General features: G+C 67.2%; 45 protein-coding genes, 2 other RNA genes and 1 pseudogene (1 of these 48 cut by a window edge). 21 read left to right on the forward strand and 27 right to left on the reverse strand.

Features of this window, described 5'->3' with window-relative positions:
• Positions 1-12: 12 nt before the first annotated feature.
• Positions 13-330 (reverse strand): malonate decarboxylase acyl carrier protein, encoded by a 318-nt coding sequence (gene mdcC / locus J7396_RS03985; protein ID WP_008577475.1) that lies wholly within the window; start codon positions 328-330, stop codon positions 13-15.
• Positions 331-339: 9 nt separating this feature from the next.
• On the reverse strand, positions 340-1,986 hold the full coding sequence (gene mdcA, locus J7396_RS03990) for a malonate decarboxylase subunit alpha (protein ID WP_071118551.1): 1,647 nt from the start codon (positions 1,984-1,986) through the stop codon (positions 340-342).
• A gap of 188 nt (positions 1,987-2,174) precedes the next feature.
• Here mdcA and J7396_RS03995 point away from each other — a divergent pair, with 188 nt between their 5' ends.
• The gene (locus tag J7396_RS03995; RefSeq protein ID WP_209261027.1) at positions 2,175-2,711 is read left to right on the forward strand and encodes a PadR family transcriptional regulator; all 537 of its coding nucleotides are present in this window, start codon (positions 2,175-2,177) and stop codon (positions 2,709-2,711) included.
• A 310-nt stretch (positions 2,712-3,021) separates the two neighbouring features.
• Positions 3,022-3,816: a siderophore-interacting protein gene (locus tag J7396_RS04000; RefSeq protein ID WP_209261028.1), complete on the forward strand. Its 795-nt coding sequence runs from the start codon at positions 3,022-3,024 to the stop codon at positions 3,814-3,816.
• Positions 3,817-3,898: 82 nt separating this feature from the next.
• On the opposite strand, the gene J7396_RS04005 is transcribed toward J7396_RS04000, so the two are convergent.
• The 4 genes and pseudogenes from J7396_RS04005 to J7396_RS04020 all read right to left on the reverse strand — a co-directional run bounded on the left by J7396_RS04005 (position 3,899) and on the right by J7396_RS04020 (position 7,288).
• A complete protein-coding gene (locus tag J7396_RS04005; protein ID WP_209261029.1) occupies positions 3,899-5,170 on the reverse strand; it encodes a histidine-type phosphatase in 1,272 nt (423 codons plus the stop codon).
• A 184-nt stretch (positions 5,171-5,354) separates the two neighbouring features.
• A pseudogene (locus tag J7396_RS04010) lies at positions 5,355-5,595 on the reverse strand (hypothetical protein).
• A gap of 127 nt (positions 5,596-5,722) precedes the next feature.
• On the reverse strand, positions 5,723-6,466 hold the full coding sequence (locus J7396_RS04015; protein ID WP_005920166.1) for a YceI family protein: 744 nt from the start codon (positions 6,464-6,466) through the stop codon (positions 5,723-5,725).
• Between the two features lie 231 nt (positions 6,467-6,697).
• Positions 6,698-7,288, reverse strand: coding sequence for a malonic semialdehyde reductase (locus J7396_RS04020; protein ID WP_008571724.1), 591 nt, complete (start codon positions 7,286-7,288; stop codon positions 6,698-6,700).
• A 133-nt stretch (positions 7,289-7,421) separates the two neighbouring features.
• Here J7396_RS04020 and J7396_RS04025 point away from each other — a divergent pair, with 133 nt between their 5' ends.
• Genes J7396_RS04025 through J7396_RS04035 form a run of 3 tightly spaced genes read left to right on the forward strand, consistent with a single transcriptional unit; the run spans position 7,422 to position 9,787 of the window.
• Entirely contained in the window at positions 7,422-8,369 is a 948-nt protein-coding gene (locus tag J7396_RS04025; RefSeq protein WP_209261030.1) for an ELM1/GtrOC1 family putative glycosyltransferase, read from the forward strand.
• Between the two features lie 42 nt (positions 8,370-8,411).
• Positions 8,412-9,281 (forward strand): DUF2145 domain-containing protein, encoded by an 870-nt coding sequence (locus tag J7396_RS04030; protein WP_209261031.1) that lies wholly within the window; start codon positions 8,412-8,414, stop codon positions 9,279-9,281.
• The gene (locus J7396_RS04035; RefSeq protein WP_122273349.1) at positions 9,278-9,787 is read left to right on the forward strand and encodes a hypothetical protein; all 510 of its coding nucleotides are present in this window, start codon (positions 9,278-9,280) and stop codon (positions 9,785-9,787) included. Before J7396_RS04030 ends, J7396_RS04035 begins: the two co-directional genes overlap by 4 nt.
• Before the next feature lie 108 nt (positions 9,788-9,895).
• Here the strand turns inward: J7396_RS04035 and J7396_RS04040 are convergent, their stop codons facing one another.
• The gene (locus J7396_RS04040; protein WP_029818531.1) at positions 9,896-11,857 is read right to left on the reverse strand and encodes a S53 family peptidase; all 1,962 of its coding nucleotides are present in this window, start codon (positions 11,855-11,857) and stop codon (positions 9,896-9,898) included.
• A 781-nt stretch (positions 11,858-12,638) separates the two neighbouring features.
• On the opposite strand from J7396_RS04040, the gene J7396_RS04045 reads away from it, so the two are divergent.
• Complete coding sequence (locus tag J7396_RS04045) at positions 12,639-13,190, forward strand: VUT family protein (RefSeq protein ID WP_029818530.1); 552 nt, start codon at positions 12,639-12,641, stop codon at positions 13,188-13,190.
• A 103-nt stretch (positions 13,191-13,293) separates the two neighbouring features.
• Here J7396_RS04045 and glnE read toward each other — a convergent pair whose 3' ends face one another.
• Positions 13,294-16,119 carry a bifunctional [glutamate--ammonia ligase]-adenylyl-L-tyrosine phosphorylase/[glutamate--ammonia-ligase] adenylyltransferase gene (gene glnE / locus J7396_RS04050; RefSeq protein ID WP_209261032.1) on the reverse strand — a complete coding sequence of 942 codons (2,826 nt, stop codon included), beginning with the start codon at positions 16,117-16,119 and terminating at the stop codon, positions 13,294-13,296.
• A gap of 162 nt (positions 16,120-16,281) precedes the next feature.
• Between glnE and J7396_RS04055 the strand changes: the two genes are divergently transcribed.
• Positions 16,282-16,800 (forward strand): hypothetical protein, encoded by a 519-nt coding sequence (locus tag J7396_RS04055; RefSeq protein WP_008577083.1) that lies wholly within the window; start codon positions 16,282-16,284, stop codon positions 16,798-16,800.
• The gene (locus J7396_RS04060; RefSeq protein WP_209261033.1) at positions 16,800-17,720 is read left to right on the forward strand and encodes an SMP-30/gluconolactonase/LRE family protein; all 921 of its coding nucleotides are present in this window, start codon (positions 16,800-16,802) and stop codon (positions 17,718-17,720) included. Before J7396_RS04055 ends, J7396_RS04060 begins: the two co-directional genes overlap by 1 nt.
• Before the next feature lie 420 nt (positions 17,721-18,140).
• On the opposite strand, the gene J7396_RS04065 is transcribed toward J7396_RS04060, so the two are convergent.
• From J7396_RS04065 to J7396_RS04080, 4 genes are all read right to left on the reverse strand, one after another.
• The gene (locus J7396_RS04065; protein ID WP_209261034.1) at positions 18,141-20,591 is read right to left on the reverse strand and encodes a hypothetical protein; all 2,451 of its coding nucleotides are present in this window, start codon (positions 20,589-20,591) and stop codon (positions 18,141-18,143) included.
• A gap of 93 nt (positions 20,592-20,684) precedes the next feature.
• Positions 20,685-22,862: a hypothetical protein gene (locus tag J7396_RS04070; protein ID WP_209261035.1), complete on the reverse strand. Its 2,178-nt coding sequence runs from the start codon at positions 22,860-22,862 to the stop codon at positions 20,685-20,687.
• 789 nt (positions 22,863-23,651) lie between these two features.
• A complete protein-coding gene (locus tag J7396_RS04075; protein WP_008572849.1) occupies positions 23,652-24,725 on the reverse strand; it encodes a 3-deoxy-7-phosphoheptulonate synthase in 1,074 nt (357 codons plus the stop codon).
• 496 nt (positions 24,726-25,221) lie between these two features.
• Positions 25,222-28,035, reverse strand: coding sequence for a TonB-dependent receptor (locus J7396_RS04080; RefSeq protein WP_031420868.1), 2,814 nt, complete (start codon positions 28,033-28,035; stop codon positions 25,222-25,224).
• 501 nt (positions 28,036-28,536) lie between these two features.
• Here J7396_RS04080 and xopX point away from each other — a divergent pair.
• Positions 28,537-30,645, forward strand: coding sequence for a XopX family type III secretion system effector (xopX, locus tag J7396_RS04085; protein ID WP_071117437.1), 2,109 nt, complete (start codon positions 28,537-28,539; stop codon positions 30,643-30,645).
• Positions 30,646-30,758: 113 nt separating this feature from the next.
• Here the strand turns inward: xopX and groL are convergent, their stop codons facing one another.
• The 3 genes from groL to J7396_RS04100 form a co-directional block, all read right to left on the reverse strand.
• The gene (gene groL, locus J7396_RS04090; protein WP_011346211.1) at positions 30,759-32,399 is read right to left on the reverse strand and encodes a chaperonin GroEL; all 1,641 of its coding nucleotides are present in this window, start codon (positions 32,397-32,399) and stop codon (positions 30,759-30,761) included.
• A gap of 135 nt (positions 32,400-32,534) precedes the next feature.
• Positions 32,535-32,822 carry a co-chaperone GroES gene (locus J7396_RS04095; RefSeq protein WP_003483210.1) on the reverse strand — a complete coding sequence of 96 codons (288 nt, stop codon included), beginning with the start codon at positions 32,820-32,822 and terminating at the stop codon, positions 32,535-32,537.
• 197 nt (positions 32,823-33,019) lie between these two features.
• Positions 33,020-33,089, reverse strand: a non-coding RNA gene (locus J7396_RS04100) — sX9 sRNA.
• 140 nt (positions 33,090-33,229) lie between these two features.
• Between J7396_RS04100 and J7396_RS04105 the strand changes: the two genes are divergently transcribed.
• Positions 33,230-35,020, forward strand: coding sequence for an endonuclease (locus J7396_RS04105; protein WP_014089225.1), 1,791 nt, complete (start codon positions 33,230-33,232; stop codon positions 35,018-35,020).
• A gap of 4 nt (positions 35,021-35,024) precedes the next feature.
• On the opposite strand, the gene J7396_RS04110 is transcribed toward J7396_RS04105, so the two are convergent.
• Positions 35,025-35,099: non-coding RNA, sX9 sRNA (locus tag J7396_RS04110), on the reverse strand.
• 383 nt (positions 35,100-35,482) lie between these two features.
• On the opposite strand from J7396_RS04110, the gene cutA reads away from it, so the two are divergent.
• The 6 genes from cutA to accC all read left to right on the forward strand — a co-directional run bounded on the left by cutA (position 35,483) and on the right by accC (position 41,828).
• The gene (cutA, locus tag J7396_RS04115; RefSeq protein ID WP_008571855.1) at positions 35,483-35,815 is read left to right on the forward strand and encodes a divalent-cation tolerance protein CutA; all 333 of its coding nucleotides are present in this window, start codon (positions 35,483-35,485) and stop codon (positions 35,813-35,815) included.
• A gap of 5 nt (positions 35,816-35,820) precedes the next feature.
• Positions 35,821-38,136: a protein-disulfide reductase DsbD gene (locus J7396_RS04120; RefSeq protein ID WP_209261036.1), complete on the forward strand. Its 2,316-nt coding sequence runs from the start codon at positions 35,821-35,823 to the stop codon at positions 38,134-38,136.
• Positions 38,137-38,980: 844 nt separating this feature from the next.
• Positions 38,981-39,427, forward strand: a complete 447-nt coding sequence (aroQ, locus tag J7396_RS04125; RefSeq protein WP_003483185.1) for a type II 3-dehydroquinate dehydratase — start codon at positions 38,981-38,983, stop codon at positions 39,425-39,427.
• A gap of 96 nt (positions 39,428-39,523) precedes the next feature.
• Positions 39,524-40,012 (forward strand): acetyl-CoA carboxylase biotin carboxyl carrier protein, encoded by a 489-nt coding sequence (gene accB / locus J7396_RS04130; protein ID WP_008571858.1) that lies wholly within the window; start codon positions 39,524-39,526, stop codon positions 40,010-40,012.
• 76 nt (positions 40,013-40,088) lie between these two features.
• The gene (locus J7396_RS04135) at positions 40,089-40,418 is read left to right on the forward strand and encodes a four helix bundle protein (RefSeq protein ID WP_008571859.1); all 330 of its coding nucleotides are present in this window, start codon (positions 40,089-40,091) and stop codon (positions 40,416-40,418) included.
• A gap of 42 nt (positions 40,419-40,460) precedes the next feature.
• Positions 40,461-41,828 (forward strand): acetyl-CoA carboxylase biotin carboxylase subunit, encoded by a 1,368-nt coding sequence (gene accC / locus J7396_RS04140; RefSeq protein WP_008571860.1) that lies wholly within the window; start codon positions 40,461-40,463, stop codon positions 41,826-41,828.
• A 150-nt stretch (positions 41,829-41,978) separates the two neighbouring features.
• Here accC and J7396_RS04145 read toward each other — a convergent pair whose 3' ends face one another.
• Positions 41,979-42,344, reverse strand: coding sequence for a hypothetical protein (locus J7396_RS04145; protein WP_003483177.1), 366 nt, complete (start codon positions 42,342-42,344; stop codon positions 41,979-41,981).
• Positions 42,341-43,270 carry a hypothetical protein gene (locus tag J7396_RS04150; protein ID WP_209261038.1) on the reverse strand — a complete coding sequence of 310 codons (930 nt, stop codon included), beginning with the start codon at positions 43,268-43,270 and terminating at the stop codon, positions 42,341-42,343. Before J7396_RS04150 ends, J7396_RS04145 begins: the two co-directional genes overlap by 4 nt.
• Positions 43,271-44,168: 898 nt before the next feature.
• On the opposite strand from J7396_RS04150, the gene prmA reads away from it, so the two are divergent.
• The gene (gene prmA / locus J7396_RS04155) at positions 44,169-45,089 is read left to right on the forward strand and encodes a 50S ribosomal protein L11 methyltransferase (RefSeq protein WP_209261039.1); all 921 of its coding nucleotides are present in this window, start codon (positions 44,169-44,171) and stop codon (positions 45,087-45,089) included.
• A gap of 22 nt (positions 45,090-45,111) precedes the next feature.
• Here the strand turns inward: prmA and J7396_RS04160 are convergent, their stop codons facing one another.
• Positions 45,112-45,621, reverse strand: a complete 510-nt coding sequence (locus J7396_RS04160) for a hypothetical protein (protein ID WP_057681102.1) — start codon at positions 45,619-45,621, stop codon at positions 45,112-45,114.
• Positions 45,622-45,764: 143 nt separating this feature from the next.
• Between J7396_RS04160 and J7396_RS04165 the strand changes: the two genes are divergently transcribed.
• The 3 genes from J7396_RS04165 to fis all read left to right on the forward strand — a co-directional run bounded on the left by J7396_RS04165 (position 45,765) and on the right by fis (position 48,217).
• Complete coding sequence (locus J7396_RS04165; RefSeq protein ID WP_008571865.1) at positions 45,765-46,142, forward strand: helix-turn-helix domain-containing protein; 378 nt, start codon at positions 45,765-45,767, stop codon at positions 46,140-46,142.
• Positions 46,143-46,468: 326 nt separating this feature from the next.
• Entirely contained in the window at positions 46,469-47,839 is a 1,371-nt protein-coding gene (locus J7396_RS22505; RefSeq protein ID WP_244669530.1) for a DUF3426 domain-containing protein, read from the forward strand.
• A gap of 105 nt (positions 47,840-47,944) precedes the next feature.
• Positions 47,945-48,217: a DNA-binding transcriptional regulator Fis gene (fis, locus tag J7396_RS04175; RefSeq protein WP_002804983.1), complete on the forward strand. Its 273-nt coding sequence runs from the start codon at positions 47,945-47,947 to the stop codon at positions 48,215-48,217.
• A 243-nt stretch (positions 48,218-48,460) separates the two neighbouring features.
• Here fis and J7396_RS04180 read toward each other — a convergent pair whose 3' ends face one another.
• From J7396_RS04180 to J7396_RS04215, 8 genes are all read right to left on the reverse strand, one after another.
• Positions 48,461-49,435, reverse strand: coding sequence for a phosphatidate cytidylyltransferase (locus J7396_RS04180; RefSeq protein ID WP_209261040.1), 975 nt, complete (start codon positions 49,433-49,435; stop codon positions 48,461-48,463).
• Positions 49,432-50,064 carry a lysophospholipid acyltransferase family protein gene (locus J7396_RS04185; protein ID WP_008571203.1) on the reverse strand — a complete coding sequence of 211 codons (633 nt, stop codon included), beginning with the start codon at positions 50,062-50,064 and terminating at the stop codon, positions 49,432-49,434. Before J7396_RS04185 ends, J7396_RS04180 begins: the two co-directional genes overlap by 4 nt.
• On the reverse strand, positions 50,061-50,699 hold the full coding sequence (locus J7396_RS04190) for a CDP-alcohol phosphatidyltransferase family protein (protein ID WP_127167688.1): 639 nt from the start codon (positions 50,697-50,699) through the stop codon (positions 50,061-50,063). The genes J7396_RS04185 and J7396_RS04190 overlap by 4 nt, the downstream gene beginning before the upstream one ends.
• Positions 50,699-52,195, reverse strand: a complete 1,497-nt coding sequence (locus J7396_RS04195) for a TIGR04222 domain-containing membrane protein (RefSeq protein WP_209261041.1) — start codon at positions 52,193-52,195, stop codon at positions 50,699-50,701. The genes J7396_RS04190 and J7396_RS04195 overlap by 1 nt, the downstream gene beginning before the upstream one ends.
• Positions 52,192-52,638 (reverse strand): hypothetical protein, encoded by a 447-nt coding sequence (locus J7396_RS04200; RefSeq protein WP_008571207.1) that lies wholly within the window; start codon positions 52,636-52,638, stop codon positions 52,192-52,194. Before J7396_RS04200 ends, J7396_RS04195 begins: the two co-directional genes overlap by 4 nt.
• Complete coding sequence (locus J7396_RS04205) at positions 52,635-53,972, reverse strand: phosphatase PAP2/dual specificity phosphatase family protein (RefSeq protein WP_209261042.1); 1,338 nt, start codon at positions 53,970-53,972, stop codon at positions 52,635-52,637. The genes J7396_RS04200 and J7396_RS04205 overlap by 4 nt, the downstream gene beginning before the upstream one ends.
• Positions 53,969-55,729, reverse strand: a complete 1,761-nt coding sequence (locus tag J7396_RS04210; protein WP_209261043.1) for a bifunctional alpha/beta hydrolase/class I SAM-dependent methyltransferase — start codon at positions 55,727-55,729, stop codon at positions 53,969-53,971. Before J7396_RS04210 ends, J7396_RS04205 begins: the two co-directional genes overlap by 4 nt.
• 84 nt (positions 55,730-55,813) lie before the next feature.
• Entirely contained in the window at positions 55,814-56,431 is a 618-nt protein-coding gene (locus J7396_RS04215) for a CDP-alcohol phosphatidyltransferase family protein (protein WP_209261174.1), read from the reverse strand.
• Positions 56,432-56,504: 73 nt separating this feature from the next.
• On the opposite strand from J7396_RS04215, the gene purH reads away from it, so the two are divergent.
• Positions 56,505-57,671: the 5' portion of a bifunctional phosphoribosylaminoimidazolecarboxamide formyltransferase/IMP cyclohydrolase gene (gene purH, locus J7396_RS04220; RefSeq protein WP_209261044.1), read on the forward strand. Its footprint extends 417 nt past the window's final position; only the first 1,167 of its 1,584 coding nucleotides appear in the window; its start codon is at positions 56,505-56,507; its stop codon lies beyond the right edge, outside the window.

The raw sequence follows: 57,671 nt of genomic DNA on the forward strand, positions 1-57,671 counted from the left end.
GGAGCGGGCGGCTCATGCGTCAGCTCCCTGCAGCACTTCCAGCGCTTGTTCCAGGCGCAGGCTCACCACCGCCGGCGTGGCGCCCACGTCGTTGATGCTGATGCGTACATCGCGCAGTGGATGGCGTGCAGCGAAATCGTCCAGCACTGCCTGCCAGATTGCGCCAAAGCCGCGTGCGGCGGTGAGGATCTCGATCTCCATGGCGCCCTCGAGCGGCACGCGCTCGACCAGCACTTCCAGATTGCCGGAGGCCACGACACCGACCAGCGCGTGTTCCAGCCCGGCGCGTGCACCGCGCTGTCCATCAAAGCGATATCGCAGGGTTTCCATGCTGTGCCCTTACCAATTGCGAAAACGTTTCGGCGGGTCGTACAGGCCGCCGGACCAGCGCACCAGGTCCTTGACCGTGCGCGCTGCAAGCAGGTCGCGCGTGGCATCGCGCGGGCGAATACCCAAATCGTCCGGCCGCTTGATGACGCCGCGGTCGCGCAGGTTTTCGACCATGCGCTTGTCGCGCCCCAGGCCCACCGCGGTATAGCCGGACACGCCGCGGATTGCCTGTTCGCGTTCTTCCGGCGTGCGACACAACAGCAGGTTGGCGATGCCTTCTTCGGTCAATACGTGGCTGACATCGTCGCCGTAGATCATCACCGGCGGCAGCGGCATGTTGGCGCGCTCGGCCAGTTCCCAGGCGTCGAGTCTGTCGACGAATGCCGGCGCCATGTGTTCGCGGAAGGTCTCCACCATCTGCACCACCAGCTTGCGCCCGCGCGGCATCTCGCCCGGCGTTGCCGCTTCGCGCCCGGCCTTGAGCCAGGCAGCACTGGCATGCCGGCGACCGCGCGCATCCGAGCCCATGTTGGGCGCGCCGCCGAAGCCGGCGATGCGGTCACGCGTGGCGGTGGAGCTGTTGCCCTGCAGATCGATCTGCAAGGTGGAGCCGATGAACATGTCGCAGGCATACAGCCCGGCGGTCTGCGACAGCGCGCGGTTGGAGCGCATGCTGCCGTCGGCGCCGGTAAAGAAGATATCCGGACGCGCGGCGATGTAGTTTTCCATGCCCAGCTCGGAGCCGAACGAATGCACCGATTGCACGAAGCCCGATTCGATGGCCGGGATCAGCGCCGGATGCGGATTGAGCGCCCAATGGCGGCAGATCTTGCCCTTCAGCCCCAGCGATTGGGCGTAGGTGGGCAGCAACAGTTCGATCGCGGCGGTGTCGAAACCGATGCCGTGATTGAGCCGGTCCACACCGTATTCGGCATAGATGCCCTTGATGGCCATCATCGCCATCAACACCTGGATCTCGGAAATCTGCGCCGGGTCGCGGGTGAACAACGGTTCGATGTAATTGGGCTTGGGCGCCTGGGTCACGAAATCCACCCAATCGGCGGGAATATCCACGCGCGGCAGGGTGTCTAAAATTTCGTTGACCTGCGCAATCACGATGCCGCCCTTGAACGCGGTGGCCTCCACGATCACCGGCGTGTCTTCGGTATTCGGGCCGGTATAGAGATTGCCGTGACGATCGGCCGCCTGCGCGGTGACCAATGCGATGCGCGGGGTCAGGTCGATGAAGTAGCGGCCGAACAATTCCAGATAGGTGTGGATGGCGCCGATCTCGATGCGACCTTCGCTCACTAGCCCGGCCAGGCGCGCGGCCTGCGGGCCGGAGAACGAAAAATCCAGGCGCTTGGCGATGCCGCGTTCGAATACGTCCAGATGCGCGGCAAGCGACAACACCGATTGCACCATGTGCAGGTCATGCACGCGCGCCGGATCCACCTCGGTAAGGCACCGCGCCAGGAAATCGGCCTGCTTCTGGTTGTTGCCCTCCAGGCACACACGGTCACCGGGCTCGATGACCGCTTCCAGCAACGCCACGACATCCTCGGCAGCCACCACGCGACCCTGCGGCGCCAGCGCGGCGGCCCGCTGCAGACGCTGACGCCGGCTTTCGGCCTGGGTGTCCCACTGTCGACTCATGCCTCTGCCTCGCCGGGGTCGAGCCCGTAATGTCAAAGTAATTACATCGTAATTATGAACTTCACGAGTGTCTAGACGCGTTGCAGCATCGGCGTTCGTCACCAGGCAGGCGTCAGCCGCCTGCAAGCCGCAGCGCTTGCGCATCAGCGCACTTCGATATATCGTTTCTCCATGCTTCGATATATCGAATGAAACAGCGCCCTCCCGTCAGCCCAACGGCCGATCTCGATGCGGCACCTGCCCGCGCGCGCGGTGCGGGCGCACGCGTGCGCCCGCTGGAGCATGGCGATCTGCGCCTGCTGCTGCTGGCGCTGATTGCCGAGCGCCCGTGCCATGGCTATGAGCTGATGCGGCAGATCGCCGCCCTCTTCAAAGGGCTGTACACGCCCAGCGCCGGGGCGATTTATCCGGCGCTGGCGCAACTGGAGGCCGCCGGCTGGGTGCACACCGATCTGGATGCCGGCCGCAAGCGCTATCAGGTCACTGCCGCTGGCAGCGACTACGTTGCACAGCAACGCGATGCGCTCGATGCCGCACTGGCCCGCACCCATCGGCGCGCGCGTGAGCTGATCAAGTCGCAAACGCCGGCCCCGATTCGCGAGGCGATTCATCGCATCAAACATGGCTTGTTCGCGCGCCATGGGCAATGGAGCGAGACAGAAACCGCGCGAATTGCTGCATTACTCAACGCCGCCGCCGACGGCATGGAGCGCGACGACGACTGAGCGGGTGTGCGGTAACGCCTGGGCTCGGCCCGACAGCGATCTGCGAACCGCGTAGGGCGATACAACGCCCCCGCTGCCCCGTTTCGAGGTGAAGCGATGCAATTGCATGCAGCTTCACACCTCCCCTCATCTGCCCCTGCGGGCACTTCTCCTGCAGGGCTGAAGACCACGCCATTGCGCTGGATGACAGCACACCAGCATGGCCGATCGCCACTCACCACGTTATTGACTGATCACGCATTGATTTCGTAACGCTCCCTCTTCCCCCGCACCGCCGCGCATCCGTGCGGCACTCCAGGAATTGCATCCCATGGCTGCACACACCAATACCCAACTCCGTCGCGACCCACGCCTGCGTTCCGTGCAGGTGCTGCGTTGCGAAGCGATCACCCCGCATATGCGCCGTATCGTGTTCGGCGGCAGCGACCTGGCCGGCTTTCAAAGCGATGCGCCGGACGATCACGTCAAACTGTTCTTTCCCAACGCCGACGGCGCCTTCGTCCTGCCGACCATGACGCCGGAAGGCCCGCGCTACGAAGAAGGCGCGCTGCCTTCGCCGGCGCGCGACTACACGCCGCGCGATTTCGATCCGCAGAGCGGCGAGTTGAGCATCGACTTCGTGTTGCACGGGGAGGGCGTGGCGTCCAGTTGGGCCGCGCGCGCACAGCCCGGCGACCCACTGAAACTGGGCGGCCCGCGCGGCTCGTTCCTGGTTGCCGATGACTACGACCACTACGTGTTGATCGGCGACGAAACCGCGCTGCCGGCGATCGGCCGCTGGCTCGAAGCGATGCCCGCCGACATGCACGCGCAGGTATTCATCGAGATCGCCGATGCCGCCGAGCGGCAGGAGCTGCTCAGCGCGGCCGAGGTGCGGGTGAACTGGCTGGAGCGCAATGGCTTCGATGCCGCCAGCAGCACCCTGCTGGAAGACAGCCTGCGCGACTACGAGCCAGAGGATGGCGACACGTTCTACTGGATCGGCGCCGAATCGATGCGCGCGCGCGCCATGCGCAAATTCCTCGAAGACCACCTGGGCGTGGACAAGGATTCGGTGCGCGCAAAAGGCTATTGGAAGGCGCGCGGCGAGCACGGCGAGGAGTGATTGCCCTGCGTGCACGCAAGGCGCGTCGGCTCTCAACGCGTCACTAAGCCGCTTCTTGCGCACTCGCCGCGCATGACATGCGCTACGGTGACGCCGGCCAGGACTGCATGGCCGGCAACGCCACTTGCACCTGCGTCGGATCGATGCGCGTGCGCAGCCAGGCCAACGCAACCGGCAATGGACACAAGGCCTGACCGTGGCAACCGGGCAATACCAGTGTGGACGAGGCCAGCGCATCGCCGTCGAAGCGCCCGCTGCGCAACGCCGCCAGGCTGGGCATCAAGGTCCGCACGCGCAGCAACGGCATGCCGTCGCCTTCGAACACATCCAGCACCAGCGCACCGCCGGGCGGATAGTCGTCGGGGCGATCGCTGCGATGCCACTGCACGCCGAGCAATCCACCAAGCGTGGCCAAGGTAGTGTCGTGTCCCACCAGCACCAGCAGCCGCGTGGAAGGCGGCGCCAATGCCGCCACCGACGGCGTCTGCCCGGCCGCGGCCTGCACGGTGGCCAGAAGATGCGCGAGCAGGTTGGATGCCGCCGCCGTGGCAACCGGCAACGGACGCTTGCTCTGGGCGAACGAGGTGTTGTGCAGGGCAATCAATTGCGCCACTGCGGCGCGATCCACACGGCCCCAGCCCAGCTGCGCCGCATCGAAGCCTTCGATGTCTTCCAGCATCAGGTTCTCGGCCAGTCCGCCGGCCAGCTTCAGGGTGCTGGCCGCGGCCGGCGAGCCGTCGCGCGTGGCCGGCTCGTAGAGCAGGCGGGTAGGCGGCGGCGTGGCGCAGCGTCCGTGCTGGCAGGCACTCAACACCGCCTGCAAGTGCGCCAGCTGCGCGCGCGTCTCAGCTTCCAGCCGCACCGGCGGCGTGGGCGCCTTGCCGCCATCGAACAATACAGTGCGCTCGCCCTCCGGCAGGGCCTGGTAGTGCACTGCGCAGCCCGGCGCCATGCCCTGCAGCAGCGCCTGCGCGCTGGCGTGGTTGCGGGCGGTACTGTCGGCGATGGTGACGATCTGTTCGGTGCCCGCGCAGCCACTGGCCGCCAGTCCGAGCGGCGGCGCGAATAACGCGCGATAACGTGCGCCCAGCGCCTGCATGCCGGCTCGTCCGTGCGGCGTCAGCTGGCCCGTGGCCACCGGCCAGTGCGGCCATGGCTGCGCGCTGTAGCGATCCAGCTCGCTGCCGGGCTGGGTCGGTGCACGGATGCCATGCCGCACCAGCACGATGGTCAGGCGCAGGTGCGCGGTTGCAGCGGCGGTCTCTTTTGCCACGACCGGTTTTGCCATCGGCAGGCAGAGCGCCAGACCGAGCAGTGCGTGCCGCATCGTTCCGGCAAAAGAGCGATTGTGCATGGCTTGCCTCATAACGTTGCCGACAACGCGAGCACTCTCCCGCGTCCAGGCTGACCGGCATACCGCGGTGCATGGGTGGAACGCGCGCCAACGGTGCGCGTGCCGCGAGGCCGGACATCGCGGTGGCGCAATGGCTGCCCTTGCCGGAACAGCGGCAACAATCTACCCAAGCGCACGACAGACATCACCGCTCCAGAAAAATGCGCCCAGCCTGCGTGGACCGGATGACGCGTGGATGACAGCCGCAACTCCGTTGCCGCGCGTTGCGCCCGGCCGTTGATTCGCGGCGATGGCGATGGCGCGATCTGTCGAGACAGTGCAGCGGCGCCAGGTTTGCCAAACGTCGCGGCGGCCACCTGTTTGCCGATGCCACGGTCAACGCAGTCCACGCTGCCGGCGATGCCGTGAGCGGCGGTGTTTCCCAGGATTCGCCCCGGCACGCAGGCCGCCCCAACATGACGTGACCACGCCCGACGGCATCTCACTTGGCCGTTACCCTCAACGACAAAGGCCCGCCGAAGCGGGCCTTTGCCTGGACAGCAGCCAGACCGCTTACTTGGCAGCGGCATCCTTCGCCGCAGCATCGCCCGCCTTGGCCTGCAGGGCTTCGGTGGTGATGCGGATCTTCACTTCGTCGCTGACGTTCGGGGCGTACTGGCCCAGGCCGAAATCGCTGCGCTTGATGGTGGTGGTGGCGTCGAAACCGGCGGCCGGCACCTTCTTCATCGGGTGCTCGCCGGCACCGTTGAGGGTGACGTCCAGCACGACCGGCTTGGTCTGACCCTTGATGGTCAGGTCGCCGGTGACGGTCAGCTTGTTGGTGCCGGCCGCTTCCACCTTGGTGCTCTTGAAGGTGGCGGTCGGGAACTTGGCCGCGTCGAAGAAATCACCGCTCTTGAGGTGTTCGTCGAACTTGGCGGTGAAGCTGTTCAAGCCGGACAGCGGCAGGGTGACCTGCACGGTGGACTTGGTCACGTCGGCCGCGTCGTACACCAGGGTGCCGTCGACATTGCCGAAGTGCGCGCTCGGGTTGGAGAAACCGAAATGGCTCCACTGCGCCAGCACGTCGGTGTGCGACGGGTCCAGGGTGTAGGTGCCCGACGCCACTTCCACGGCCGGGGCGGTCGAGGCGGCAGCCGCCGGTGCAGGTGCCGGCGCAGCAGCGGCGTCGGCCGGTGCGGTGGCCGCCGCCGGGGTTTCGGCGGCCGGAGCGGCAGTGTTCTCGGCCGGCTTGGAGCAGGCGGCAATGGCCAGGGTCAGGGCGAGCGGCAGCAACAGCTTGTGGGTGGTCTTCATTGGAACTCCATGGGATGAGAGACGCGTCGGATCAACGCGGGTGGGACAGATGCAGACGGACGAGGACTGCAGGAAACGCAAGGCACCATGTACGTCGACACGGCGAGCCAGATCAAGCGATCATCAGGCGAACGGCCAACTGCGTCGCTTGACGCGGCAGGCACACGCGGTGTGCCGGGCCGACGCGCGCCGTCCACGGCGCTGCGCGGCAGCCGGCACGCATGCATCGCCTTACTCGAAGCGCGCCGCTTCGTCGAAGCTCAGGCGTGGCGAACGCGGGAACAGCCCGGCCGGGTCGCCATAGCCAAGGTTGACCAGGAAGTTGGACTTGATCGGCGTGCCGGCAAAGAACGCCGCATCCACCTTGGCGTTGTCGAAGCCGGACATCGGGCCGGCGTCCAGTCCCAGCGCACGCGCGGCCAGGATCAGGTAGGCGCCCTGCAGCGAGCCATTGCGGAACGCCGATTCGGTGCGGCCCTCGCGCGGGCCGTCGAACCAGCTCTTGGCGTCGGCATGCGGGAACAGGTACGGCAGCTTCTCGTGGAAGTCTTCGTCGTGCGCCACGATCACCGTCACCGGCGCGGCCAGGGTCTTGGCGGCATTGCCCTCCGACAGCGCCGGCTTGAGCTTGGCCTTGCCTTCGGCGCTGGTCACGAATACAAAGCGCGCCGGGCCGCTATTGGCCGCGGTGGGCCCCCACTTCACCAGCTCATACAGCTCACGCAGCACCTCGTGGCTGACCGGCGTGTCGGCAAACGCATTTTGCGTGCGGGCGGTGCGGAACAGCTGATCCAGTGCGGCGGCATTGAGCGAGTCGGACATGAGCACTCCAGGGGAGGGGTGGTGCGACGGTAGGCTGCGGCGTCGGCGCCAGTGTGAAGACCCGCAGTGTAGAGTGGCGCGATTGCCGCCACACGCGTTCAATCTGAAACAAATCTATGTCGGATCTGAAACGATGGGGCTGACCTGGGCACTGAGCGACGGCCGTGCCGGCAATGCGCGCCAGGCCGAGGCGCTGGCGCGTGCATTGCACCCCGCTGCCTACCAGCCACTGCACCTGCAGACCAACGCGCCGTGGCGTTGGGCGGCGCCGCGGCGGCTCCCCGGCGCACGGCAGGCGTTTGGCGCGGCATTTGCCCGGCAACTGCAGCAGCCCCCGGCGCTGGCCATCGGCTGCGGCAGGCAGGCGGCGCTGGCCACCCGGTTGCTGCGTGCCCACGGCAGCCGCAGCGTGCAGATCCTGGATCCGCGGCTGGACCCGCGGCACTGGGACCTGTTGGTGGTGCCCGAGCACGATGCACTGCGCGGCAGCAACGTGCTCACCCTGCTCGGCAGCCTGCACCCGGTGGACGATGCATGGCTGGCGGCCGGGCGGGCCGCCTTCCCCGCCCTAGGCGGCTTGCCGGGCCCGCGGCTGGCGCTGCTGGTCGGTGGCCCCACCGCCCAGGTGCCGTGGACGCCACAGGCGCTGGCGGCGTTGTGCACGCGCGTGAGCGCCCAACTGCGCGCGCTGGGCGGCAGCCTGCTGGCGACCACCTCGCGCCGCACACCGGGCGATGCACTCGCTGCGTTGCGCGCGGCCTGCGCCGGCCTGCCGCATCTGCTGTGGTGCGATGAGCGCGATGGGCCGAACCCCTACGCTGGACTGCTCGGCTGGGCCGATGCCATCGTGGCCAGCGCCGATTCGGTCAATCTGCTCTCCGAAGCCTGTGCCACCCGCGTACCGGTCGCTGCCGCGTTCGGCGAGCAGGCACGTGGGCGCGTTGACACCTATTTGCAAGCGTTGCGGCAACGCCAGCGCTTGCACTTAGTCGATGAAGTTCTCGCCAGCGCTGTCGATATCGTTCCTGTGCGCGAAACCGAGCGCATCGCCATGCAGGTACGCGCGCGCCTGCTGCCATAACCCAACGCCCGCCAGCGGGCCAGCGAGACAAGGACGATGTGCATGACAGGGACGATCCACGCGCGATGGATGCGGCAAACCCGGCGCAAGGCAATTGCGCTGCTGGTACTGGCCGCATTACCGCTGGCGGCCACCGCAACAACACCGCGTTGCGTGCCGCGTTATCCCACGCCGCACGCCGCGGCCGCGATGTTCGACATGGCCACCTCCACCGCGCAGGCGCTGGATGCGTTGCCCGATGCCAAGGTGATGCTGCTGGCGCGCGGCGGCCAGGATCTAAGCCGCTACGGCCTGAAACATAGCCACCTGGCATTTGCCGTGCGCGACGATGATGGCGGCTGGCGGGTGCGCCACCTGCTCAATCGCTGCAAGAGCGATGCGTCACAGCTTTACCAGGAAGGCCTGAGCAACTTCATCGGCGAAAGCGCGTTGAGCAGCGATCTGCGCGTGGGCATTCCCACCCAGGCACTGCAGCAACGTCTGTACGCGCGATTGACTGGCAGTGGCGATCTTGCGCACCGCCTGCATGAAACGCGTTACAGCATCGTGGCGTATCCGTTTTCCACCGACTATCAAAACTCCAACCAATGGGTGCTGGAAGTGCTGGCCGTCGCGCTGGCGGCCGACGCGCAACCGGCGGTCGCGATTGCCAACCGCCGTGATGCACAGGCATGGCTGCGCACCGCGCGCTATCACCCCAGCACTCTGCATCTGGACCTGAGCCAGCGCATCGGCGCGCGCTTTGTCGCCGCCAATGCGGCGGTCACCGAGCATCCTGTGAGCGAACGTGTGTCCGGTAACTATTCGGTGGTCACGGTCGAATCGGTATTCGACTTCCTGCATCAGCGCGACGCGGTGGACAAGGAACTGTCGATTGCACGCGCCGCCCCTACTCCTGGAGAAACACCATGATGCACGCCCGCTCTTTTCTCGCTGCCAGCGCATGCCTGTTCGCCGCCTTGACATTGCCCTGCGCACACGCCGGTGAAGCGACCACACCCGGCGAAAAATCCGAGTTCTATTCGGCGCTGTCGCTCGCCATGCCAGTGCTGATCGCGTCCGGTGCGGCGGGCTCTGTGTTTTCCGCACCCGTTGCTGTATCTAATGCAGTGGCCGAATCACGTCGCGAGGCACGCGCGGGCAAGCTGCCGCCAATGCGCGTGCAAGCCGTCGACACCCTGCCTGCGGGTGCACGCCAAGTGCGCCTGCAGGACCCGCAACATGCCGAGAACACCGCAGTGCTGCAATGGCAGGCACGCCAGGACGACCCCGTCGCAGGCTTCCACGTCGGCGAAATGGTGACGTTCCAACCCAGCCCCGCAGGCAGCGGCTGGACCGTGCATGCGGAACAAGGCCAGGCGTTGGCGTTCGTACCGACAGAAGCGGCCGCCGCATACGGCAGCAGCCAGACCTGGTGACGTGCACGCCCTGCGCCGCAGGCAGGGGCCACCTCTGATCGACCGCAGCGCGATCGTCGTTGCATCGGCGGCGTTGCCACGACGCCGATGCCTCCAACCGCGCTGCGTTTACGGATTGCTGGGAGAACGCGGAATGCCGGCAGGCGCCGCATCCAGCGCGCCGATCATCAGCCGCACGACCGGGGTTCCCAAGCCGGTGGTGTAGTTGTACTTGCCGGCGATCGGCACGTCGTTGCCGACGACCCCGTTGTTGCCGGGAATGCCGCGGTGATAGGCCTGCGGGCCGTTGGCGGCCAGGCGATACAGGTAATCGTTGAGATTGCCCTGCCGGCCCTGCTTCTGCACCAGCAACGCGGCCACGCTGGCGAACTCCGGCGCCGCCACGCTGGTGCCGATCACCTTGGTGATGGCACCGGCCACGTAGATGGACACCGAGCTTGTGCCCTGCTGACAGGGATGCACGGCGATTCCCGGGCAGCCGCCGACCAACATGCCGACATCGGGCAATGCGCGCATCGAGGTGCGCGTGCCGCCCAGCGCGCGCAGCTGATATGCCGGACGCTGGAACAGCGTGCTGACGCCGCCACCGGCACCCCAGTAGCCGCCGCTGAGCAGCGCGCCGACGCCATACGGGTCCTCGGCCTGCAACGGGTCGGCAAACGCGCTTTCGCTGAGGTAGCTCGAATCCAGGCTGCCCTTCTTGTAGGCAGTGAGCAGGTTGCCGCCACCGACCGCGGTGACATGCGCATCGGCGGCGGGCCAATGCACGCTGGGGACGTACCGGCCGTTCTTGCCTTCCACCAGGTATTGCGTGTCCGGGCAATCCAGGCCGGCATTGTCGCCGCTGGAGGCGACGAAGCTGATGCCCTGCGCATTGCCTTGCTTGAAGACCGAATCGAACAGGCCAAGGATGGAAGTGGCGTCCTTGCCGTTATAGGCCGCGGTGAAGATCTGTTCGCAGAACCCGAACGAGGAGCTGACCACGTCCGCCTCATTGTCCTGCACGATCTGCCGGTAGCCGGCCAGGATGGAATCGATGGACAGATCGGGGATCACGTACAGCAGCACGTGCGCGCCCGGTGCGCCGCCGAGTGCCATGTCCACATCGAGCGTTGCCTCGCGCACCGCAGCGCGATTGCCGTCCTGCACCCCGGGCTTGGCCCCGGCCACATAGCGGCGTGCATACAGTGTCGGGTTGGCATGGTTGCCGGCATAGCGGCTGAAGCGCTCGTGGTCGAACATCGCGGCAATGTCCGTATCCAGCACGTCGCTGCCGATCAGGACGGCGATCGTGCTGCCGCTACCGTCGAGCCGCTGTTGCTTGCCTGGCGCACCGATCATCGTCTGGTAGGACGGATAGCCGTAGGCCTGCTTGAGATCGTTGTACCAATAGCTGGTGGTGCCATCACCGGTGCGGTTGCCGGGCGCGCCCGCCAGCATGCGCGAGTCCATGCGCGCCGCCGGCAGCCCGCGGCTCAGGCCGGTGACGGTGACACCGTTGGCACGCAGCGCGGCCGGCAGCTGCAGCGGAGCGGCAGCCGCCAGGCGTACCTGCTGGCCGGCGTTCAGATCAGCCACCAGCGGCGCGGCAAACAACCGCTCCACGCTGTCGGCATTCGCGCTGACATGCAGGGTTGGCCCCTGCTGCACCACGGTCATATGCGCGGCCTGCAGGGCGGCGCGTACCTGCGCGAGCTGCGCAGGCGCCGGACCAAAACGCCGCTGGAATTCGGCCGCCGACAGCCACTTGTGGTACTGCGGCGACAGCGGGTCCTGGATGTCGGCCAGCAGGGCGTTCAGGGCCACTTGGTCGCGTGGTGGCAGATGCACGTCGAAGGACACGGGCGCTGTGCGCAAGCTGGCCGTGATCGCGTCAATCCGGGCATCGGGGACGGTGGTGGCAGCGTTGGCGCTACCGAAGGCCAACAGCGAAGCGGACAGCACGGCAGCCAGCAGCGGCCGACAGCGGATGCGAGTAAGCATGGATCTCTCCAGGGGGCACAGCAGTGAGCGAGGCCGAATGGCATCGCAGGGACGTGCACGACCGCTCGCGACCACCGGCGCGATCATGTCGACACGGAAACAGGACACAGATGCCGGCTGCGATCGATGGCCGCGCGGGCCGCGATCCACGCGGCTGGCCGCTGACACAGACCACGGCAAGGCCGAGCGCTGCCGGTGCACCATCGCGACACTGCACATTCGGCGGCTATCTCCATCGGCATCGGCAGGTCGCGCGGCTTGCAAGGGTTGCCATCACTCAGACGGCGGGTCGGGAGCCGGGACGATACGTGCGATGTCTACCGCTGAAATGCCAGCGGGCGAGGTTGTGTCGCCATCAGCGAGGTGCGCGCGCCTGCGGCAGCAGGTGCCGCTGCGTGCCAGCTCGCCGCGCGTGGCTGCCTCAAGGTGCGCGCCGTTGCCGCGAGTACATGCAAGCGCCCATTGCGCGCACCTGCGCCCGCTCATCACCGCAGTTCCTGCGTCGAGGCTGCCGCCTGCTTTGCGATCACCGCGTGCTGCCGATGCCGCCGGTCAGGCGTCATGTGCACGCGTCACCGATGACGACCCGATGTCGGGGCGCAGGCTTGCCCCGCTCTGCACATCGCATGCCGACGATGCTGCCGAGCGCCGCCGCCGCCACGAACGCACGCGCTTTTGTATTGCGGCCGCGATGTGCGCACGCGCTCGGTCGTCGCCGCCGACGATACAGGCACGGTCCGGCGCCAGGCGCCTGCGCGATACGGGAAGGGGTCTTCGCGCAGCGGCGCCGTGGTCGGGGCGCGCATCGCTGCGCTGGTCCAGCCCTGCCGTCGAAGCGATAATTGCGCGCCCAATCAACCGTGTCGCCATGCGTCCTGCCTCGCCACCTGCCTTTGCCCCGCTCACCTCCCGTGCATTGATCCGGGCGGTGTTGGCAATGGGCGCGGTGGTCCTGCTGTCCAACATCCTGGTGCAATACCCGATCAACGACTGGCTGACCTGGGGTGCGTTCTCCTACCCGCTGGCGTTTCTGGTCAGCAACCTGATCAACCGCCGCTTCGGTCCACGCGCTGCGCGCCACGTTGCCTGGTGCGGGTTCGCGCTGGCGGTGCTGCTGTCGATCTGGCTGGCGACGCCCCGCATCGCGGTGGCCTCGTGCAGCGCTTTCATCGCCGCGCAATTGCTGGACATCAGCGTGTTCGACCGCCTGCGCGACGGCAGCTGGTGGCGCGCGCCGATCGTGGCTACCACCTGCAGCGCCACCCTGGATACCACCATCTTCTGGAGCATTGCGTTTGCCGGCGCGAGCCTGCCGTGGGTCAGCTGGGCCGCAGGCGATCTGGCGGTAAAACTGGGCATGGGCGTGTTCCTGCTCGGCCCGTTTCGCGCCCTGCTGTGGCGGAGTGCGCCGCGTCGGTAGAACGCATGACGCGCATGGATGCGTGGCTTCCCGCCAGGGCAGCCAGGCACCGTTGCCGCCGTTTGCCGCAGCTGCATCGAAAGCGGCGCACTCACCGGGGCCGTTACAGCGCTGTTTCATCCTTGCCCAGCGGAAACGTCAGGCCCTGCCCACGTGCTGCGTTGAAGATGATGCCGCGCGCTTGCTGGATGGCCGGCGTCGGTGCGAGCAGGCGTGGGCGGCGGTCCAGCGTGCAGCTCAGGCCGGCATCGACCAGCGTTGCGTGCGCCTGATGCAGTGGTGCGCCGCTCTCGTCCGGGAGCCAGTGCGTGCGCGCCAGTGCGTCGATCAACGCTGGCGTGTCGCAGGCGTCCAGCAGCTGCGGCTGCTGCGCTGCCAGCCCGAGCACGCCGGCCTGCAGCACGAATTCCAGATCCACCAGGCCGCCAGCGCCCTGCTTGAGATCCAGCCGGCCGGCATCGCTGCGATCCAGTTCGGCGCGCATGCGCGCCCGCATCTTGCGCACGTCTTCGTGCAACTGCGCGGTGTCGCGCACCCGCATCAGCGTGTCGCGACGCACGCGGGCAAACGCGTCGCAAAGCGCCGCGTCGCCGGCCACCGCGCGTGCACGCACCAAGGCCTGATGCTCCCAGGTCCAGGCGCGATCGCGCTGGTAGTCGCGGTAACTGGCCAGCGAGGACACCAGTGCGCCCTTGCCGCCATCCGGGCGCAGTCGCACATCGATGTCGTACAGCCGGCCGGCGCCGGTCTCGGCAGCCAGCAATGCCATCACTTTCTGCGCAAGCCGCGCAAACCAGCGCCCGGCTTCCAGCGGGCGCTTGCCGTCGGAGGCGTCCACCTCGGGCGGATGATCGTACAGAAACACCAGATCCAGATCCGATCCGAATCCCAGCTCCAGCCCGCCCAGACTGCCGTAGCCGACAATGGCGAAGCTGCCGCCAGGCACGTGTCCGTGCGCGGCCAGCATGTCGCTGCGCGCCAGGTGCAGCACGGTCTGCACGACCGCTTCGGCAAGCCAGGCCAGTTGGCGGGTGCTCTCCACCGCCTGCTGGCGGCCATCCAGCGTGGCCAGCGCAATACGGAAGCTCAGTGCCAGCCGGCGCTCGTTGAGTTCACGCAGCGCCGCTTCGGTGTCGTCGATCTGCAAGGTCTCGGCGCAGGCCGCGTGCAACGCTGCGCGATCCGGTAGCGGGCCGCTGATGCGGGTGTCGAGCAATTCGTCCAGCAGCAACGGATACGCCGCCAGCCGCTCGGCCAGCAGCGCGCTGCGCGAGAGCACATCGACCAGGCGGGCAAGCGCGCTGGGTTGCTCGTCGAGCAAGGCCAGATAGCTGGTGCGGCGCAAGGTGGCCTGCAGCAGGCCGAGCATGCGACGCACTGCCGCGTCGGGCTGGCTGGCGCGGGTGGCCGCGTGCAGCAGTGCCGGCATCACCCGATCCAGCCGCGCACGCGCGCTATCGGACAGCGCGCGCACGCCGGAAGACTGCGCGAAATCGGCCAACGCGTGATGCGCGCCATCGGGATCGTGCAAGCCAATCCACGCCAACGGCGCAGCATCGCCTTCCGGCAGCGCGCGCCAGTAATCCGCAAGCGCGTCCGGTGCGGTGGCGCGCACGCGCGGGGCCAGCAGTTCGGCGAATTCCGCGGCCACGCGTGTGCGCTGCGGTGCCAGCGCGTCCAGCAATGCCGACCAATCCGCATACCCAAGGCCCAACGCAATGCGCTCGCGATCCAGCGGCGCCTGCGGCAATGCGTGGGTCTGCGCATCGCGCAACATCTGCAGGCGATTTTCCAGCCGGCGTAGAAAACGATACGCCGTCGACAGCGCCTGGCCGTTCTCCTGGTCGATCTGGCCTGCGGCCACCAGCGCCTGAAGCGCGGGCAGCAGCCGGCGTTCGCGCAGACTCGGTTCGCGTCCACCACGAATCAGCTGCAGCGATTGGGCCAGGAACTCGATTTCGCGAATCCCGCCGGGCCCGCGTTTGATGTCGTCCAGACGATCGTGCCGCGCCACTTCGGCGGTGATGGCGGCCTTCATTTCGCGCAAGCCATCCAGTGCGGTGAAGTCCAGATACCGCCGGTAGACGAAGGGGCGCAGCGTTTCCAGCCAGGCTTCGCCGGCGTCGATATCGCCAGCCACCGCGCGCGCCTTGAGCCAGGCATAGCGCTCCCAATCGCGACCTTCGCGCTGGAAATACTGGTCCATGCCGGCGAACGACAACGCCACGCGGCCGGCGGTGCCGAATGGACGCAGGCGCAGATCCACGCGATGGCTGAAGCCGTCGGCGGTGGTTTCGTCCAGCAACCTGGCCAGCTGCTGGCCCAATCGCGCGAAATACTCTTCTGCTGCCAATGGACGCGCGCCATCGGATTGGCCGCCCTGCGGATAGGCGTACACCAGATCCACGTCCGAGGAAAAATTCAGCTCGCCACCGCCCAGCTTGCCCAGCCCGAACACCACCAGGCGCTGCACGCTGCCGTCTGCAGCAACGACCTTGCCGTGGCGGGTGTGGAACTGCTGCTCCAGCGCTTGCAGGCCGCATTGCAGGCAGTGCTCGGCCAGCCGGGTGGCGCCGGCCAGGGTGGCTTCGACGCTGTCCAGACCGAGCACATCGCGCCAGACCAGGCGCATGGACTCGGCGCTGCGATAGCGTCGCAATTGCGCAGGCCACAGCGGTGGCTGGGCCGGATCCAGCTGCGGCAGTGGCAGTGGCGGCGGATCGGGTTGGGCCAGGTGCTGCAGCAACGCCGGTTGCCGCGCCAAGGTATCGAGCGCGAACTCGCTGGCCAGTGCGACCTGCGCAAGCTGCCGATCGAACCCGCCGCCCGGCCACGCCTGCTCGGCAGGCAATGATTGACGGACACGCGCCACGGCCCGCTCGATCAGGGCGGTGAGCGCAGGAGACATGGAAACGGTCGGCATCGGCATGACCGGATTTTGGCATCCCCGCCACGCGGGGAGTACACGCATGCGCGACATCCCGCAGGGCGACTGCAACAGGGCGTGCAGCATTTCGCCGCCTTGAACATCTCGCTTACGCAGCCCTGACGACAGCCATGCTGCACTGCGGCTTTCGCACGAGGTCCCGCCATGTCGCCCACCACCTTGCCTGCTCACTTGCTGCCCTCGCAGATTCCGCTCCAGACCGATGGCAACGATCCTGCGCTGCCGCCCAGCCTGCCCTTTCTGCATCTATGGACCGGGCCGGATGGCAACAGCTGCCTCAACGCCTCGCAGCTGCCCGGCTTCGGTCGCAAGAGCGTGGGTGGCGGTGCCGCACCGCAGTGGTTGCGACCGTTTCCCGGCGAGGTGCTCGGCATCCAGTTCGCGGTGCTGCCGGTAGGCTGGGTCGGCGACTGGCATGAGAGCCCGCACCCGCAATGGGTGATTCCGTTGCGTGGCCGCTGGTTCATCGAAACCGGCGACGGCACACGCGTGGAAATGGGTCCTGGCGACATCCATTTCGGCCAGGACCAGGGCACCACCGATCAGCGCGGCCATCGCTCCGGCCAGTTGGGCGATGAACCTTGCCTGCAGATGATGGTGCAGTTTGCGCAATCGCCGGGCGCGGCCACCGCGCATCCGTTCGGCCATCCGGCGCCGCGCTGATGGACCGCCACTGCCGCGTCCGCGCGCCCGGCGCCGCCCGGCCGGCCGAGTGCCCGCCCCCCGCCACGCGCCACGCCGGGCTGGCGGCGCGCCTGGGCAACGCGCGCCTGCTGACCCTCTACGACCAGGCGACCTGGAGCGAGGGGCCAGCCTGGTGGGAGGCGCAGCGCACGCTGGTCTGGAGCGATGTGGTCGGCCGCCGCGTGCTTGGCTGGCGCGAGGACGGCGCGGTGGACGTGCTGCTGGATGCCACCGCCTTCACCAATGGCAATGCGGTGGATGCGCAACAGCGACTGGTGCACTGCGAACACGGGCGCCGCGCGATCACCCGTAGCGATGTCGATGGCCGGGCGCATCTGGTGGTCGGGCGGTTCGAGGGCAAACGGCTCAATTCGCCGAACGATCTGATCGTGGCGCACGACGGCGCGATCTGGTTCACCGACCCGCCGTTCGGGCTGCTCAAGCCCAGCCAGGGCTGCCCGGGCCCACAGGAGCTGGACCATCACGGCGTCTACCGGCTGCCGCCCGATGGCGGTGCCCTGCAGTGCATGGTCGGCCTGGATCACCCCAACGGGCTGGCGTTCTCCCCCGACGAACGCGTGCTGTACGTCTCGCAGACGCCCGAAGGTGGCACGACCTCGCCGGAGATCACCGCCTTCGACTGGCGCGATGGCGCATTGCACAACCGGCGCCGCTTCGCGGTGGTGCCGGACGGCCTGCCGGATGGCTTTTGCGTGGACCGCCAGGGCTGGCTATGGAGCAGCTCCGGCGCGGGCGTGTGCGTCTTCGACACCGATGGCCAATACCTCGGCCTGGTGCCGACACCGGCCACGGCGTCCAACTGCACCTTCGACCTGGAGCAACGGCGGTTGTTCATCACTGGCGGCAGCACGCTGTGGCTGCTGGAGTTGCAGCAATAAGAACGGTTAACGAAAACCGCCAGGCGGACGCGGCCGCTGCCCGCGATGGCAGGGATCACGCGTACGAACGGTTGCACGCACGCCGTGCACATCCAGCAGCATGATCGCTCGCCAGGTTTTGGGCGCAGCGCCACGCCATGCAAGCCTGCTCGCCGCGATGCGCGCAGGCGGCAGCCACGGCATGAGGTGCGGCCTTCATTTGCAGCGGATCTCGCGCGGATTGGCGCTTGACCCGGCAACCTGCAGGCATAAAAAAGCCCGCTTGCAGCGAACTGCCAGCGGGCTTTGCTCCCTCCCCCACGTCGGGATGCAGGATCATAGTGCGCGCCCCGAATCGGACTTGCACGCTGCACTGCAAAACAATACCAGGCAGTACAGAACTGGTGTTTTTTCTTCACGCCTGCGCGCGCGATGCAGGCCTCAGCGCAACAGGTCAGGTTGCGCGCGATACCACTCCGGCGCACCTCGCAGATGCCATTCGGGCGTGTCGCCGCGCAAGCCCACTGCAGCGCTCAGCAATCCCCAGCGGGCCAGCAGACTGCCGCGACGTTGATTGCCCTGCAGGCGCAGGCGCGCATCGACCTGAAAGCGTTCGTTGCGCGCCTGCAAGCGATCGACGATGACCGTTTCGCCTTGCCAGTGCGCGCGTGCGGTCAGCTGCGCCTGGCCTGCATCCACCAGCCGGAGCATCCAGTTCGGAATCGAGCGGTCGCGTGCATACAGCGCCACCAGAAATGCCAGATCGCGCACCTGGATGCGCACACGCCCATCCACGCCCACCGGTTGTCGCCATTGCATGCGCGCATCGTCCAGCACGATGCGCGCCCACCAGCCATCGCGCTGTTGTCCATCCGGGCCGGTGAATCCGACATTGCGCAGCTGGATGCTGCTGGCATCGAGACTGAACTGTTCGGCGCGTAGATCGCCGCGCTGCAGGCGCAGATCCGCATCCACATCGCCGCGCAACGCCAGGCCGGCGAACTGCAGCCGCGCTGCACGCGCCCCGATGCGCACACCGCCCTTGCCGATGCGCCCACCCGGCTCGATCTGCAGATCGCCGCTGAGCACGCCGTTACCGCCGTCAAAGCGCAGTTGCTGCTGCGGCAGATAGCGGTTGTAGGCACGCAGATCCGGCACGCGGGCATTGGCGAAGACCAGATGCGCGCGCGTGGCATCGCGCAGGCTGCTCAGGTTGCGCGCATCGGCGCGTGTGCGCAGATCCAGGCGCAGATCGCGGCCTTGCACGAACGGGCGCGCGGGTGCGTCGGTATGCGCGATCGAAAACTGCTGCATCTGCAGTGCAAGCGCCGGCAGCAACTGTCCACTGGCATCGGCGTCCACGCGCAGATCTGCACTGGCCTGTCCCGTGATCGCATGCCCCATCACGCCCACCTGCGCGTGCACGTGCGGCACCTGCAGGCGGCTGCCGGCAGCAAGCTGGCCGCGATCGATCCGCAGATCGGCATCGACCAGGCCCTCGCCCTCCAGGGTCAGCCAATCCACATCCGGAAACAGCGCAGCAATCCAGCGCAACGAAGACAGCTGCCAATGCAGCCGCGCATGCCCGGACGTGCGCGGCAACAGGCTGCGCATGGATTGCACCGGCAGTTGCCTGCCTTGCACGCGCAGGTCGGCGTCCAGCGTCAGCCCGGCATCGGCCGGCTCGGGCATGCTGACCTTGAGCCGCATGTCCTGATCGACCTGTAACTGCGCCGTCAATTCGCCCAGCAATGCGGCCGGCGCGCGCGTGCTGTCGTGCAGCGGCGCGCGCCATTGCAGCTGGCTCCCGGGCTGCAACGCGCCACGTATCCAGCGCAGCTCGCCATCTGCACGCCCCTTGCCGGCACGGGTCGCCAGCGTGTGCCGGCCCTGCGCATGACGGGTGACATCCAGCGCTGCGGTGTCGCCATGCACGGCGATCAGCGCATCGGTGAGTTGCAGCACCGCCAGTCCGCTTGCCTGATCCGGTGCATGCCGTGCGATGCTGGCGTCGATACGCAGCTGCCCATTGCGCATCACTTCGTCCTGCCCCCACCGCACACGCGCCGATTCGAACACTGCATGGGAGGGGAAGATTTCCATCGGCCCGCCACGCAGTTGTTTGAACAGGCCCAATTGCAGTTGGCCCTGCCCTTCGATGTGCAGCTGACGCAGCGACACGGCCTGCACCTGCTCGGCAACGATGCGGTCCAATTGCAGGGTCCAGGCGGTTGGCGAGGCGGGTGTACCGGCTTGCGTGTCGGCGCGCCTGGCTGATTGCGGTGTGCTGGTGATAGGCATTCCGGGCTTCGCGTCCGTCGTGGCCGTTGCAATCGTCACGCGCAGATCCTGCGCGGGCGTCTGCGTCGTCGCCGAGTGTTCGGCATTGGGCGTTGCTGTGGGCGCCCGCTCGTTTGCTAAAGCGGCCGGCGTATCCGCGGCCCCCTTCGCCGCAGCAACAGCAGCACGCGTCGCTTGCGCCGCCGCAGGGGATTGCATCGCCCCCGTCCCGGGCGTTGCGGCTGCAGCCTGCATACCGCCACGCACACCGCGCACATGCAACTGCGGCACCAGCAGCTGGCGGTGCAGCAATGGCAGCAGCCGAATCTGCCCACTCATCCGCTGCGCGCTGACATTCCAGTGCGTGCGTGCCGAATGGCCTTGCAGGTCGACATCCCACAGCACCACACGCCCCGGCCACCAGGTCAGCGCAGGGCCCCAGTGCATCGTGAACTTGTCGGGCGAGCGATTCAGCGCAGCCGGGCCAAGCGGCGTGTTGAGCAATAGGTTGCCCAGCAGCAAATAGCTTGCGTACAGCGCAATCAGTGCCGATAGCGGCCATCGCAGTAAGCGTGGCAAGGCGCGCCAGCGGGCGCGAACAGGCATCGTCATGACGGCAGGCTCCTGGAAACCGCGCACGCGGCTGGGCACAGTGTGCCAAGCCAGCCGTGAGCAGGGCGCAGCACGCTCACGCCAGCGGCCGCATCACTTGGTTTTGGAGACCGCCGGCAACAGTGCGGGCTGCGCGTCATACCACTGGCGCGCACCGGCCAGATGCCACTGCCGCTGCTTGCCATCGAGTTCGATGCCGGCACCCAGCACACCCCAGCGCAGATACAGATCGCCGCGCCGCTGCGCATCGTTCAAGGCCAGCCGCGCACGCAGCGACAGGCGCGCGTTTTCCGCATGCAGGTCGTCGATCAGCACCTGCTGCTTGCGCCAACGCAACCGACCGGTCGCATCCAGTTCGCCCGAATCCAGCAGACCCAGCACCCAGCGCGGATAGTCGGCGCGCTGGGCGAACACCGAGAGCAGTGGTGCGATATCGCGCATGCGAAGGGCTGCCTCGGCATCCACCTGGAACGGTGCCTCGGCCTGGATGGTGCCGGCACCCACTTGCAACTCGCCCCACCAATCGGCGTCTTTGCCGTCGTCGCCCACGCGCATGTTGCGCAGGCGTATGCGTGTGCCACTGAGGTCGAAGAACTTGTTCTTGAAGTCGGCGCGCTGCAGCGTTGCCTGCAACTCGGCATCGCCGCGCATCTGCACGCCAGCCAACGCCAGGTGCGCGCCCTGCCCGCGCAGGTGCGCATGCCCGTTACCGACATCGCCGGAGGCATTGAGCGCCACATCGCCGGTTAGGCTGCCGCTGCCGCCGAGCAGGCGTACGTTATTGCCCGGCAGATAGCGGTTGTAGGCGGTGAGATCGGGCACACGCGCATCGCTGAAACGCAGCTGCGCCTTGAGCGTGTCGCTCAGGCGGGCCAGCTCGGCATCGCCATGCATGGCCAGTTGCAGATCGCGGCCGTCCAGCAGGAGCTGTTTGGGCGCATCGCGTGGCGCCGCCTTGAAGGTGGGAATGCTGACATCCAGATGCGCCTGCGGGGTGGCGGCATCGTCGATGCGCCCGTGCGCCTTGGCCACGCCGGCCAGGCGCGTGTCAAATACCTGCGCCACGGCCTCCACGCGCGGAATATCCAGCGTGCTGCCGGCACTCAACCGGCCCTGTGCAAGGCGCAGGTCCGCTTCGACCAGACCGCCACCTTCCAGCTGGAACCACGGCTTGCGCACGAACAGCTCGGCGATCCAGTTCAACGATTCGAACTTCCAGCGCCCACGCACCTGCCCCGACAGGCGCGGCAACAGCTGCGCAGGCCGTTCGAACGGAACGCTGCGCCCGGCGACGCGCAGATCGGCGTGCAGCTCGCTGCCGGTCTTCTCATCGCGCGGCAGCCGCGCCTGCACGCGGATGTCCTGCGCCACGTCCAGTTGCAGCGCAAGCATGCCGCGGTCGGTGGCACCAACGCCCGCAAGCAATGGCAGCCGCCACACCGCACGGCTGCCCGGCTGCAGCGCGCCGCTGGCCAGGCGGATATCGGCCTCCACGCGCGCGGCCGATGGCCCGCTGCCGATGTCCACATGCGGCGCGCCGGTGTCGATCTTCAGCGCCACGGAATTGGCTTTGAGCTGTAGCCGTGCGGCGGTGATGCCGAGCTTGCGCAAGCCCGGCGCCTGGTCGCGGTAATGGCGTGGAAACTGGAACTGCGCATCCAGCTGCGCACCGTTGAACACCTGCACTCCGTCGTAGCTGACCACCGCGTCGGTAAAGCCCGCTTCGGAAGGAAACAGTTCCGACGGCCCGCCCTTGAGTTGCTTCAGGAAACCGACCTTGCCGTGCCCTTGTCCGGCAATCAGCAATTTGCCCAGGCGGGCACTGCGAATGCTGTTGCTGGTGATTGCATCAAAGCGCAACGTCCAGCCCTGGTTGCCCCGCGGCGGTGGCGGAATCGGCGTATCGGAGGTTTCCACTTCTGCGCTCACGCCGGTGGCATGCAGCCAGGGCAGCCGCACTTCGCGCCGAAACAAGGCCAGCAGGGCGATACGCGCATGTGCGCGGTCGGCGTGGAAGACGTACACGGTGCGGTTGGCCTGGCCACGCATGCGCACGTTCCAGGCGATGACCTCGCCCGGGAACAGCGTCACTGCCGGGCCGGTCTGCATGGTGAACTTGTGCGGTTGCCGATTGGTGCTGGCGTCGAACAGCGGGGTATTGAGATACAGGTTGCCGGCCAGCAGATACAGCGCGTACAGCGCCAACACCACGCCCACTGCACGACGCCACGGCCGTGGCCAGCGCTGGAAGCGGTCGCGAAGTGAGGGCATGGGCACAGGCAGGAAAGAGTCTGCCGCCACTATCCCGGTTGCGCTGACCGCGACGCGTGAACAAGGCTGGTGCCGTTGCGGGAATCGGGAATCGGCGGCGAGCCTGGAAGTTGGCGCGCGGCCGGTGACCGGTGCTGCGCCGGCGATGCGCTGAACCGCTGCAATCGCGCAATCCCGGCGTTTAACGCTTCTCGAACTTCATTGCTGCGCACGACATGCAGCGACATCGCAGGGTCACGTGCCGGGTGGATAACGGTCCTGCCCGCTCGCTTCCTGTGCCAGGAAGGCTCTCTCCCCCTTCTGTCACTGAGCGAAACGGGCCATCACTGGGTGGTGTCCAATCCGTCGGGCCGGCTCCCTGCGCCGGCCCGACGTTCCTGGCCTGCAGCGGCCTGCCAGACGCCTGCGCTCACTGCCAAAGCCGATCAATGTCGCCATTGGTCGTCGCTGAGCGTCGTCGCCGATGGCACCGCTGCGCGTCATGTTGAACGCTGCACCTGCACGAGATCGGCGCGCCAGCGGTGCCTTCTCTCCTCGGTGAGGCGTGACGAGCGTTCGGCGCATCCACTTCATCGCCTGCGCAGTTGCCGACGCCCGCTGCACCGACGCACGTGCCAGCCGCAAGACGCTTTCCCATCGGGAGAAGGTGACGCCCAGCGCCGGATGAGGGGACGCGCGAGGCCTCACGCTCACCGCAGACCAGCCAACGCGCTGCCTGGCAATCATTCCGTGTTGGCGATGCACCACGCAGCATCAGCACGTGTTCTGCCGATGCTGCTGCGTCGCCACTCACGCAGCCTCGGCAATCCGGCGCATGCGCCGTGCGCGCACTGCGCTCGCCAGGCGTTCCAGCACCTGCACCGAACTGTCCCAGCCGATGCAGCCGTCGGTAATGCTCTGGCCGTAGGTCAGTTCGCACCCCGGCAACAGGTCCTGACGCCCACCGACCAGGTGGCTTTCCACCATCACGCCGACGATGCGCGTTTCGCCGTTTTCCAGCTGATGGGCGATGTCCTCGACGACCTTGGGCTGGTTCTCGGGATTCTTGCTGCTGTTGGCGTGGCTGGCATCGATCATCAGGCGCGCGGGCAGGCCGGATGCATTGAGCACCTGGCTGGCCGCTTCCACATGGGCCGCATCGAAGTTGGGCTGCTTGCCGCCGCGCAGGATCACATGGCAATCCGGGTTGCCCGCCGTCGCTGCCACGGCGGTGTGTCCGTCCTTGGTCACGGCCAGGAAATGATGCGGATGCGAGGCCGCGCCCACCGCGTCCACCGCAATCTTGACGTCGCCGCCGGTGCCGTTCTTGAAGCCCACCGGGCATGACAGCCCGGATGCCATTTCGCGATGCACCTGGCTCTCGGTGGTGCGTGCGCCGATCGCGCCCCAGGCCACCAGGTCGGCGATGTATTGCGGCGAAATGATGTCGAGAAATTCCACGCCGGCCGGCAGGCCGAGATTGTTGATATCGCGCAGCAGGCCACGCGCTACGCGCAGACCCTTGTTGATCTGGAAGCTGCCGTCCAGGTCTGGATCGTTGATCAGGCCCTTCCAGCCGATGGTGGTGCGCGGCTTTTCGAAGTACACCCGCATCACGATCTCCAGCGCGTCACCGAACTGGTCGCGCAACGGACGCAGGCGCTGTGCGTACTCCATCGCCGCGACCGGGTCGTGGATCGAGCAGGGGCCGATCACCACGGCCAGGCGATCGTCGCGCCCGTGCAGGATGTCGTGCAGCGCGGCGCGCGCATTGGTGACGGTTTCGGAGGCGCGCTCATCGCAGGGCAGCAGCGACAGCAGTTGCGCAGGCGGTGCGAGGGCTTCGATCTTGCGGATACGCAGGTCATCGGTTACAGGCGGCATCACAGTGTCTCGGTGGGCGGTGTTGCATCGGGGAGCCAGGCGCGGCGGCAACAAAAAAGCCGCCAGGTGTGCGCTGGCGGCTTTTCGGGAATGCTGCTGAAGTTGCCTTCAGGGTGAGCGCAATCCTTCCTCCGCCAGCGGCATCGGAAAACCGTAGTACCAAAAATAAAACTGGCTGCGGGGTGCGTTCATGGGATGCATTGATACCACGCACTTTTGCGCGTTGCCACTGTTTCATCGGCAACGGACCGGGCACAGGTGGAAGCGAACGCCCCTCCACTGGCTCCGGCACACCCCCGCGTTGAAATGCATGCGGCCGCAGCGGTGAAGTCGGCACAGGTTCCCGCGGCGGCCGCCAATCCAACGGGTGACGATGGCGCTGTCGCCAATCGGCGCGATGCAAACAATCGATGACGCGCTGATCGAGCTGGTCGTCTCGCCAGGTTCTGCGGCCCTGCCGGAAGCAGTGCAGACACCAGACGCCCGCCGCACTCGCTCAGAACGTGAACACGTATTCGGCCGCCACTTCGCGGCCGATCGGGTTGAACAGCGTGGTGTTGTAGAAGCCGTACCCGTAGAAGCGTTCCTTGTGGTCGTAGCCCACTTCGTTGAAGACGTTGTTGACGTAGAAATTGACCTTGGCGTGGTCGGTGATCTTGTAGCCGGTGCTCAGGTTCCAGTAGATCGCCGGGCCCACGCGGCCGAAGTAACGCTTGCTGGTTTCGCCCAGATGCACGTTGGCGGTGTCGGTCACCAGGCACGCATCGGAGGCGCTGGGTTGATAGCCGTCGTCGAAGCGTTCGCAGGTGCCCCAGTTGACCGCGCGCATGGAGCCGATCCGGCGGAAATACACGGTCCAGTCCCAGGCGCCGCCGTTGTCCCAATGCACGCTGCCACGCACGCGGCTGCGCACGCGTTCGTCGCGGCGGTTTTCGTCGCTGTCGGTGCGGTAGATCTGCTCGCGGTAGGCGATCAGATTGTTGTAGTCCAGCGACAGCTGGAAGTTGCCCCAGCCTGCGGTGGCAAGGCGATACTTCAGCGACGCATCGATGCCGGAGGTTTCCATCTGCGCCAGGTTGATCGGGCCGCGCTCGATGCTGGCGATGGTGCCGTCGGCATTGCGCATCACGCGCGAGGTGATGGTGTCGCAATAGCCCGCGCCGCCGGGGTTATTCCACGTGCCGCCGCTGATGGTGGTGCCGGTACGGCAGCCGGCTTCGGCCGACAGGATCTCGTCGCGGTCCAGGTCCTTGATCATTTCCTCCAGCTGGATGCGGTAGTAATCCACGCTCAACGACAGCCCTTGGGCGATGTCCCACACCACGCCACCGGTGAACGAGCGGCCGGTTTCCGAGCGCAGATCCGGGGTGCCGCGACGATTGACGTCCACCGTGTAGAAGATGTTGTTGTTCTCGTCGTTGCAGCCGCCGGTCAAATACGCGCCCGAGGAAATGCAGCGGTACTGATCGATCACCGTCTGGTTGGTGGAGCTGGGTTCGCCGAGCACGTAATGCATGTCGGGTGCGCGGAAGCTGGTGGCCACGGTGCTGCGCACCAGCAGGCTTTCCACCGGCCGCCATTCCAGGCCCGCGCTCCAGGTGGTGTCGCTCTGCGTGCCCACATCGGTGGGGATGGCGGCCGAAGAACGGTAATTGCCGTAGCGGTCGTAACGGCCGGCCACATTCGCGCTCAACGTGGAGAGCAATGGAATCTGGAATTCCAGACCGGCCGAACTGCGCATGCGTTCGCCACCGCCGCTGTCCACCACATCCACCGGGTAGCACGCGTTGGCGCAGGGATCGGGCGAAAGCTGATAGCCCTGCTTGGCCACTTCGGCCACGGTGGCGAAGCGGATCGGCCCGGCCCAGCCCTGCACCACATCGCCGCTCACGCTGAAACTGGCTTGATTCACCCACGAATACGCCGAGTTATGCGACTTGGCGACCAGCGCGTCGTACTGGTCCGACGACAGCGGCGTGTACAGGCGCGCCTCGTTGATCGCATGGATCGGCGTGCCATCGGCGGCGGTGCCGAGGGAGCTGCCGAGGAAGTAGTCGGTGGCGCGCGCGGTGTCCACGGTGCGAATGTATTCGTCGACGGTGTAACGCGAGCGGCCCACGCTCAATTCCCAATCGAAACGGTCGGCCCAGACGCCGCGCAAGCCGGCACTCAGATCCCAGGACTGCTCCTTGTTGTAGTTGGCAAGCCGGTCCCAGCCGCCGGCTTCGCGCCGGGTGAGCTGGCGGATCAGGTTCAACGAACGCCCGGTGGCCGCGTCCTGGAACGGGCCCAGGTACGCGTACGGCGGGTCGTAGGTCCAGCGGCCGATGCTGCGGTTGGCAGACAGCGTGGCCCAAGCCTCGGTGTGCTCGCCGAATTTCCAGGTGCCGTAGAGATATGCCGAATAATCCTCGCTGCCGGTGACCAGACCCCAGTCGCCGTAATCGCGCGCAACGCCGCAGTAATCGCCGGCATTGGTGAGCGCGCCGGTGTTCTGGTTGTAGCTCAGCCGCTGCCCGTCGATGAACTCACCGCCAAAGCGCGCGCAGGTGCCGGCCGGTGGTGCCAGGCGCTCGTTGGTATTGGCGTCGATCAGGCTCAAGCCGGTGAACGGATTGAAGCCGTACAGGCGGTTCTGGCCGGTCCAGTTGGAATAGGACATGTCGTCCGAATCGTCCATTTCAGGGCGATCGCGCCCGCTCAACGGGTCGCGCTTGGTGGCCTGCAGCGCGTAGGTCAGGCTCCAGTTCTCGCCGGTGCGCCCGCCGGCCCAGGACACGTCGAAACTGTCGCGCCCACCTTCGGTGGCGGTGCCGCCGCGCAGGCGCACCTGGTCGCCCTGATAGTCGCGCTTGAGGATCACGTTGATCACGCCGGCCACTGCATCGGAGCCGTAGATCGCCGACGCGCCGCCGGTGAGGATGTCGATGCGCTCCACCGCAGCGGAAGGAATATTGCTGTAGTTGGAGAAGTTGCTCTCGCCGCCGTAGGGCAGCGGGTAATCGGCCACGCGATGCCCGTTGACCAGCAACAGCGTCCGTCCCGGCCCGAGGTCGCGCAGATTGATCGGCGAGGCGTTGGGCGTATGCGAGCCCCACTGCGTATCGGCTTCCACCGAGCCCTGCTGATTCATGCTGTTGAGCACGTCGTAGACGGTGGCGAAGCCTTCCTGCTGGATCTGCTGCGCACTGATGGTGACCACCGGTTGCGCACCTTCGACCTGCGCGCGCTTGATGCGCGAGCCGGTGACGCTGACCGCATCCAGCGTGGAGGTGGCGCGCGTGGCATCGGGTTCGGTTTGCTGGGCCATGAGCGGCGGCGCGCACGCGGCAGTCACGGCAAGGGAGACGGAAATCGACAAGGCAAGGCGATGACTGCGGCAGTTCATAAGATCCCCGGGAGAGGCCGGACGTGGCCGGCGTGGCAATGCGCTGCAACGACGCCTGCCAGCGATGCGTGCACCGCTGCCCCTTGTCCGATGGCCCCCCGACCGCTCGGCGCAAACGCCTGCCTAGCGACGCTAAGGCTGCGATGACATCGGTGTCAACAGGTGGTCGCGGAGTGTGACGGCGATCGACTATCCGGCAGGCTGGGGCTGCCCTCACTGCGATGATTGCGCTCCCAGCGCACTCGACCCTGCGCAGCTGGCAACAGGTCATGCGATCACAAGTTGCCATCGTCCTGCCTGGTTGGTTCTTCCTGCAACGCAGTAGTTCGCATCGCGCTAGGCCGGCCGGGCAGGCTTGTTCGAATGATGCAGGCGCGCCAGCCAGTACGCGCTGGCCGCTCCCCCTCATCAAGGAAACCCACCATGGAGATCAAGAAACAGCAAACCGCAGGCCCCTCTTCTCTGGCGCCATTGCACGACATCCATACCGACAATGCCCCCGTCGCCGACGCCACATCGCCGACGCAAACCCCGCTCCACCCCAGCCTGGCTGCGCTCACTCCGCGCAGCCGTTCGCGCGCATCCAGCGCCGACTCCGAGCACGGCGCTTCGCCGGTGCCTTCGCACGACACCGAACCGCAGGCCGACTCACCCGAACGCGCCTCCGGCCCGTCCACCGCCGCAACGCTTGCCGCACGCGCAAACGCCGCATTGGCAAGCGGCGTCCAGCAGGCTTACGCTGCGGTATCGAAGGGGGCGTCCAACCTCTGGTCGCTGGCGGATCTGCGCACCATGCTGCAGATCCATGCGGACGATCCTGCATTCCTGCAGATGGTGCGTCACACCGACCCGGAACAGAGCGCCCCGCACACCCTGGCCGCGTGCCGCCAACAGATCACGCAGCTGCGCGATGCCATCGCAGCGGCAACCGGCCTGGAAGCACGCTTCAGGCAGCAGTTGCTCGGCGACATCAAGGCCGTGGAAGACGCGCTGCAGCCGCTGGAGCACGGCACACCTGCGACCGGGCGGGCGCTCAAGTCGCTGGCCAACCTGGTCAATCTCTGGCCACTGGTGGTCCCCAGTCCGTTGCTGGGCAACCAGGCCAAGACCTTCGCCTATTCCATCGCCGCGGCAACCAAGGGCGTGATGACGCTCTCGGCATCTGCACTGCGCCCCACCGCCGACGGATTTCCGTTCCCGCTGATGGGCGGGCAGCTGGGGCGCGACGCCAACGAAATGCACTTCTACGCCATTCTGCTCAACGGATTGTTTCTCACCACCGAACTGCCCAAGAAATTCGGCAACCCCTCCATGCGGCACCAAGCCGAAGCAGTGGAAAACAACCTGGGATTTGCCGCGGCCGCATCGACGGCGTGCGCGGCGATGGTGCTGACGCCCTTCCTCTGGAACAGCCTCAACGTGCTTGGCAATCGGCTGCAGCACAAGCTGTCGCATCTGGGCGCCGGCATGGCAGAAAGCGCCGGTTTTCAGAGCCAGGCGCAGCGATTGCGTGCACGCCTGACGCCCGGCCAGGTCAGCGCGCAACTGCGCACGCAACTCAACGAGATAACCGCCGCTCTGGAGCACGGCCGGGAAGCGTTTCAACAGGCACGTCGCGACTTTACCGACCCAAGCCAGGGGCGCGAGCTGACCCGCACGCTCAATGCCCAGTGCACGCACCTGCTGGAGACGCTGGACCGATGCAGCAAGCGCCTGAGCACTGCGCTACAAGTGGATCAGGACCAGGACCAGGACCAGCCAGCCACCATCCCGCATCAGGTGACCAACCACGACATCGCACCCAAGTTGGCATTGGCATTGCTGGGGGCCGGAGTGACCGGGCTGACGGTCTACCTGATCCAGCCCGACCGCATCGGCACGGTCGACCTGGTGGCCGACTCTATCCTTGTAACGACCGTGATGATGCAGTCGGCGCTCAACGCACATGCGACCCGTCAGGACGCCATGGAGCGCTTCAAGGCCATGTGCTCCGGCAGCCTGGTCATGGCGCTGGCCCTGGGCGTGGAGAAACTGTCCAAGACCTTCGCAGACAAGAGTCTGATCGAAGCCTCGTCCTCATCGCCCTACTACGCCGGCGCGATCATGTCGCTGATGTCGATGACCATGCCGGGCCCCATGGCGCGTGGCGCAGAGCTGGCGATGAACTGGGGCGGCGGTCAGATCATGCGTGTCTTCAGGGGGCCCGACGGTACCGCGCTCGCAACCCGCATGCCGTCCTCACCCGAGGAACTCATCCAGCACGTGCAGGACACCGCCAGATATGTGCAAAGCCTGTCGCCGGAACAGGCGCAGGATTACGCGCAGACCGTTGCCGATAGCGCCCTGCAGGGGATCCAGGACGCCGGCGCGCAGGCGCAGACCAGGCCCGCCAGCAGCGTCACCATCACCGAGATCACCGAGGCAAACGAGGAGGCGCTCGCCGCAGCCAGCGCATCGCCTGAACAACGCTCGCCTGCCCGCACCCATCCGTCGCCGGATCAGGCCGCAGCCAGCACTGCGCCTTCGTCCTGACGGTACGGCCGCCGGTCATCGGCAACTGCCGCGTGCCTGCGCAAGTGACGCGCATAAAAAAACCCCGCCGTTGGGCGGGGTTTTTTTTGCTGCAACAGCCGAAGTGGCGTGGATCAGAAATCCATGCCGCCCATGCCGCCCATGCCGCCGCCGGCCGGCATCGCCGGCTCGTCCTTCTTCGGCGCATCGGCCACCATGGCTTCGGTGGTGATCATCAGGCCGGCGATCGAGGCGGCGTTCTGCAGTGCCGAACGGGTCACCTTGGTCGGGTCCAGGATGCCGAATTCGACCATGTCGCCGAACTCGCCGTTGGCGGCGTTGTAGCCGTAGTTGCCGCTGCCTTCCTTGACCTTGTTCAGGATCACGGACGGCTCTTCGCCGGCATTGGCCACGATCTCGCGCAGCGGGGCTTCCATAGCGCGCAGGGCGATCTGGATGCCGTGGGTCTGGTCTTCGTTGGCGCCCTTGAGCTCGCCCACGGCCACCAGCGCACGCACCAGGGCCACGCCGCCGCCCGGGACCACGCCTTCTTCGACGGCTGCACGGGTGGCGTGCAGGGCGTCTTCGACGCGCGCCTTCTTTTCCTTCATTTCGATTTCGGTCGAGGCGCCGACCTTGATCACTGCAACGCCACCGGCCAGCTTGGCCACGCGCTCCTGCAGCTTCTCACGGTCGTAATCGGACGAGGTGTCTTCGATCTGGGTCTTGATCTGGCCCACGCGCGATTCGATCGCCGCGGTGTCGCCGGCGCCGTCGATGATGGTGGTGTTTTCCTTGGAGACCTGCACCTTCTTGGCGCGGCCCAGGTCCTTGATGGTCGCCTTCTCCAGCGCCAGGCCCACTTCCTCGGAGATCACGGTACCGCCGGTCAGCACGGCCATGTCTTCCAGCATCGCCTTGCGACGGTCGCCGAAGCCCGGTGCCTTGACGGCCACGACCTTGACGATGCCGCGGATGGTGTTGACCACCAGGGTCGCCAGCGCTTCGCCTTCGACTTCTTCGGCGACGATCAGCAGCGGCTTGCCGGCCTTGGCCACGCCTTCCAGCACGGGCAGCAGGTCACGCACGTTGGAGATCTTCTTGTCGTGCAGCAGGATGAACGGGTCGTCCAGGTCGGCCGACTGGCTCTGCTGGTTGTTGATGAAGTACGGGGAGAGGTAGCCGCGGTCGAACTGCATGCCCTCGACCACGTCCAGCTCGTTTTCCAGGCCCGAGCCTTCTTCAACGGTGATCACGCCTTCCTTGCCGACCTTCTTCATCGCTTCGGCAATGATGTTGCCGATCGACTCGTCCGAGTTGGCCGAGATGGTGCCGACCTGGGCAATCGCCTTGTCGTCGGTGGTGGGCTTGGAGATGTTCTTCAGCTCGACGACCGCAGCCTTGACGGCCTGGTCGATACCACGCTTGAGGTCCATCGGGTTCATGCCGGCGGCCACGGCCTTGGCGCCTTCGCGGATCAGGGCCTGGGCCAGCACGGTGGCGGTGGTGGTGCCGTCGCCGGCGTTGTCGTTGGTCTTGGACGCGACTTCCTTGACCATCTGCGCGCCCATGTTCTCGAACTTGTCGGCCAGTTCGATTTCCTTGGCGACGGAAACGCCGTCCTTGGTGATGGTCGGCGCGCCGAAGCTCTTCTCGAGCACGACGTTGCGGCCCTTCGGGCCCAGGGTGGCCTTCACGGCATTGGCAAGCACGTTGACGCCACGAACCATGCGGGTACGTGCGTCTTCACCGAAACGAATGTCTTTAGCAGCCATTGGTTGTTACTCCGGGATTTGAGATTGGGGATTGGGGATTGGCTAGAGCGGGATCCGGAGGAGAGGCGGATTGGTGCGGCAAGCCGCGGTGACCAATCCCGAATCTCGACTCCCGAATCCCGCCGGCAACGGCTATCAGCCGATGACGGCCAGGATGTCGTCTTCGCGCAGCACCTTGTACTCGACGCCTTCGGACTTGTAGCTGCTGCCGGCGTACTGGCCGTAGATGACCTTGTCGCCAACCTTGACCACCGGCGCGCGCAGGCTGCCGTTGTCCAGCGGCTTGCCGGCGCCGATCGCGACGACTTCACCCTTGGTGGACTTTTCCTTGGCGGAGTCCGGAATCACGATGCCGCCGGCGGAAACTTCGTCGGCTTCGATCGGCTTGACTACAACGCGGTCGTGAAGCGGCTTGATGCTCATAGAGAGAAGACCTCTTAAGTGTTTGATTGGCCTGGAAATTATCGGCGATGTTAGCACTCGCACATGACGACTGCCAGCACAGCGCGCGGAAAAAACCCGACAAGCGGGTGCGGGCCAGAGATTGTGCTGCGCGGGCGGCTTTCAAGGGCTGGCGGCAAAAATTTTTCGCCGACCGCTTCTCTCCGAACCACCGGGGCGGCCGACAAAACGGAGCGAGCGGTTGTCAGGTGGGCGCGGACATCGCGGAGGAACCGGAATGGAGTGCATGCCCACGGGCACCGGGCGCGCCCACCTGGCAGGCGTATAGCGGTCTGGTCCAATGCTCTAGAAATGGAACCAGGTTCCATCGCCTGTCATACGCGCGCCTTACAGTCGGGAACGCATTCCCCGATCACAAGGAGCTGTCGATGAGGTTGCCGTCCCGTTTCGTGTCCCTGCGTTGCACCCTTCCCCTGGCCTGCGCGTTCGCGCTCGGTGCCACCTCCGCCAATGCGGCGGTCTTCATCAACGAACTGCACTACGACGACGCGGGCGCCTCCGGCGACAGCGGCGAGGGTGTGGAAGTGGTGGCCACTGCCGGCGAATCGCTGAGCGGTTACCGCATCTACCTGTACAACGGCAACAGCCCCAGTGCGGCAGTGGTGTACGCCAATACGGCGGTGCCGGCCGGCACGGTGGTCAGCTGCGGCAGCCAGGTGCGTATGGCCACGGTGAGCTATGCCAGCAACGGCGTGCAGAACGGCCCCAACGACGGCGTGGCGCTGGTCGACCCCAACGGGCAGCTGGTGCAGTTCCTCAGTTATGAAGGCGCCATCACCGGCAGCGGCGGCCCGGCGGCCGGCGTGACCAGCCAGAACCTGCCGGTGAGCGAGAGCAACAGCACCGCGGTCGGCAGTTCGCTGCAATTGACCGGTACCGGCAGCAGCGCGGCCAACTTCAGCTGGGCCGGCTCGGCGGCACAGACCTTCGGCGCCTGCAACCGCGGCCAGACCTTCACCGGCAGCGACGGCGGTGGAAGTACCGGTGCTCCCACCATCAGCAGCACCACACCAACGCAAGGCGCCACCGGCTTTCCGGCTGCCGGCGATCTGGCCGTGGGTTTCAGCGAAGCGGTGACGCTGGGCAGCGGTGCGTTTGCGCTGAGCTGCGCCAGCTCCGGCAACGTGGCGCTGACATACCCGACCAGCGGCAACCGCTTCACCCTGTCCACCAACACCGCGCTGGTCGGCGGCGAGCGCTGCACGCTGGCCATCACCGCCAGCGCCATCCGCGATGCCAGCGGCCTGAGCCCGGCCGCCAACCAGTCCATCGCCTTCACCGTGGCCACCGCCAGCGGCGGCGGTACCGGGTACTACGCGCGGGTCAATACCGCCAGCGCCAGCCAGCTGCGCTGCTCGTTGCACGCCACCATCAAGGGGCACACGGTCTACCCGTACAGCGGCAGCGGCACCAGCACCTGGACCATCCTGGAAATGGCCGACGAGGATCCCAACAACAGCGGCCGCATCCTGGACGCCTACCGCAACCGCAGCTACGCCAAGGTCAGCGACCGCGCCGGCACCGGCAGCGGGCTCACCTACAACCGCGAGCACACCTGGCCCAACTCGCTGGGCTTTGGCAGCGCCACCGGCGACCGCGGCCTGCCGTACGCGCCCTATACCGACACCCACATGCTGTACCTGACCGACACCAGCTTCAACGCAGACCGCGGCAACAAGCCCTATGCCACCTGCACCAGCAGCTGCGGCGAGCGGGCGACCGAGGTCAACGACGGCAGTGGCGGCGGCAGCGGGCGATATCCGGGCAATTCCAACTGGGTCCGCACGCCCGACGGCAACAGCGGCACCTTCGAGGTGTGGGGCCGGCGCAAGGGCGACATGGCGCGCGCGGTGATGTACATGGCCATCCGCTATGAAGGCGGGCTGGATGCGGCCACCGGACAATCCGAGCCGGACCTGGAGCTGACCGACGACCGCAGCAAGATCGTGCAGACCGCGGCCTCGCCGGCCTACATGGGCCTGCTCTCCACCCTGCTGGCCTGGCATCAGGCCGACCCGCCGGACGATGCCGAGCGCGCCCGCAACGAGGTGATCTTCAGCTTCCAGGGCAACCGCAACCCGTTCGTGGATCACCCCGAATGGGCCACCGCCAGCCTGTTCAACTCGGCCAAGCCGGCCAGTTGCCAGCTGGCCAACTAAGACCGGCTCGCGCACGTCGCGCGCAGTCGCCAGGCGGGGTAAACGGCACGCTCGGAACCGCACTGTACGCATGGTACATGCCGCTTCCGGGTCCCGCCCGCACCCGCCTGGCGGCAAGCGCAACCGTGTTGCCTGTTGGCCTGGCTGCACCGGCCGGGCGGGTGAGGCGCGGGGCCCGGAGCAGATCGCGCCGGGCGCCTTGCCCCAACCGGTGACGCCGGGCGTCTGTACAGACGGCGTGCGTTGCCGGCAGGCGCCACGGCATTGATCCCCATTGACCGAACCCGGGTAGCCGCCCTGCCGTGCACGGCAGGGCGCAAGCAAACCCGGAACCACCCAAGGCGCCGCGTGCTGACCGCAGGGTCGCTTGAGCACGCCATCTCACCCGGGCCACGAAGTTAACGTCTTGTTCCGGAATCGGCGGTCGATCCCCCGCAAACAGGGGATTACACTGCCGGGTCCATGAGCGCACCTTCCCTCCATTTGTTAGTGAGCACCTGCCCGGATACAGACAGCGCCGAGCGCATTGCGCAGGCCTTGCTCGACGAACGGCTGGCCGCCTGCGTCACCCTATTGCCCGGCGTGCAATCGCTGTACCGCTGGAAGGGCGCGATCGAGCGCAGCACCGAGGTGCAGTTGCTGATCAAGACCTGGGACGACTGCCTGCCCGACGCCATCGCGCGGCTGCAGGCCTTGCATCCGTATGAACTGCCGGAGGCGGTCGCTGTCCAAGCCAGCGCCGGGCTGCCGGCGTATCTCGATTGGGTCCGGGCCGAAACCCGCAAGGAATTCTGACGTCCATGAAGTCTCTGTCCCGCTGGATCGCCCGCTGCGCGCTCTTGGCCGCCCCCTTGCTCGCCGCGCCGCTGGCGGTACTGGCGCCCGCCCCCGCGCAGGCCGCCGTGACCGAAGCCGACCTGCTGCCGGTGGACCAGGCCTTCGCGCTGAGCGCCACCGCCGACAGCCGCGACCGCATCGCGCTGAATTGGAAGATCGCACCGGGCTACTACCTGTATCGCCACCGCATCAGCGTCAAGGCCGGAAAGGGGTTTGCCGCGGGCGAACTGGCGCTGCCGGAAGGCGAGAGCAAGCACGACGAGTTCTTCGGCCAGGTGCAGACCTACCGCAAGCAACTGCAGGCCACCCTGGCCGGCAAGGCCGACCCGGCAGTGCAGACCGCCGTCCTGCAGGTGCAGTACCAGGGCTGCGCCGATGCCGGCGTGTGCTATCCACCGCAGCGGCGCGAAATCCGCCTCGACCTGCCCGCGGCCGATGCCACCGGGGCGCAGGCCACCGCTGCGCCACGCGAGAACCTGGGCGCGCTGGTGCCACGCAACGCCGCCCCGCGCCTGTTCGGCGCCTCCGGCCAGACCGCCGGGGTGGACGCGTTGCCGCTGCCGGCCGAGCAGGCGTTCAATTTCGAAGCCATCGTCGGCGACGGCAACAGCCTGCTGCTGCGCTTCACCCCGGCGCCGGGCTATTACATCTACCGCGACCGCACCTCGCTGGCCCTGGAAGGCGCCAGCGGCGTGCGCACCGGGCTGCCGCGCTGGCCGCAAGGCAAGGCCCACCGCGACGAACACTTCGGCGATGTGGTGGTGTATTTCGACCAGGCCGAAGTGACCTTGCCGCTGCTGCGCGACCACCCTGACCCGGCCCACGTGACCCTGGTGGCCACCTTCCAGGGCTGCCAGACCGACGGGATCTGCTATCCGCCGATGACCCGCCGCGTCGCCCTGGATGTACCGGCCGGCACCGTGTCGCCGCAGAACCAGGCGCAGGCCGCGCCGTTGATGATTTCGCCGCTGGCCGCCGGTCAGGCACCGGTCGAGCCGGCGCCGGCCGCCAGCACGGCCGTCCCGGTCGCCGATGCCTCGGCCGGCAACCCGGAGCGCACGCCGCCGCCGCATGCCGACAAGGGCCTGCTGGGCATGCTGGTGCTGGCTCTGCTTGGCGGGTTGGTGCTGAACCTGATGCCCTGCGTGCTGCCGATCCTGTCGCTGAAGGTGCTGGGCCTGGCCCATAGCGGCGAGAGCCGCAGCCACGCGCGTCGCCATGCGATCTGGTACTCGCTGGGCGTGCTGGTGTCCTTTGCCGCCATCGGTGGGCTGGTGATCGGCTTGCGCGCCGCCGGGCAGGCCGCCGGCTGGGGCTTCCAGCTGCAGCAGCCGTGGTTCGTCGCGGCGCTGGCGTATCTGATGTTCGCGGTGGGGCTGAGCCTGTCGGGCGTGTTCACCTTGGGCACCAACCTGGGCGGCATCGGCCAGTCACTGGCCGCGCGCAACGGGCCGCTGGGCGACTTCTTCACCGGCGTGCTGGCCTGCGTGGTCGCAAGCCCCTGCATCGCGCCGTTCATGGGCACGGCACTGGCCTACGCCTTCACCGCGCCCGCGCTGCTGGCGATGCTGGTATTCCTGGTGCTGGGCCTGGGCCTGGCGCTGCCGTTCCTGCTGATCGGCTTCGTGCCTTCGCTGGCGCGGCGCCTGCCCACCCCCGGGGCGTGGATGGAAACGCTCAAGCAGGTGCTGGCGTTCCCCATGTATCTCACCGCGATCTGGCTGCTGTGGGTATTGGGCAAGCAGCGCGGCGTGGATGCGCTGGCCTTGATGCTGGTCGGCGCCACCCTGCTGGCCCTCGGGCTGTGGTGCTTCGAGCGCAGCCGCTGGAAGAGCCACCGCCTGGGCATGGGCCTGGCCACGACGATGCTGGTACTGGCGCTGGTGCCGGTGGTCGCGGTCACGCGCCTGAGCCTGCCAGCGGCCACCGCGGCCGAGGGCGTGGTGGCGTTCTCGCCGCAGTTGCTGGACCGCCTGCGGGCCGACAACCGCGTGGTCTTCGTCAACATGACCGCCGATTGGTGCGTGACCTGCAAGGCCAACGAAAAGAACGTGCTGAGCAGCGCCGAATTCCGCGACGCGTTGCGCCGCGTCGATGCGGTCTACATGAAGGGCGACTGGACCAATGTCGACCCCGCCATCAGCACCTTCCTGGACCAGCACCAGGCCGTCGGCGTGCCGCTGTACGTGGTCTACGGCCCCGGCGCCCCACCGGCGATCCTGCCGACCGTGCTGACCGGCGCGATTACCGAAGACGCCTTGCTGCGCGCTGCGCGGTAAGGCGCGCCTTCGCTGCGGCCGGTGGCCTGGGCGGCCGTCTGTTGGCGGGCCAGGCCGAAGATTTTGCGAACCGTGTAGGCCGACACACGCGCCACAGGCGTGTTGCGACAGGTCCAAGCACGGGTTCGGCCCCTCCTGGCCGGGGTCTGCACGCCCCGCGCTGCCGGCGCCCTGCAGACCTGACCGGCCGATGTTGGCATGCGCATAGGTGGCGTCAGGCTGCGCGCGGCCTCGCCTGTTCGGTGCCCCTGGCACCTCCAACGCTTGATGCATGCGATGCGCAGCAGGCGACCGTGGCCGCGGCCTGCACGGCGGGAAGCTGCGGGAAGCTGCGGGAAGCGAGGCAGCAGAGGGGGTCGATCGCGCTGGTCGCCCTTCATCTGGCACGCCGGCCGGTCCGGCCCGACGCCACGTTGTTGGGAGCCTGCATCTGCGCGCAAAACGCAGATCGCGGCCCTGCTGCAACTCACCTCCTGCGCGCTTGCCATGAACAAGCCGGGCACTCACCGAATTGCTGCCGCCGGCACAACATTCCGACGCCCGACAGGAGAGGATGCCGCCAGCAGCCGTTGCCGCGTAACCGGCCGGGACGGCTGCCTCCATCGCGCCAAGCGCAAACGCTGCGCTCCGGAGGCGCACGGCCGGCTGCCGGTTCCGCTCGCAGCGGTCCGGGCGATTCAAGGCCGGCACGATGACCTCCGGCACGCCATTGCCCGCCGCCATTAGCCACCGCCCAAACCATTCGAAATTTAAAACATCCGTTTTAAACAGACCTAAGTTCGTCGAACTGGACAGCATCGGCGACATCGCGCAGACTTCCGGCCTTTCCGCTCTTCCGGATCCCATGGCCCATCTGCTGCTGTTGCATGGCCCCAACCTCAACCTGCTCGGCACCCGCGAGCCGGAGGTCTACGGGCGTACCACGCTGGCGCAGATCGACGCGGCCCTGGTGGACCGCGCGCAGGCGGCCGGGCACGTGCTGCACTGCCTGCAGTCCAATGCCGAGCACGTGCTGGTGGAGCGCATCCACGCCGCGCGCGAGGACGGCACCGCCTACATCCTGATCAACCCGGCCGCCTTCACCCATACCTCGGTGGCGCTGCGCGATGCGCTGCTGGGCGTGGGGCTGCCGTTCGTGGAAATTCATCTGTCCAACCCGCACGCGCGCGAGCCGTTCCGGCACCACAGCTATCTCAGCGACAAGGCCGACGGGGTGATCTGCGGCTTCGGCGCCGACAGCTACCGGCTGGCGCTGGAAGCGGTGATCGCGCGCCTGGAGCGCGACGCATGACCCCTGCCGCATGACCTCGGCCAGCGCGCCGGCGTCCTGATCCCATTCCGCCGGCATCCGCCGGCACTCCCCACCGTTTCACTTCCAGAGGCCCTTATGGATCTCCGCAAAATCAAGAAACTGATCGACCTGCTCGAAGAATCCAATCTCGCCGAAATCGAGATCAAGGAAGGCGAAGAAAGCGTGCGCCTGGCGCGCGTACCCAAGGGCGCGGCCATGCTGAGCGCCCCGGTGCAGCAGCAGTACGCGCCGGCCCCCGTCCAGGCGCCGGCCGCCGCGGCCACCATGCCGATGCAATCGCCCACCGAAGCCTCCACCGGCGGCGCCAAGCAGGCCGCCGCACTGCCGGAAGGCCACGTGCTGCGCGCCCCGATGGTCGGCACGTTCTACACCTCGCCCTCCCCGGACAAGCCGGCGTTCGTCACCGTCGGTCAGCAGGTCAAGGTCGGCGATACCCTGGCGATCATCGAGGCAATGAAGATGTTCAACCCCATCGAAGCCGACGCCTCCGGCACCATCGTCGCCATCCTCGGCGAAACCGGCCAGCCGGTGGAATTCGACCAGCCGTTGTTTGTGATTGGCTGAGAGCCGGGAATCGGGAGTGGAGAATCGGGAATCGGCAAAGCGGCCTCATGAACGCGTGGAGGCCTGGCGCGATTCCATGGAGCTTGTGGAAATGATCTACCGGTTCACCGAGGTCTTTCCCGAGCAGGAACGCTACGGCCTGACGGCGCAACTGCGCCGCGCGGCCATCAGCGTCCCGTCGAATATCGCCGAAGGTGCGGCGCGACGCTCAACTCCCGATTACGCGCGGTTTCTCTCGATCGCGCGCGGCTCGCTCTCCGAACTGGATACACAGGTCCAGATCGCCGTACGACTGGGCTATAGCAACACCGAAGACGAAGACATCGTCAGCCAGCAGGTCGACCAGGTCTTCGCCAAGCTCACCGCCTTGATGAATGCCTTACGCAGACGTGGAGCCGCATCATGAAGCCCGCATCTACCCATTCCCCATTCCCGACTCCCTATTCCCATGCTCGATAAAGTCGTCATCGCCAACCGAGGTGAAATCGCGCTGCGCATCCTGCGCGCGTGCCACACGCTCGGCATCCGCACGGTCGCGGTGCATTCCACGGTCGACCGTAACCTCAAGCACGTGGCCATGGCCGATGAGTCGGTGTGTATCGGCCCGGCCGCCTCCAGCGACAGTTACCTCAACATTCCGGCATTGATCGCCGCGGCCGAGGTCACCGATGCGCAGGCCATCCACCCCGGCTACGGCTTCCTGTCGGAAAACGCCGATTTCGCCGAGCGCGTGGAGCAATCCGGCTTCATCTTCATCGGCCCCAAGGCCGACACCATTCGCCTGATGGGCGACAAGGTGGAAGCGATCCGCGCCATGAAGGCCGCCGGCGTACCGTGCGTGCCCGGCTCGGGTGGCCCGCTGGGCGATGACATCGTCGCCAACACCAAGGTCGCGCGCGAAATCGGCTACCCGGTGATCATCAAGGCGGCCGGCGGCGGCGGCGGACGCGGCATGCGCGTGGTGCATTCGGAGGCTGCGCTGAAGGCTGCCATCGAAACCACCAAGTCCGAAGCCAAGGCCGCCTTCAGCAACGATCAGGTCTACATGGAGAAGTTCCTGGAAAATCCGCGCCACGTGGAAATCCAGGTGCTTGCCGACGGCCAGGGCGGTGCGATCCATCTGGGCGAACGCGATTGCTCCATGCAGCGACGCCACCAGAAGGTGGTGGAAGAAGCGCCGGCACCGGGCATCACCGAGGAACTGCGCAACGAGATCGGCAAGGTCTGCGTGGACGCCTGCATCCGCATCGGCTACCGCGGCGCAGGCACCTTCGAATTCCTGTTCGAGAACGGGCGTTTTTACTTCATCGAAATGAACACGCGTATCCAGGTGGAGCATCCGGTCACCGAGCGCATCACCGGCATCGACCTGGTGTGCGAGCAGCTGCGCATCGCCGCCGGCCACAAGCTGAGCATCAAGCAAAGCGACATCGTGCTGCGCGGGCATGCGATCGAATGCCGCATCAACGCCGAGGATCCGGAAACCTTCATGCCCAACCCGGGCCTGATCACCGCCTTCCATCCGCCAGGCGGCCCTGGCGTGCGTGTGGATACGCACATCTACAGCGGCTACAAGGTGCCGCCGAACTACGACTCGATGATCGGCAAGCTGATCGTGCATGGCCCCGATCGCGAAACCGCGATTGCGCGCATGCGCGTGGCGCTGAGCGAGATGGTGGTGGACGGCATCAAGACCAACATCCCGCTGCAGCAGCGCATCATGCGCGACAAGGGCTTCCAGGCCGGTGGGCAGAACATCCACTACCTGGAAAAGCGCCTGGCCGAGCGCAAGAACAAGTCGATCGCGCTGACCTGATCGCACTTGCCGCCGTATCGATGAAGCAAAAAAGCCCGGGAAACCGGGCTTTTTCGTTGCCTTGCGTTGCAGTGTGGTGGTGCGCTGCGGTGGCGAGCAACGGCAGATGCCACGCCGGCAGTGGTGTCGGCGCGGGACCTCCTGCGCCCCTCACCGCCGCGGCGCAGGCGCCTGCTGGCTGCCGGGCACCGGCACGATGCCGCTGGCCGATGACGGGTCGACCACGGTCATGGTTTCGGTGGAGCCGTCCGGCCACACCACCTGGAAGGTGGAGCCGGCCGGCAAGGTGGAAAACGGCATGGCACTGCTGGCGCGGTAGACCGCGGCGACCTGGCTTGCGCCATGCCGTCGCTGCTGTTCGTCGGCGGTGACGCTGGTGGATTTGACCGACAGCGGCTGGTAACGGTGATCGGCGGTATCGATCATCACGATGCTCACTGCCGCCGCCGAATACGCCACGAACAACGCCACCCATAACCAGAACTTGGCGCCGTGCGCCAACCGACGGTAATTCATGACTGCGCTCCCGCATCGGAGACCAATGTATCGACCATCTCATCCACCCTGTCTGCTCCCTGCCGCGGCACCGCGGCATCGAATACGAAGGACACGAAATCCTGTGCGCTGTCGCGCGAGCAGATGCCCGCGTTGGCGCAATAACTGGTGACCAAGGTGCTGCTGGCACTGCAATCGAGCCCCAGCCGGCACGCAGCCACTTGCCAGGCCAGCTCGGCGAACTGATCGCCGGCCACATAGCCTTGCAGGCTGTCATCGCCGCTGGCCCGCGCGCCCATCGCCGGGGCCAGGGCCAGATAGGCCTCGGGATCGCGCGAGGCCAGCACGCGTTGCACCAGCGCGCGCTTGTAGCCGGGCGATGCGTGCAACGGTTCGCCCAACGCCAGCATGGCGGCCTCGGCGGCCAGGCTGCCGGCGCGCGCCGCGGCCAGGCGTTGCTGCGCAACCATGCGCGGACTCAGCCCGTCGGTGGGGGCGAAGCCGGCGCAACGCTGCGCCAGGCGCTCGCGTGCGGCATGCATCGCTGCCACTCCCGGCGTGCGTTGCGCGGCGATCCATGCGCTATCGGCGGCATAGCCGGACGGGCTGGCCGCATAGGGCGCGCAGTAATCGTAGACACGGCTCAACCGCCACCCGGCCTGTGCGTCGCCGGCACGCACCTGCTGCTGCAATTGCTGCGCGTAGCGATACAGGTCCAGCTGCGCTTCCACCGCATCGCGATGCCGCAGCTGCAACGCGGCGCCGTGCTCGGCCGCCGCATGCAGCTGCGGTGTGGCAGCGCTGACCGGCGCCACCTGTGCAGCAACCGGCACTGCGCGGTCAACATCACGCTCGGCCGGTTGCGCGCGCACATGCCACCACGCGGCCGCCGCAAGCGCAGCGGGAGCGAGCAGCAGCCAGAGATGGCGGGCACGAGCAAGCGGCATGGATGGCGGCGACCCTGCTGCGGAACCACCCGCAGCGACGGCGCGGAGTCTAGCACCCACCCACGCGCACAGCCGCCGCCAAGCAGACGCTGCCAGTGGAGGTGGTGGGAAGGGAGCGACATGCGTCACGGCCTGAACGGACTGCACGTGAGTGGCGCGCTGCATGCGTTCGGTTGTGCGGTGTGCTGCGCTGTGGTGCTTGCCGTGCTGTGCTGCGTGTTGGGTATTGGTGGTGTCGGTGTTGCTCAGCTGCGTGCGGCTTGCGGTTGAGTTGATCGGTTGCCGATTGCCAGATATTGCCGGATGCGGCATCGATCTTCGCCGGTTGGGCATCCGATAGCAGCGCATGTTGGAGAGCGCCGCTTCGAGCGAGCCTGTCCTCTGGCAACATCGCTCGCCAGCGCTGCGATGCCCAGCTGCAGCGCTGTTGCGTCATCGGTGGATGCAGCGTGCCGCACACATCGCGCTGCACGGCGGTACGCAACACGGCAGCACATCACGCAGCTGTCTGCGCACGCGTTTGCGCGTGTTCGCAAAGATGCAGCGCCTCTTCCTGGTTGCTCGACGCGGCCGTCGACCAAGCCCGTGCCCGATTGCGCAGCAGCATCATCGGTTCAGTCCCAGGCGTGGCGGCATCGGCCTACAGCCATCCGCCGGGCACCACATCCAGCCGCAGATGCGCTGTTTGGCAGCGTCGCACCGGGCAGTCGTCCATTCGCCAGCAGCAGCCGTCTGCCTGGCGGCGGACGCATCTTGATCAGCAAGGCAGTTTTCACCGCACGCATGGGCAAGACACCGCCGAAGCGACGGCGCCTGCGAACGCCGTCGCCTGCAGCGCGGCAGGCACGCCGGCACGAATGGTCTAGGATGCGTGCTTTCGAATTGCCCGACCGCCACGATGCCGTTTCTTGAACTGACGCTTTCCTGTTCCGAGGTCACCCTGCCCCGTTTCCAGAACGCCCTGGACGATGTGGGCGCACTGGCGGTGACCATGCTCGACGCCGATGCCGATACCAGCAACGAGCGCGCCATTCTCGAACCGGGCGTGGGCGAAATGCCGCTGTGGGACCGGCTGACGATGACCGCGCTGTTCGATGGCGACAGCGACGCGCTGGTGGTGCTGGCAGCGCTGGAAGCCTTCGATCCGGGCCTGGACTGGAGCCAGGTGGCGTTTCGCATGGTCGAAGACAGCGACTGGGAACGCGCCTGGATGGACCTGTTCAAGCCGATGCAGTTCGGCGAACGCACCTTCATCGTGCCGTGGAATCACGCGCTGCCCGAAGCCGCCGAGACCCCGGGGGCCGCCGTGGTGCGGCTGGACCCGGGCCTGGCGTTCGGCTCGGGCACCCATCAAACCACCGCGCTGTGCCTGCGCTGGCTGGACAGCCTGGCCGGCCGCGGCGAGCTGCAGGGCCGCAGCGTGCTCGATTTCGGTTGCGGCTCGGGCATCCTGGCGGTCGCCGCGCTGAAGCTGGGCGCCGCCGGCGCGGTCGGCGTGGACAACGACCCGCAGGCGCTGCTGGCGACCGCCGACAATGCACAACGCAACGGTGTGGACGCGCAGCTGACGGTCTACAGGCCGCAGGACGAACCGGTGCAGACCTACCAGGTGGTCGTGGCCAACATCCTGGCCTCGGCACTGGACGCCCTGGCCGACACCCTGGCCGCGCGCGTGGCACCGGGCGGACGGATCGCGCTGTCGGGCATCCTGCACGGCCAAGAAGACGACTTGCTCAAACGCTACGCCCCCTGGTTCGACCAGTTGCGCTGCGAACGCGACGAAGACTGGATGCGGATCGACGGCGTGCGCCGCGGCTGATCCGGGGTATCGTCCACGCCGGCTAGCGCTGTGGCCGGCCGGCGCGAATCTGCGCGGTGGTCACTGCATCGGCCACGCTGATCGCCCGCAACCGGGTCACCGGTTGCCAGCCGTCGCGTTGCAGTGCCGCCGTGCGCCACGGCCCGGCCTGCCGGGCCACCCAGACCCGTAGCAGCACCTCAGCCGCCAGCAGCGCCGTCCAGGCCACCGGCGACCACGCCCGCACACCTGCAAGCGCCACTGCGCCGGCAACCACAAGCATCGGCGCGCTCGCCGCCAGCAGCGGCCAGTGCCGCTGCCGTAGCGCCCAGACCCGCGGTGCCAGCGCCGCTGACCACTGCGGACCATCGGCCACGGCCGTCCACTCGTCGCCACGCCGCCAGATCGCGTACCGGGCCGCGCCCCGAAAACGTCTCACCGCAGGGTCCAGCGGCGAATGGGCCGGCCACGGCACGTCTGCGGGCGCGGCGTGCGGGGGCGGGCTGCGCCGCTGGGGGTCGGGTTTTCGACCGGCAGGCTCGACCATGAACATCCTCCTTGAGTTCGCTGTGATGTAGCCATCATTGATCCACCGACAGTATCGCAAACATATGGCGATATGAAAGTTATACGAACTATCTCCAGGCGCTGCTAGGGCTATATCTCCCGCCCCTGCCTGCCCTCCAACGGTGCCGTGTGAGCAAGCTGTACGAACGAGTACGCGAAGCCCGCAGCCTCACCAAGCTGACCCAGGAAGCCCTGGCCGGCGAGCTGGGTGTCACCCGCAGCGCGGTGGCGCAATGGGAGATGGCCGAAGGCACCGCACCGTCGGTGGAAAACCTGATCGGCCTGGCCAGGCGCAGCGGCATGGCGTTCGAATACCTGGCCACCGGCCGCGGCGACCGCGTGTTCGGCCCGCCGGTGTCGGCCATCGCCGAAGAACCGGCGCAGTACCGCCGCCTGGATGACCAGCAACGCGTGCTGCTGACGCGCTTCGATACCCTGACGCCGCGCCAGCGCGCCGGCCTGTTGGATCTGTTGCTGGCTGAAGGGAAGACGCGGCGCAGGCGGTGAATCGGGAATCGGGAATCGGGAATCGGCGAGCCGACGCAACCGGCACCGAGATTTCAAGGCGATATTCCGCTGGCTGTGGCCTCCTGATCCTGGATGCGCCCGGGCGTCTTCGTCGGCTTGCATGGGCGTGGCGGCGGCCGTTTTCGGAGAAGGCATGCGCTGCGTGCGTTGCGTGGGCATCGACGCAGACGCCGCCATGACCACCTGGGCCGGAGACGAACACCTGCAGGCATGCGCGCGGCGGCTTGACCGCATCGCCGTCGGCACAGGTTCGCCCCTGGACGTGCGCGTGGTTGAATAGGGGTCTTCCCGCTGCACGCCTGCCGATGTCCGAGACTCCGCCACCGCGCCGCCCCCTGGCCACGTTCCTGCGTGCGACGCCGGCTGCTCCGCCGCTGGTTCCGACCCCGGTGGTTCCACCTGCGGAGCCGGCCGAGCAGGCCACATCGGCCCCGGGCTCTGCGTTGCCGCCGGCGCCAGCGCCAGAGGTGGATGCGCAGCCGGCACCGCGTGTGCCATTGCCTGCTGCCGCGGTGGCTTCGTCGCCGCAGCGCGCAACGGGCATGTCCGGGCACGATGGTCTCCAGGCGCCGGTGTCCGGCCAGACGCCACTGCCCGCGCCCGGCACCGCGACGCCGTCCGCTTCGGCGAGCGCGCCCGCGGCCGGAGACGTTCCTGATGCGATGCTCGATCCACCTCGCTCGGCGTCGGCCGCCACCGATACCCGGGCCGACGACGGGCTGGCCGCGACCGATGCTGACGAGCTCGGGCACCCAACCGCGCGGGCTGCACCTGGCCCATCGAATTCAGCGCAGCAACGGGCACTACGCGCCTCGGCGGATGCAGATCTGGCATTTCAGAATGCGCCGGGCACGCCGAAGGCGCTGGCAGAAACGCCCGCGCGCCAGGCTTCAGTCGCAACGCCAGCAGCGTCTGCGGGATCTACCCCAGCTGTGGCAACGGCGGCAGCCGCAACGCAGGCCGACACCAGCGCCAGCGAGCGGACGGCGGGCACAGCCGACGGCCAGTCGCACCCGGGCCGCTCCTCCAGCCATCCCGACCCGGCAACCACCGAGTCCGGCGCAGCCAGCGCATTGGCAGGCGAGCACGCGCAGTCCGATGCCGGCATCGCGCAGCCCCGTACCACTGCCGTGCAAATGCAGCCCCTGCCCGCGCCCGCCTTGGCCGCCCCCGCCTTCGCGCGGCGTGGCGTCACCCGCCCGCGGCTACGCGCCAGCGGGCGCCAGTGGGCGCTGCTGGTCGGGCTGGTCGGCGTGCTCGGGTTGCAGATCGTCATCGCCGACCGCGCGCACCTGGCCGCCAACGCGCGCTGGCGGCCGCTGGTCGGCGCGGCCTGCACGCTGGCGCGCTGCAGCTTGCCGGCCTGGCGCGAGCCGGAGGCGCTGACCCTGCTCAACCGCGAGGTGCGGCCGCTGCCCGGTGTGGCCGGGGTGCTGCAGATCCAGGCCAGCTTCCGCAACGACGCGCGCTGGGCACAGGCCTGGCCGTGGCTGCAGCTGTCGCTGTCCGATGCCGACGGCCGGGTGATCGGTACCCGCATCCTGTCGCCGCAGGAGTATCTGGGACCATCGCCGCCGGCGCAGGACACGCTGGCGCCGGGTCAGGCGGTGCAGGTCGCGTTCCGGGTACGCGAACCGGCCGCGAGCACCGCCGCCTTCAGTTTCGACTTCCGGTGAACGGGCGCGACCGCCACATGGGCGTGGCGAGCGATGAGGTCACGCGCTAGACTCACTCCCCCTCGCCGGCCACGCGTCCCGGCTTCGTGACACTGGGAACCTCCTTTGAACGCAGCCCCCTCTCGTCCTGACACCAGTCGTGGCGCCCCGAAGTCGCCCCTGCGCGAACACGTGGCCCAGTCCGTTCGCCGTTATCTGCGCGACCTGGACGGCAGCGACGCGGACGATGTTTACGAAATCGTGCTGCGCGAGATGGAGATCCCGTTGTTCGTCGAAGTGCTCAACCACTGCGAAGGCAACCAGAGCCGCGCCGCGGCGATGCTGGGCATTCACCGGGCAACCTTGCGCAAGAAGCTCAAAGAGTACGGGCTGACGTAGGCCCGGGAATCGGGAATCGGGAATCGGGAATCGGGAATCGGGAATCGGGAATCGTAAAAGCGTGCTTCTGCCAGACGGTGCGCGCACGGGTTACCGGTCACAGCGTGGTTTCGTGCGGGTCAGCTTTCCGGTTGGCCAGATGCGGCGGCCGACCGACGCGCGCTGCGCCGATCCGATGCTGCAGATTGCCAACGGCACGCGATGCACGTGTTGCGATTTCATGACGAGCGATGTGACAAGCGGTCACGCCCATCCATAGCGGATCAGGTGGAAGAACACCGGCGCGGCGAAGCACACCGAATCCAGGCGGTCGAGCACGCCGCCGTGGCCTTCGATCATATGGCCCCAGTCCTTGATGCCGCGATCGCGCTTGATCGCCGACATCACCAGCCCGCCGAAAAATCCCATCAGGTTGGCCACCAACGCCAGGCCGAAGGCATGCCACGGCGCGAACGGGGTGATCCACCACAGCGCCATCCCGAGCAGGCTGGCCGACAACACGCCGCCGATGAATCCTTCCACCGTTTTGGACGGCGACAATTTCGGCGCGATCAAATGGCGGCCGGCCAGTTTGCCCCACACGTACTGCAGCACATCCGAAGACTGCACCACGATCACCAGGAAGGCGATCAACAGCAGATTGCGCCCGGCATAGCCGGGAACGTCCAGGTTCAACAGCGCCGGCACATGCGAAATGCAGAACACGCAGATCATCAGGCCCCACTGCACTTTGGCGGTGCGTTCCAGATAGCGCGTGGTGTCGCCGCCGATGGTGGCCAGGATGGGCAACACCAAGAACGCGTAGACCGGAATCAGCAAGGTGTACATGCCGTACCAGCCGGTCCACACCAGGCCGTATTGCCACGGCAGCACGATGTAGAACGCGGCCAACAACGCGTAGTAATCGCCGCGCCGGGTCGGGGTCAAGGTGATGAACTCGCGCAGCGCAAACAACGACACCAGCGCGAACAAGCCGATGACGCCGGCGCGGCCAAACACGAACGCAAGGCCGACCACCGCAGCCATCACCCACCACGCACGGATACGGGCGACTAGGTTGTCCAGCACTGCGCTGGGGCGTTCGCGTGCGCGCCAACGCAGGGTTTCGGAAATCAGCGTGGCGATGACCAGCACCAGCGCGATACCGCTGAACAGCCACAGCGTCTGCTGATGCATCGAAGATTGCTGCAGCTGCCCGCTGTACACATATAGGCTCATGCGCGCGCCTCCAACTGATCGGGCGACAACGCCAGCAACGCCGCACGTGCACGCGCCAGAAACGCATCCTTGGTTTCGTCCGCATCCAGGCGTAATGGCGCACCAAAGGTGGTGGTGCACAGCAGCGGCAACGGCAACCACTTGCCCTTGGGCATCACGCGCTTGAGGTTATCGATCCACACCGGCACGAACTCCAGTTCCGGGCGTTGCCGTGCCAGGTGATACAGCCCGCTCTTGAACGGCAGCACGCCGTCGTCCGGGTTGCGCGTGCCTTCGGGAAACAGGATCAACGAATCGCCGGCGTCCACCGCATCGCACAGGCATTGGATCGGGTCGCGCGTGCGCTGCGCCGGGTCGCGTTCGATCAACACGCCGTTGAAGACCGCGTGGATCAGGTAGCGCCGCAGGGCGGTACGCTGCCAGTAGTCGGCCGCCGCCACCGGGCGCACTTCATGCCGCAGGCTGGCTGGCAGCGATGACCAGATCAGCACGAAATCGCCGTGGCTTGCATGGTTGCCGTAATACACGCGACGCTCGTTGGAGGGCGCGCAACCGCGCCATAGCGCACGCGCGCCGGTCAAGGTACGAATGGCGCCGCTGCAAGCGCGCGCGATCAAACGGGCAATCATTTCTGCTCCAGGGTGCGCACGATCGTGCGCAGTCGTACTGCCACCGTCAGCAAGGCACCGGCGATCAACACCGCCAGTGCTCCGATCAGCAGCCAGGCCGCAAGACGCGGCTGGCCCATCCATTGCAGCGGCAAGGCCAGCGCGCCTGCCAGCGACAACCACTGCATGCGTTGCACGCGGCTCATCGGCCCCTGCCGCGGCTCTGGCGTGCCGCAGGCCAGGCCCAGCATGCGCACGTATGCGGTGGTCACGCAGCACAGCGCCGCCGCCCACCCCAGTTGCGCAGCCCACGGCAAACCGGCCTGCAGTCCATAGCCCAGGCCCACGCAGACCAGCACATCGGACAACCGATCGGGCGCGTCGTTGTAGACCTCACCGGCGCGCGAGACCATGCGCGCCCGGCGCGCCAGCACGCCATCCATGCGGTTGCACCACAGCCGCCCCTGCAGCCCGAGCACCGCCAGCAGCAGCGGCATGGCCCCTTCGCGCGCAGGCGCGCTCAACCCGATGTAGAACATCAGCCCGGCCAACGCCGCACATGCGATGCCCACCCACGACACGCCATTGGGCGTGGCGCCACGTCCGCGCAGCACGCGCGCCCAAAGCAGCTGTCGCTGTCGCTGTCCGTGTTGCATCAGTCGCCTCCTCCGCCGCAGCCGCCACAGCCGCCGCCACCATCGCTGCTACCACCATCGCCGCCGCTGTCGCCGCCACCCCCGCCGCAGCTGCTGCCACTGCCACCGGCGTGGCCATGCGGCGCACGCAGGCTGTGGTAGTCGGCCCAAGCGGTTCCGATCAGTGCCGCAGTGCCGTACAGCGCCACCGCCTCGCCTGGATCACCGCCGTTGCGCGCCGCATCGCGTCGCCGCGTCTGACGCAGTGTCGCAAGGCGGGCCTCGCCGCCGAGCGTGCGCCGCACGGGCACCAGCGCAAAGCCCAGCACCAGCAATGTGGTCAGCACCATCAGACACAGCAGGTAGCCCACCGGATGGTTGCCCTGCACGCCGATGACCAGCTTGCACAGGCCAAGCCCCCATACCAGCGCCACCGGCACGGTACATGCCAAGCGCACCGCGCGTGCCTGCGCCTGGCTCAGCCACAGGCCTTTGTCGATCAAGCGCTGCTCCAGCGGTGCGGCCAGCGCGCGCAACGCGCGTAAGGCCCACACCGGGTCTTCGGTGGTGCGCACCGCTTCCAGTGCCGGCTCCAGCGCAGGCGGGACTGCAATCTGCCGGTGGCAACGTACCCAGCGACGTGCCGGTTCGGTTGCGTCGCGCTCCAGATACACCGCATTGCGCACCAGCAATTCGGTGAACCACAGGTCGGCCACGCGATCGGCACCGCCGCCCAGATATGCAAGCTCGCTGGCATCCACTGCTGCTGCGGTGCGACCGCGTCGCAGCACCCGCCGCAACCATGCCGCCATCGACCAGGCCAGACCGATCAGCGCGATGAACAGCGGCAGGAAATAGACACCGCGCCAGTGCAGCGGCGACAGCGCCCCGCCATTGGCTGAGTGACAGACCATGCCCACTGCCACCGCGATGATTGCCCACACAACCACGGCATACGGCACACCGCGCTGCGGCCCAGCTGACCGCGGCGCTCCACGCAAGGCTTGCAAGGTCTGTTCGGCAGTGTGGCCGTGCAGCGGATCCAGCGTCGATTGCGGCGGTCGCGCCACAGGCCACCATTGCGCCGGCGGCTCGCCGAACTGCGTGCGGTAACGCTCCAGCGTCTGGCGGTACTGCGCCTGGAAACGCGCTTCTTCGCCGGCATCGCCGCGTCCGGGTTGATGATGCAGCGTAGTCTGCAGCACGTGCGGGCAGAACTGCTGCCAGTACTCGCGGGTGTCGGTCAGATGCGTGTGCCAGACCTGGTCGACCAACGGGCTGGGGGTGACGTCGACGGTGTCGGTGCAGGCAAGAAAACAGAACCGGCGGTACTCCTCCACCAACGCCTGCGCTTGTTCGGTGCTGCACTGTGCCTGCTTGGCCACGCGCCGAACGAAGGCGGCAAACGCTGCTTCGTCCTGGCCAAAACGATAGCCCTGCAGCCGTTGCCACAGCGCTCGCTGCGCTGGCGTGGCATGGCGCGGTTCGCGCCGAGCGGAATCGGGTTGGTTGCTCATCCGAATATCCTGAGAGCGAGCGCGGCAGCCACCAACAGCAGTTGCACCACCACGCTTGCCAGCTGCCAACGCAGCAGGCGGCGCATGCCGGTCCAGCGCGATGCCCAGTCGCGGGTGGGCGAAAGCTTTGGTATCAGGCCAATCGCATGCATCGCCGCATCGAGCTGGTGCGCGGCGTCTTGCCCGGTGCCACCGCAGCGTTCGAGATGCGCGATGGAGGCTGCCAGCAGGTCGGCATCCAGGCCCACGCGAAACGCCCAATAGCGCTGCAGCACGCCCGCAAGCATGCTGATGGCATAGCTCAACTGCATCAACGGCGGCGCCTGCGCAACACCAAGCAAGCCGATGGCCGCTGCCAGCAGCAGGAGTGAGAGGCGGTCCAATGCTGCACCTTGCCGCAGCACTGCGCGCATGGCCGCCAAGGTCAGCGGGGCGATATTCATTGCGCTCTCCGTTCGGGGATGTCGTCGCCACCGTCATGACCGTCGCATGCCGTCACGATCGCCGCGCGATGCGCATGCCCGAGCACGATCGACGGCCGCACGGCGCGTAACTGTGCGATGGCCGCATCCACGTCCTGGGCGCGACCGCTGCGCACCAGCCAGGTGGCCACACTGGCAGCACTGCGCGAATAGCCCAATGCACAACACACCAGCACCGGCCCGATCGCCTGCGCCTGCGCGATCGCCTGCGCGGCCTCGCGCAGCTGCGCCGGCGACGGCGCGACCAGATCGAGCATCGGCACCACACGGTCCTGCGCCTGCGCGGCGTACAACGAGAGCTCTGCAGACACGTCCACCACGGCGGCACGCTTGTCGCGCTGGCCGGGCAACGGAATCCGCCCCAGCCACACGCCATCGCACACCGCGCGCGGCAACGGCGCACGCCGTGTCCAGAGCCGGGAGTTGCACCATGCCGCCAACAGATACGGCGCATACAACCAATGGGCTGCAAGACTCAGGCGCCCATCGCTGCGCTTCTGGAATCCGCCCGGCCCGAGCAGCGCGTAATTCAAGGCAACCAGCAGCAAGGCCAGGGTGATCCACAGCAACCACAGTGCTGCACCGCCGCTCCACAGCGCCAGCGCAGCGCTGACCAGCGCGCCGGCCAGATACATCGCGGCCAGGCGCCAATGGCGCAGGTCGCGTGCAAACCGTGCCTGCGCAAATGGTGCGGCGACCCGCTCCGGCCATAGCCACACGCAGAGCCAGCCCACCGCGAGTCCGGTAGGAATATCGAGAAAGTGATGCTGATACGTGGTCAGCACCGACACACCGATCAATGCGAACCAGGCATGCAGCAACCAGCGCCACACCCCGCAAAGATGCTGCCCATAGCGCACCCACAGCACCACCAGCAGCACGATGTGCAGCGACGGCGCCTGATTGAAGGGTTTGTCGAAGCCCAGCAGCACCGCGAACAGCCACCCGAACACGCCCTCGGTCTGCGGCCGTACGAAGCTGTAGCGCAGCGGCCACAACACGAAACACGCCACGCAGATCAGCTGGGCGCTGAGCAAGCGCAGTGCATGCGTGTCCAGCTCGCGGCGGTTGCGGCAGACAAAGAACGAGACCGCGTAGAACACATCGATCGACCAGTACGGCACGATGGTCCACGGCCAGAACGGCATGCCGTGTTCCCAGCCGAACACCACCGACGGCACCTGCGTCGCCCGCCCGGCCAGCGTGTTGGCCAGGCCGTAGCTGAGGAAGAAAAACGGCCCCAGCAACGCCAGCCACAGCGCGGCACGGCCGGATGGGCGCGCAACGTGGCTCATGCGTCGATTCGCTGCGCCATCGAGACGGTGAAGATGCCGAACGCATCGATGCGTTGCGCCACCTTGCGAAAGCCCGCCGCTTCCACCAGGCCATCCATCTCCTGCTGGCTCCGCCGGCGCATCACCCAGGCCACGCCATCGCGGTGACTGGTCAGCGCGCGCGCAATGAATTCCAGTTGCGGATGCCAGGGCTGGCCGGTGTAAAGCAGATAACCGCCCGGCTGCACCGCCGCGGCCAGGCCGGCCAGCGAACGCGCGACCTGGTCGTTGTCGGCAAACAGCTCGTACAGGCCCGACACCACCGCCAGCGTCGGTGCCGGTTGTACTGCGGCCAGCGCAGCCGGGTCGAACGCATCGCCTTGTTCGAAGCGGGCGATGTCGCTAGCGCCCAACGTCTGGATCAGCGCCGTGCCCTGGGTCACGTTGAGCGGGCTGAAGTCGCGCAGCACGATCGCATCGGCACGCTGTGCGCCGCTGCCCAGCGCTTGGAGCACATAGCGGCCGTGCCCGGCAGCGACATCCATCACGCGCACCGGCTTGCCGGCGCCACGCAAGCGCGCCGCCGCATCGCGCAGCAATTCGCCCAGATGGCTGCCGCGGATGCGGATGCCACGCCAGCCGATCGCGTTGAGATACGTGCGGTCGATCATGCGCCCCAACGGCCCGCGACCACGCGCCTGATTGCGGTAGATGTAATCCAATGTGCTTCCGGAATCGAAACCGGTCTGCAGACCAAGCGCGATGCCCTCGGAGAGCCTGCCACCCAGGCGCAGGCCGGCACGCACGCCACGCCAGCGCAGGTCCTGCAGGCTATTGCGCTGCGGCGGCCAGGCCAGCCGTTCGGCCTCTTCGAAACTGGGCCCGGCACGGTGTGCATCGCGCAGCGCGGCGCGCACCGGCGGTTGCGCAAAACGCGCCTGGACGAACTGGCGAATGTGCGCGATGGCCATCGCGCGATCGTGTTCGCCCAAGGTGTCGTGGAAGAACCTCGGCAGCCAGTGGCGCTGCTTGATCGGCGAGCGCAGGTTTTCGTAGAAGCGGTCCTGCGGGCCGCGATGCACCACAAAATCCGCACCGGAGACCAGCAACTGTGTCGGCACGGTAATGGCCTGTGCATCGTCTACCACCCGATCGGCTGCCGCATACAGACCGAGCAATACGCGCACCGAAATCGGACGGGTGATCAACGGATCGGTGCGATAGCTTTCAACGCGCGCCGGATCATGCGTCAGCCATTGCGGCTTGACGTAGCTGTTGACGAAAAAGTTGCCGCGCAGCGCATGCAGCAACGCCAACCCGGGGCGTGCAAACGGCACATACAACTTCACCTTGAACGCCGGCGATGCCAGCACCAGCGCGCGCAGCGGCGGGGCGTAATCGTGCACCCAGGTGGCGGCCACCACCGCGCCCACACTCTGCGCAATCACCACGATGTCCTGCACCGCAATGCCGTGGGTGGCGCGAAGATGCGCGATGAAGCTGTCCAGATCGCGCACCAGCGCTTCGAAGCCCGGCGCATCGCCACGCACGCCCGGCGAGCGGCCGTTGCCGCGTGCGTCCCAGGCGAAGAACTGGGCGTCGGGCATGTCGAGTTCTTCGGCCAGATGCATCACACGGCCAGAGTGCTCATGGCCGCGATGCAGCAGCACCACCGCCTTCGGCGTGCCGGTGGCAGCGGCATCGTGCAACGGCCAGTGCCGGTAGAACAGCGGCACACCATCGAAACTGACGAACTCGCGCTCTAGCACTGTGCGCATCGAAGCATCCTGAAAAGTCGAAAGGTTGAATCGCAGAGATCACCACAGCGCAGCGGCCAGCGGCGTTGCTGCGGGAATGGATCGCTAGGTGCGTGCGGGCGCCTGCGCCAGGCCGGCGCGCACCCGCCGCCACACCGTGACCGCGCAGGCCAGGCTCACGGCAATGGCGACCCAGGTGACGCCGCGCGCACCCAGCCAGCCACAAGCCAGGCCCACGCCCAGCACGCCGATGACGAAGGCGCGGTCGCTCTTGCCCATCGGCCCGTCGTAGCGGCGGCTGGCGCCGACCATCAGGCCGAGCACGCCGGCGTACTCGGTCAGCGCGGCCAGCAGCGCGAAGATCCACAGCCAGGGCGCACTCACACCGGGCACGCCAAGCAGACTCAAGTACAAGGCCGCATCGGCCACCACGTCGCACAGCTCGTTGAGGTAGGCGCCCAGCCGCGACTGCTGGCCGAATTCGCGCGCCAGCATGCCGTCCACCGCATTGAGCGCCATGCGCAGCAGCATCCACACCGGCAGCAGCAGATACAGCAGCGGCCAGCTGGGGCCGCCGCGCAACACCACCGCCGCCACCATCAGCGACACCGCCGCTGCGCCCAGCGTGACCTGATTGGCGGTGATGCCACCGCGATACAGCGCGCCCACCATCGGCCGCAGCAGCGCCTGGAAGCGTCCCTTCAATGCATAGATCGAGGCCATACGGGGTGTTGAGTCCATTCGAGCGCTGGCGCAGCCTACAATATCGGCTGCTCCGCAACGACATCCCCCACCGATGGCCTCTGATTTCCTGCCCGTGCGCCGGGCCCTGCTCTCCGTTTCCGACAAGACCGGCCTGATCGACCTGGCCCGCGCGCTGGTGGCGCGCAACGTCGAGCTGCTGTCCACCGGCGGCACCGCCAAGGCGATCCGCGAGGCCGGCCTGCCGGTGAAGGACGTTGCCGAGCTGACCGGTTTCCCGGAAATGATGGATGGCCGCGTCAAGACCCTGCACCCGCTGGTGCACGGCGGCCTGCTCGGGCGCGCCGGTGTCGACGAAGCGGTGATGGCCGAGCACGGCATCGTGCCGATCGACCTGCTGGTATTGAACCTGTATCCATTCGAGTCGGTCACGGTGAAAGCCGATTGCACCCTGGCCGATGCGGTGGAAAACATCGACATCGGCGGCCCGGCGATGTTGCGCAGTGCGGCCAAGAATTTCGCGCGCGTGGCCGTGGCCACCGACCCGGCGCAGTACGCCGACCTGCTGGCCGAGCTGGAAGCCAACGACGGGCAGCTGTCGGCGGCCAAGCGCTTTGCGCTGTCGGTGGCTGCGTTCAATCGCGTGGCCCAGTACGACGCGGCGATCAGTAACTATCTCTCGGCAGTGGCCGACAGCAGCGAGGCGGTGCCCACGCGCAGCCCGTTCCCGGCGCAGATCAATTCCAACTTCGTCAAGGTGATGGACCTGCGTTACGGTGAGAACCCGCACCAGTCCGGCGCGTTCTACCGCGACCTGTATCCGGTGCCGGGCACGCTTGCCACCTTCCAGCAGTTGCAGGGCAAGGAACTGAGCTACAACAACCTGGCCGATGCCGATGCAGCGTGGGAATGCGTGCGCCAGTTCGACGCGCCGGCCTGCGTGATCGTCAAGCACGCCAACCCCTGCGGCGTGGCGGTGGGCGCGGGCTGCGGCGATGCCTATGAACTGGCCTACGCCACCGACCCCACCAGCGCGTTCGGCGGCATCCTGGCGTTCAACAAGACCCTGGACGCAGCGACGGCAAAGGCCATTCTGGACCGCCAGTTCGTCGAAGTGCTGATCGCGCCCGACTACGAGGACGGCGCACTGGAATACGCCACCAGGAAGGCCAACGTGCGCGTGCTCAAGATTCCGCACGGCAATGGCTTGAACAACTACGACACCAAGCGGATCGGCTCGGGCCTGTTGATGCAGTCGGCC

This window comes from Xanthomonas sp. A1809 (assembly GCF_017746015.1).
GTDB classification, from domain to species: domain Bacteria; phylum Pseudomonadota; class Gammaproteobacteria; order Xanthomonadales; family Xanthomonadaceae; genus Xanthomonas; species Xanthomonas euvesicatoria.

Excerpts from the sequence above, each read along its gene's own strand:
- mdcC (WP_008577475.1), bottom strand. The coding sequence starts at position 330 with ATGGAAACCCTGCGATATCGCTTTGATGGACAGCGCGGTGCACGCGCC.
- mdcA (WP_071118551.1), bottom strand. The coding sequence starts at position 1,986 with ATGAGTCGACAGTGGGACACCCAGGCCGAAAGCCGGCGTCAGCGTCTG.
- J7396_RS03995 (WP_209261027.1), top strand. The coding sequence starts at position 2,175 with ATGAAACAGCGCCCTCCCGTCAGCCCAACGGCCGATCTCGATGCGGCA.
- J7396_RS04000 (WP_209261028.1), top strand. The coding sequence starts at position 3,022 with ATGGCTGCACACACCAATACCCAACTCCGTCGCGACCCACGCCTGCGT.
- J7396_RS04005 (WP_209261029.1), bottom strand. The coding sequence starts at position 5,170 with ATGCACAATCGCTCTTTTGCCGGAACGATGCGGCACGCACTGCTCGGT.
- J7396_RS04015 (WP_005920166.1), bottom strand. The coding sequence starts at position 6,466 with ATGAAGACCACCCACAAGCTGTTGCTGCCGCTCGCCCTGACCCTGGCC.
- J7396_RS04020 (WP_008571724.1), bottom strand. The coding sequence starts at position 7,288 with ATGTCCGACTCGCTCAATGCCGCCGCACTGGATCAGCTGTTCCGCACC.
- J7396_RS04025 (WP_209261030.1), top strand. The coding sequence starts at position 7,422 with ATGGGGCTGACCTGGGCACTGAGCGACGGCCGTGCCGGCAATGCGCGC.
- J7396_RS04030 (WP_209261031.1), top strand. The coding sequence starts at position 8,412 with ATGACAGGGACGATCCACGCGCGATGGATGCGGCAAACCCGGCGCAAG.
- J7396_RS04035 (WP_122273349.1), top strand. The coding sequence starts at position 9,278 with ATGATGCACGCCCGCTCTTTTCTCGCTGCCAGCGCATGCCTGTTCGCC.
- J7396_RS04040 (WP_029818531.1), bottom strand. The coding sequence starts at position 11,857 with ATGATCGCGCCGGTGGTCGCGAGCGGTCGTGCACGTCCCTGCGATGCC.
- J7396_RS04045 (WP_029818530.1), top strand. The coding sequence starts at position 12,639 with ATGCGTCCTGCCTCGCCACCTGCCTTTGCCCCGCTCACCTCCCGTGCA.
- glnE (WP_209261032.1), bottom strand. The coding sequence starts at position 16,119 with ATGCCGATGCCGACCGTTTCCATGTCTCCTGCGCTCACCGCCCTGATC.
- J7396_RS04055 (WP_008577083.1), top strand. The coding sequence starts at position 16,282 with ATGTCGCCCACCACCTTGCCTGCTCACTTGCTGCCCTCGCAGATTCCG.
- J7396_RS04060 (WP_209261033.1), top strand. The coding sequence starts at position 16,800 with ATGGACCGCCACTGCCGCGTCCGCGCGCCCGGCGCCGCCCGGCCGGCC.
- J7396_RS04065 (WP_209261034.1), bottom strand. The coding sequence starts at position 20,591 with ATGACGATGCCTGTTCGCGCCCGCTGGCGCGCCTTGCCACGCTTACTG.
- J7396_RS04070 (WP_209261035.1), bottom strand. The coding sequence starts at position 22,862 with ATGCCCTCACTTCGCGACCGCTTCCAGCGCTGGCCACGGCCGTGGCGT.
- J7396_RS04075 (WP_008572849.1), bottom strand. The coding sequence starts at position 24,725 with ATGCCGCCTGTAACCGATGACCTGCGTATCCGCAAGATCGAAGCCCTC.
- J7396_RS04080 (WP_031420868.1), bottom strand. The coding sequence starts at position 28,035 with ATGGCCCAGCAAACCGAACCCGATGCCACGCGCGCCACCTCCACGCTG.
- xopX (WP_071117437.1), top strand. The coding sequence starts at position 28,537 with ATGGAGATCAAGAAACAGCAAACCGCAGGCCCCTCTTCTCTGGCGCCA.
- groL (WP_011346211.1), bottom strand. The coding sequence starts at position 32,399 with ATGGCTGCTAAAGACATTCGTTTCGGTGAAGACGCACGTACCCGCATG.
- J7396_RS04095 (WP_003483210.1), bottom strand. The coding sequence starts at position 32,822 with ATGAGCATCAAGCCGCTTCACGACCGCGTTGTAGTCAAGCCGATCGAA.
- J7396_RS04105 (WP_014089225.1), top strand. The coding sequence starts at position 33,230 with ATGAGGTTGCCGTCCCGTTTCGTGTCCCTGCGTTGCACCCTTCCCCTG.
- cutA (WP_008571855.1), top strand. The coding sequence starts at position 35,483 with ATGAGCGCACCTTCCCTCCATTTGTTAGTGAGCACCTGCCCGGATACA.
- J7396_RS04120 (WP_209261036.1), top strand. The coding sequence starts at position 35,821 with ATGAAGTCTCTGTCCCGCTGGATCGCCCGCTGCGCGCTCTTGGCCGCC.
- aroQ (WP_003483185.1), top strand. The coding sequence starts at position 38,981 with ATGGCCCATCTGCTGCTGTTGCATGGCCCCAACCTCAACCTGCTCGGC.
- accB (WP_008571858.1), top strand. The coding sequence starts at position 39,524 with ATGGATCTCCGCAAAATCAAGAAACTGATCGACCTGCTCGAAGAATCC.
- J7396_RS04135 (WP_008571859.1), top strand. The coding sequence starts at position 40,089 with ATGGAGCTTGTGGAAATGATCTACCGGTTCACCGAGGTCTTTCCCGAG.
- accC (WP_008571860.1), top strand. The coding sequence starts at position 40,461 with ATGCTCGATAAAGTCGTCATCGCCAACCGAGGTGAAATCGCGCTGCGC.
- J7396_RS04145 (WP_003483177.1), bottom strand. The coding sequence starts at position 42,344 with ATGAATTACCGTCGGTTGGCGCACGGCGCCAAGTTCTGGTTATGGGTG.
- J7396_RS04150 (WP_209261038.1), bottom strand. The coding sequence starts at position 43,270 with ATGCCGCTTGCTCGTGCCCGCCATCTCTGGCTGCTGCTCGCTCCCGCT.
- prmA (WP_209261039.1), top strand. The coding sequence starts at position 44,169 with ATGCCGTTTCTTGAACTGACGCTTTCCTGTTCCGAGGTCACCCTGCCC.
- J7396_RS04160 (WP_057681102.1), bottom strand. The coding sequence starts at position 45,621 with ATGTTCATGGTCGAGCCTGCCGGTCGAAAACCCGACCCCCAGCGGCGC.
- J7396_RS22505 (WP_244669530.1), top strand. The coding sequence starts at position 46,469 with ATGTCCGAGACTCCGCCACCGCGCCGCCCCCTGGCCACGTTCCTGCGT.
- J7396_RS04180 (WP_209261040.1), bottom strand. The coding sequence starts at position 49,435 with ATGAGCCTATATGTGTACAGCGGGCAGCTGCAGCAATCTTCGATGCAT.
- J7396_RS04185 (WP_008571203.1), bottom strand. The coding sequence starts at position 50,064 with ATGATTGCCCGTTTGATCGCGCGCGCTTGCAGCGGCGCCATTCGTACC.
- J7396_RS04190 (WP_127167688.1), bottom strand. The coding sequence starts at position 50,699 with ATGCAACACGGACAGCGACAGCGACAGCTGCTTTGGGCGCGCGTGCTG.
- J7396_RS04195 (WP_209261041.1), bottom strand. The coding sequence starts at position 52,195 with ATGAGCAACCAACCCGATTCCGCTCGGCGCGAACCGCGCCATGCCACG.
- J7396_RS04200 (WP_008571207.1), bottom strand. The coding sequence starts at position 52,638 with ATGAATATCGCCCCGCTGACCTTGGCGGCCATGCGCGCAGTGCTGCGG.
- J7396_RS04205 (WP_209261042.1), bottom strand. The coding sequence starts at position 53,972 with ATGAGCCACGTTGCGCGCCCATCCGGCCGTGCCGCGCTGTGGCTGGCG.
- J7396_RS04210 (WP_209261043.1), bottom strand. The coding sequence starts at position 55,729 with ATGCGCACAGTGCTAGAGCGCGAGTTCGTCAGTTTCGATGGTGTGCCG.
- J7396_RS04215 (WP_209261174.1), bottom strand. The coding sequence starts at position 56,431 with ATGGCCTCGATCTATGCATTGAAGGGACGCTTCCAGGCGCTGCTGCGG.